Below are 54,902 nucleotides of genomic sequence, written 5' to 3'. Positions count from 1 at the left end.
GCTCAAGGTCGCCGACAACACGGGCGCCAAGGAGCTGCTCACCATCCGCGTGCTCGGCGGCTCCAGCCGTCGCTACGCGGGCCTCGGCGACGTCATCGTCGCCACCGTCAAGGACGCGATCCCGGGCGGCAACGTGAAGAAGGGCGACGTGGTCAAGGCCGTCATCGTCCGCACCGTGAAGGAGACCCGTCGTCCCGACGGCTCCTACATCAAGTTCGACGAGAACGCCGCGGTGATCCTCAAGAACGACGGTGACCCCCGTGGCACCCGCATCTTCGGGCCGGTCGGCCGGGAGCTTCGCGACAAGAAGTTCATGAAGATCATCTCGCTGGCGCCGGAGGTGCTGTAACCATGGCCAAGATCAAGAAGGGCGACCTCGTCGAGGTCATCTCGGGCCGCAGCCAGGCCCGCGGCGGCGACCGCGGCAAGCAGGGTCGCGTCATCGAGGTCCTGGTCGACCAGGACCGCGTCGTGGTCGAGGGCGTGAACTACGTCACCAAGCACGTGCGCGTCGGCCAGACCCAGCGCGGCTCCAAGACCGGCGGCATCGAGACCCACGAGGCCCCGATCCACGTGTCGAACGTCGCGATTGTCGACCCGGAGACCAAGAAGCCGACCCGCGTCGGCTTCCGCACCGAGACGGTCACCAAGGACGGCGTCGAGAAGACGGTCCGCGTCCGCTACGCCAAGAAGTCAGGTAAGGACCTGTAATGACTGACACCGCGACTGCCGCGCCGGCTGGCAAGATCCAGCCGCGCCTCAAGCAGAAGTACAAGACCGACATCACGAAGGCCCTGACCGAGGCGAACGGGTACACCAACCCGCACCAGGTCCCGGGCCTGACGAAGATCGTCGTCAACATGGGTGTCGGCGAGGCCGCGCGCGATGGCAAGGTCATCGACGGCGCCATCGCCGACCTCACGAAGATCACCGGCCAGAAGCCGCAGGTCACCAAGGCCCGCAAGTCCATCGCGCAGTTCAAGCTGCGAGAGGGCCAGCCGATCGGTGCGCACGTCACGCTGCGCGGCGACCGGATGTGGGAGTTCCTCGACCGCCTGCTCTCGCTCGCGCTGCCCCGTATCCGCGACTTCCGCGGCCTCTCGGACCAGCAGTTCGACGGCACCGGCAACTACACGTTCGGCCTCACGGAGCAGTCAGTGTTCCACGAGATCGACCAGGACAAGATCGACCGCGTCCGCGGCATGGACATCACCGTGGTGACCACCGCCAGGACCGACGACGAGGGTCGCGCGCTGCTCAAGGCGCTCGGCTTCCCGTTCAAGTCGAACGAGTCCGCCCAGTAGTTCGTAGTAGACTCTACGAGTTTGTGCCAGCGCCGGCGGGTCTCGGAGCCATCCGAGACCCCGCCGGCACCGGCATCCGGCGGTTCGCAACCGCGAGCCGCCACCACCACAGGTCAGTCCCCGTGTAACGGGTCCTGAAACCTGGTGAACGTAAGGAACCATTGTCATGACGATGACCGACCCGGTCGCTGACATGCTGACGCGCCTGCGCAACGCCAACTCCGCGCACCACGACACCGTGTCGATGCCGCACTCCAAGCTCAAGGGGCACATCGCCGAGATCCTCAAGTCGGAGGGCTACATCTCGGGCTTCGAGGTCGCCGACGCGCGCGTGGGCAAGACGCTCACGCTGCAGCTCAAGTTCGGCCCCAACCGCGAGCGTTCGATCGCGGGCATCAAGCGGGTGTCCAAGCCCGGCCTTCGCGTGTACGCGAAGTCGACCGAGATCCCCAAGGTGCTCGGCGGCCTCGGCGTCGCGATCCTGTCCACTTCCAGCGGTCTGCTGACGGACCGCCAGGCCGAGAAGAAGGGCGTGGGTGGGGAAGTCCTCGCCTACGTGTGGTAGTTCCATGTCACGAATCGGACGACTTCCCATCGACATCCCCGCCGGTGTCGACGTCAAGGTCGACGGCCGCGCCGTCACCGTCAAGGGCCCGAAGGGCGAGCTCGCCCTCACCGTCGCGCAGCCCATCGAGGTCAAGGTCGAGGACAACCAGGTCCTCGTCAGCCGCCCCGACGACGAGCGCGAGTCGCGCTCGCTGCACGGCCTCACCCGCAGCCTCATCGCGAACGACATCATCGGCGTGACCCAGGGCTACTCGAAGGGCCTCGAGATCGTCGGCACCGGATACCGCGTCGCGCAGAAGGGCAGCGCGGTCGAGTTCGCGCTCGGCTTCTCGCACCCGGTCACCGTCGAGCCGCCCGCCGGCATCACGCTGACGGTCGAGGGCAACAACAAGATCACCGTCTCGGGCATCTCGAAGCAGGCCGTCGGTGAGACCGCCGCCAACATCCGCAAGATCAAGAAGCCCGAGCCTTACAAGGGCAAGGGCATCCGCTACGCCGGCGAGGTCGTGCGTCGCAAGGCCGGAAAGGCTGGTAAGTAATCATGGCCGTCAAGAGCAAGTCGGCTGCGCGTTCGCGCCGCCACACCCGGCTTCGCAAGAAGATCGTCGGCACCGAGCTGCGTCCCCGTCTCGTGGTGACGCGTTCGGCCCGCCACGTCTTCGTGCAGGTCGTCGACGACAGCAAGGGCCACACCGTGGCATCCGCCTCGACCATGGAGGCCGACCTCCGTGCGTTCGAGGGTGACAAGACCGCCAAGGCGAAGAAGGTCGGCGAGCTCGTCGCCGAGCGCGCGAAGCAGGCCGGCGTCGACTCGGTCGTGTTCGACCGCGGCGGCAACAAGTACGCCGGTCGCGTCGCCGCGATCGCCGACGGAGCGCGAGAGGCAGGGCTGAGCCTGTGAGCGAGAACACTGTGAAGGAGACCGACGTGGCCGCAGAGGCACCCGTCGAGACGGCGGCGTCCTCGGAGCCGCCGCGCAACGAGCGCGAGGGCCGCCGCGGCGGCCGCGACCGCGGCCAGGGCCGCGACCGTCGCGAGCGCGACGCCGAGAAGAGCCAGTTCCTCGAGCGCGTCGTCACCATCAACCGCGTGTCGAAGGTCGTCAAGGGCGGCCGTCGCTTCAGCTTCACGGCGCTCGTCGTCGTGGGTGACGGCAACGGTCTCGTCGGCGTCGGCTACGGCAAGGCGCGCGAGGTGCCGACCGCGATCTCGAAGGGCGTCGAGGAGGCGAAGAAGAACTTCTTCCGCGTCCCGCGCGTCGGTTCGTCGATCCCGCACCCCGTCCAGGGCGAGGCGGCCGCCGGTGTGGTGCTCCTGCGCCCGGCCGGCCCCGGTACCGGTGTCATCGCCGGTGGCCCCGTCCGCGCCGTGCTCGAGTGCGCCGGCATCCACGACGTCCTGAGCAAGTCGCTCGGTTCGTCGAACACCATCAACATCGTGCACGCCACGGTCGAGGCGCTGAAGCAGCTCGAGGAGCCGCGTGCGGTCGCCGCACGTCGTGGCCTCGACTACGACGAGGTCGCTCCGGCCCGTCTGCTGCGTGCCGAGGCGCAGGCGGCCGAGGCCGCCGCAGCAGCGAAGGCAGGTGCCTGATGGCCAAGCAGCTCAAGGTGACCCAGATCAAGTCCAAGGTGAGCGAGAAGCAGAACCAGCGCGACACGCTGCGCAGCCTCGGTCTCAAGAAGATCGGCCAGAGCGTCGTTCGCGAGGACACCCCCCAGGTGCGCGGCTACGTGAACACGGTCGCTCACCTCGTGAAGGTTGAGGAGATCGACTAATGGCTGACGAGACGAAGGACGTCACCGCCGAGGAGACCCCGAAGAAGGCTCCCGCGAAGAAGGCCGCCGCCAAGCCGGCCGCCGAGAAGGCCGCCGCCGCCAAGCCGGCGACCGCCCGGAAGGCTCCGGCCAAGGCCGCCGCCGCCGAGGCCGACGACGCGAAGGCCGCCAAGGCCCCCGCGAAGAAGGCGCCGGCGAAGAAGGCCCCGGCCAAGAAGGAGTCCGAGGACGTCGTGCGCGAGCCCGTGCTCAAGGTGCACCACCTGCGCCCGGCTCCGGGTGCCAAGAAGGACAAGACCCGCGTCGGACGCGGTGAGGGTTCGAAGGGCAAGACCGCCGGTCGCGGCACGAAGGGCACCAAGGCCCGCAACACCGTGCGCCCCGGCTTCGAGGGCGGCCAGCTTCCGTACCACATGCGTGCGCCGAAGCTCCGCGGCTTCAAGAACCCGTTCCGCGTGGAGTACCAGGTGGTCAACCTGGACAAGCTCGCCGAGCTCTACCCGAAGGGCGGCGACGTCACCGTCGCCGACCTCGTCGCCAAGGGTGCCGTCCGCAAGAACGAGCGCGTCAAGGTGCTCGGCAACGGCGACATCCAGGTGAAGCTCAACGTCGAGGTCGACAAGGTCTCCGGCTCCGCCGAGCAGAAGATCGTCGCCGCCGGCGGTTCGGTCAAGTAAGGCCGCTGCACCACACACGGAATTCGAGCCTGTCGGGACCTCGCGTATGATTCACGGGGGTCTCGACAGGCTCGAGCCGCATTCATACTGACTGCGGCGTCAGTAACAGGAGGACGAGTGTTCAACGCCATCGGGCGGATCTTCCGCACCCCCGACCTTCGACGGAAGATCGGTTTCACGCTGGGCATCATCGCCCTGTTCCGCCTCGGCTCGTTCATCCCCGCGCCGTTCGTGGACTTCGGCAACGTCCAGCAGTGTCTTGCGGCGAACCAGGGCGCCTCGGGCCTCTACGAGCTCGTCAACCTCTTCTCGGGCGGCGCGCTCCTCCAGCTGTCGATCTTCGCGCTGGGCATCATGCCGTACATCACGGCGTCGATCATCGTGCAGCTGCTCCGTGTGGTCATCCCGCACTTCGAGACCCTCTACAAGGAGGGCCAGGCCGGCCAGGCCCGCCTCACCCAGTACACGCGCTACCTGACGATCGCGCTCGGCGTCCTCCAGTCGACCACGCTCATCACGGTGGCCCGCTCGGGTGCGCTGTTCCCGGCGAACTCCGACCCCGCGTGCTCGCAGCTCATCACGAACGACGCCTGGTACGCGATCCTGCTCATGGTCGTCACGATGACCGCCGGTACCGGCCTCATCATGTGGATGGGCGAGCTCGTCACCGAGCGCGGCGTCGGCAACGGCATGTCGCTGCTCATCTTCACCTCGATCGCCGCGACCTTCCCGACGTCGCTCTGGGCGATCGGCGTCGCGCGCGGCTGGGACGTGTTCGCGCTCGTCCTCGGAATCGGCCTCCTGGTCGTCGTGGCGGTCGTCTTCGTCGAGCAGTCGCAGCGCCGCGTGCCCGTCCAGTACGCCAAGCGGATGGTCGGACGCCGGACCTACGGCGGCAACAACACGTACATCCCGATCAAGGTGAACATGGCCGGCGTCGTGCCCGTCATCTTCGCCTCGTCGCTGCTGTACCTGCCGGCGCTCATCGCGCAGTTCAACCAGCCCGCCGCCGGCGAGGAGCCGCAGGCCTGGGTCGTCTGGATCACGAACTACCTGACGCAGGGCGACCACCCGCTCTACATGCTCCTGTACTTCCTGCTCATCGTCGGCTTCACGTACTTCTACGTGGCGATCACGTTCAACCCCGACGAGGTCGCGGAGAACATGAAGAAGTACGGCGGCTTCATCCCCGGCATCCGCGCGGGTCGGCCGACCGCCGAGTACCTCGACTACGTGCTCACGCGCATCACGCTCCCGGGCTCGATCTACCTCGGCCTCATCGCACTGCTCCCGCTCGTCGCGTTCTCGTGGTTCGGCGCGAACCAGAACTTCCCGTTCGGCGGCGCGTCGATCCTCATCATCGTCGGCGTCGGCCTCGAGACCGTGAAGCAGATCGACGCCCAGCTCCAGCAGCGCCACTACGAAGGACTCCTCCGATGACGCACACCGCCTCCGCACGATTCCTCATCGTCGGCCCCCAGGGCTCCGGCAAGGGCACGCAGGGCGTGCTCGTCGCCGAGGCGTTCGGCGTCCCGCAGGTGGCCACGGGCGACATCTTCCGCGAGAACGTCAAGGGCGGCACCGAGCTCGGCAAGCGCGTCCAGGCCATCATCGAGGCCGGTGACCTCGTCCCCGACGAGCTGACCAGCGAGCTCGTCCGCGATCGCCTCGAGCAGGCGGATGCCGCCCGCGGCTTCCTCCTCGACGGATACCCGCGCAACCGCGGCCAGGTCGACGACCTCGAGGGCTTCCTCTCCGGTCGCGGCGAGTCGCTCGACGCGGTCGTCGAGCTGGTGGTCCCGCGCGAGGAGTCGATCACGCGACTCCGCCAGCGTGCGATCGACCAGGGCCGCACCGATGACACCGAGGAGGTCATCGCCAACCGCCTCGCGATCTACGAGCGCGAGACGGCGCCGATCCTCGACGTGTACCGCGAGCACGGCCTCGTCGTCCGCATCGACGGCGTCGGCACGCTCGACGAGGTCACCGAGCGCATCTTCGCGGCCCTCGCCGAGCGCGGGCTGCACGCCGACGGCGACGACGCGACGCGTCGCAGCGCGGGCGTCGCGTAACCGGCGCTCGCGGTGTTCGGCCGACTGAACCTCAAGACGCCGGCCGAGCTCCGCGCCATGGTGCCCGCGGGCGAGGCGACCGCCGCGCTCCTCGCGGCGGCCCGTGAGCGGCTCGTGGTCGGGGCGACCCCGCTCGACCTCGACACCGCCGCGGACGAGGTCATCCTCGCGCACGGCGGCCGTTCGAACTTCCGCCTCGTCCCCGGCTACCGGCACGCGCTCTGCGTGTCGGTCGACGACGACGTGGTTCATGGGATCCCGGGCGACCGGCCGTTCCGCCCCGGCGACATCGCGTCGGTCGACGGCGGCGCCGAGGTCGACGGATGGAACGGCGACGCCGCGTTCACGGTGGTCCTTCCCGATCCCGAGCGCCCGGACGTGGTGCTCGCACGCGAGCAGCTCGCCGCCGCGGCCGAGCGGTCGCTGTGGGCGGGCATCGCCGCGCTCGCGTCGGCCCGGCACCTGAACGAGGTCGGCGAGGCGATCGAGGCCTCCGTCGAGGCGTCCGGCGACTACGGCATCCTCGAGGGGTACGGCGGGCACGGCATCGGCCGGTCGATGCACGAGGATCCGTCGGTCTACAACCACGCGGTCCGCGGGCGCGGCCCGCGCGTGAAGCCGGGCCTGGTGGTCGCGATCGAGCCGATGATCACGTCCGGCGACCCGGCCACGTTCGTGCGCGACGACGGCTGGACCGTGGCGACGGCCGACGGCGGCGACGGCGCGCACGTCGAGCACAGCGTCGCCGTGCACGCCGACGGGATCTGGGTGCTCACCGCGCCCGACGGCGGTGCGGAGGGTCTCGCGCCCTTCGGCGTGCGGCCGGTGCCGATCGCGTGATCGGCCGCGGCGCGGCATCCGTCACGTCGACATGAGGCCGGACAGCTCGGCCAGGAGGCCGGGGTAGTCCGTGGCGCCGCGGACGAGCCGCCGCACGTTCTCGGGCTCGGAGAACGCCTCCACGAACTGGTCGAAGACCGACTGGAACTCGGCGCGACCGTCCTCGGCGAACGCGATGAGCGCGACGACGTGCACGTTCGCGTCGCCCCACTCGATCGCCCGTTCGTCGATCGCGATCGCGATGGCGCTCCGCGTGGCGGTCATCGTCATGGCGTGCGGCACCGCGAGCAGGTCGGTGAAGGCGGTCGAGGACATGCGCTCGCGTTCGAGCGCGCCCTGCACGTAGGCGTCGTCGATGACGCCCGCATCGATGAGGCGGTCGCCGAGCAGCCGGATCACGGCCTCGCGATCGCGTCCGCCGACGCCGCGCACGAACAGCTCGGGCCCGATGGAGTGCGACAGCGTCGAGGCGAGCCGGGCCCGGCGGCGGCCGCGGCGGAGGCGCGCGACCTCGGCGCGCACGCGACCGACGTCGTCGTCCGTCGGGAAGGGCGCGACCGTGACGACCGCGGGCAGCGGGGATTCGGGCGGGAGCACGGCGACCACGAGATCAGCGTCGTCGGGGTCGTCGTCGACCAGGTCGGCCTCGTCGCCGAGCGCGCTCCGAAGGCGCGCGACGAGCAGCGCGCGCGCGTCGTGGTACTCGGGGACGTCGACGGCGACGCGCACGACGTCCCCCCGCGAGCGCGTCCGCTCGAGCTGCGCGCCGAGGTGCATCGCGAGGTAGGCGATCTCGTCGTCGTTGACGGTGATGCCCTCGAGTCGCGCGAGCTCGCTCGCGAGGTAGACCGCGAGGTCGTAGATGAGCGGGTACGCCGACTTGATGGAGGCGGTGAGCGGATTGCGAGAGTAGCTGTGCTCGGCGGCGCGCGCGGCCAGGTTCTCGACGTGCAGTGCGAGGCGCTCGATGAACCGGTCGTCGCCGAGTTCGACGAGCCACTCGCGCGAGATCCGCGCCACGATCTCGCGGACGACTGCTTCGCGCGCGGGGCCCTGCTGGGAGGTCGCGACGCGCGTGCCGACGAGGCGGGCCAGGTGGTCGAGCTCGGCGGGGGGAAGGCGCACGTCGAACCCCGTGCGGACGAGCCGGTCGAGGAGGGCGGCGAGCGCGTCGAGCGGTGCGGCATCGGCCGGCTCGTCGCCGGCCCCGGCCTCCGGGGCCGTCGGCGACGACGGGGCGGTGGCGGATGCCTCGGCGTCCTCGGTCGCGGCGAGCACGCGATCGCGGCCCACTCGGTCGAGCGCGATCGCGACGTGCAGCAGCACGTCGTCGAGTGCGTACTCGTTCGGCGCGTACCCGGCTTCCCGCAGGCTCGACACGAGTGCGGACCGGAACTCGTCCATCGGCGGGAACCCCGCGCGCAGCGACGACAGGTCGCGGATGCCGCGTCGGCCCTCCTCTCGGACGAGCGAGCCCAGCAGCCGCCGCATGGCGGTCTCGGGGCCGGCGAGCCGCACCCTGCTGCCCTCGCGCGCGAGGCCGAGGCCGGTGCCCTGGAGGCGTGCCCGGACCCGCCCGAGGTCCGCCTCGACGGTGGACTCGCTGACGTGCGCCGCCGCCGCCACCTCGTGCACGTCGAGGCCGTCGGGCGCGTCGACGAGGTCGCGGATGAGGCGGGCGCGCCGGCCGTCGGGCGTGTCGGCGTCGGCGGCGTCCGAGCGGGCGTGCAGGACCCGGGCCCAGGCCGCGCGGTCGAGCCGGTAGCCGTCGGGTCCGGACTCGACGACCACCTCGCCGGTGCGGTTGGCCTGCGCGGCGTAGGAGCGGACGGTCCGGTCGGAGACCCCGAGCCGGTCGGCGAGCCGGGCAGCCGTCACCGCGGCGTCGTCGTCGGCGAGGGCCTCGACGAGGCGCTCCCAGTTCTCCGGCACGTCCGGTCCGCTCCGATCCTCGCCGCCTCGACGCGCACGATCGCCGGGCGGGTGCAGCCCAGTCAACCACCTGCCGAGGCGCCGGGGGAGCGGATGCCGCGCATCTTCCGGGGGTGCGGAAGCGGTTCTGTTGGTGGCGATGCCCGGAACGGGAGCAGACTCGGCATGTTCGCGGCACTCGCCGTGACCGATCGAAGAGGACCGGGCAGGGCTCGGCGAGGAGGCCGATGATGCGGATCGTCGTGGTGTGCGGAGCGGGTGCGTCGAGCACGTTCGCCGCACTGCGCATCCGCCGCGCGGCCGAGGCGCGGGGCATCGCCGCCGACGTCCGCGCTGCGGGCGAGCAGACGCTCGCCGAAGCGCTCGACGGTGCCGACGCGCTGCTCGTGGGCGTCCACCTGGTGCCGCGGCTCGGATCGCTCGAGCAGCTCGCGATCGCGGCATCCGTGCCCGTCGCCGTGCTGCCCGACGAGACCCGCGCGCTCGACGGCGACGCCGCACTCGACCTCGCGATCGCGATCATCGGAGCCCGAGCATGAACACGCCCACGCCGCGCAACCCCGTTCCCTGCGCAGAGCCGCGGGTCTATGGTGATCACGGGAACGGACACCAGCGACGGAGGCCGGAGACATGGTGGAGCGCACTGTTCGAGTCGGATCGAGCCACGGACTGCACGCCAGGCCGGCCAAGCTGTTCACGCAGGCCGCCGCATCATCCGGTGCGAGCGTCACGATCGCGAAGGCGGGAGGCGCTCCCGTCAACGCGGCGAGCATCCTCGCCGTCATCGCGCAGGGCATCGACCACGGCGACGAGGTCACCGTCGTCGTCGACGGCGGCGACGAGCAGCGCGTGCTCGACGAGCTCGTCGAGCTGCTCAGCACCGATCACGACGAATAGCCCGAGGCGTCCGTCGCCCATCGAACCGAACGGGGAGGGCGAGTGATGGAGTTCAGAGGCACCGGCATCGGCCAGGGCGTGGCCGTCGGACCGGTCGTGAGGATGGCCGAGCGGCTGCCGGAACCGGTGGACCGACCCAGCCACCTCGATCCGGCCCGCGAGGAGGAGCGCGCCCGCGCGTCGGTCTCGGTCGTGGCGGACGACCTGCAGCGCAAGGGCGCGCAGGCGGGCGGCGCCGCACAGGACGTGCTCGAGGCGCAGGCCATGATGGCCGAGGACCCGACGCTCATGGACGACGTCGTGAAGCGGCTCGCCGACGGCAAGACCGCCGAGCGTGCCGTGTTCGAGGCGTTCGCCGCGTTCCGCGACCTGCTGTCCTCGATGGGCGGGTACATGGGCGAACGCGCCGCCGACCTCGACGACGTGTCGCAGCGCGTGGTCGCGCACCTGCTGAAGGTGCCGGCACCGGGCGTGCCGAACCCGGGCCACCGCTTCGTGCTCGTCGCCCGCGACCTCGCGCCGGCCGACACGGCGCTCCTCGACCTCACGCAGGTGCTCGGCCTCGTCACCATCGACGGCGGGCCGACCTCGCACACCGCGATCCTCGCCCGCGAGAAGTCCATCGTCGCGATCGTCGGGGCAGCGGATGCCACGGCCCTCGCCGACGGCGACACCGTGATCGTCGACGCCGAGAACGACCTCGTCGTCCAGGGGCCCGACGCCGACGCCGTCGCGGCGGCGAAGGAGCGCATCGCCGAGCGCGCCGCGCGCGCGGCCGCGCCGATCACGCCGGGTGCGCTCGCCGACGGCACGTCCGTGCCCCTCCTCGCGAACCTCGGCTCGGCCGACGGCGCCGCGAACGCGGTGGAGCTCGGCGCTGAAGGCGTGGGCCTGTTCCGCACCGAGTTCCTCTTCCTCGACGCCGACCGCGCGCCGAGCGTGCGCGAGCAGCAGGAGCAGTACACCCGGATGCTGTCGGCGTTCCCCGGCCGGAAGGTCGTCGTGCGCGTGCTCGACGCGGGCGCCGACAAGCCGCTCTCGTTCCTCAACGACGCGGAGGAGGAGAACCCGGCGCTCGGGCTCCGCGGCATCCGCGCCCTGCGCCATGCCGAGGTGATCCTGCGCGAGCAGCTGACCGCGCTCGCCGCGGCCGACGCCGCGACCGACGCCGACCTGTGGGTCATGGCGCCGATGATCGCGACCGTCGACGAGACGCGCTACTTCACCGACCTCTGCCGCGAGCTCGGCCTGAAGACGGCCGGCGTCATGGTCGAGACGCCGTCGGCGGCGCTCATCGCCGACCGCGTGCTCGGCGTCGCCGACTTCGCGTCGATCGGCACCAACGACCTCACCCAGTACACGATGGCCGCCGACCGGCTGCTCGGCACGGTCGCGAACCTGCAGGACCCGTGGGCGCCGGCCGTGCTGCGCCTGGTCGCCGAGGTCGGCGCCGCCGGCGGCCGCCTCGGCAAGCCCGTCGGCATCTGCGGCGAGGCCGCCGCCGACCCGCTCCTCGCCGTGGTGCTCGTCGGCCTCGGCGCCACCACGCTGTCGATGTCCCCGTCGGCACTCGCAGACGTCCGCGCCTCCCTCGCGCGGTACACCCGGGAGGATGCCGAGCGCATCGCCCGGGCAGCCCTGGCCGCAGAGGGAGCGGCCGAGGCGAAGCAGGCGGCGAAGCAGGCCGCCGAATCCGCACCCACCCCCACCGGCACGACCGTGCCGTGACCCAGCACTGGAGGCATCATGACGACGACGTCAGCTGAGGCGAAGCGACCCGGGGGAGCCCGAGTCGCCGTCCAGCGCTTCGGCACCTTCCTCAGCGGCATGATCATGCCGAACATCGCGGCATTCATCGCCTGGGGATTCATCACCGCGCTCTTCATCCAGGTCGGGCCGTTCCCGATCCCGGAGATCGGCGGGTTCCCGAGTCCGGACGGCACGGAGAACATCGGCCTCGTCGGGCCGATGATCACCTACCTGCTGCCGTTGCTCATCGCGAACATGGGCGGCCGGATGGTCTACGACACCCGCGGCGGCGTCGTCGGCACCATCGCGACCGTCGGCGTGATCGTGGGCGCCGGCATCCCGATGTTCATCGGCGCCATGATCATGGGCCCGCTCGCGGCCTGGATCATGAAGCAGGTCGACCGCCTCTGGGAGGGCAAGATCAAGGCCGGCTTCGAGATGCTGGTGAACAACTTCTCCGCCGGCATCGTCGGAATGCTGCTCGCACTCGTCGGCTTCTACGCCTTCGCGCCGGCCGTCGAGGCCGTGAGCAACGGCCTCGAGGCCGCGGTGAACTGGCTGGTCCTCGCCGGCCTGCTGCCGCTCGTCTCGATCCTCGTCGAGCCGGGCAAGGTCCTCTTCCTGAACAACGCCATCAACCACGGCGTGTTCACGCCGCTCGGCGTGCAGCAGTCGGAGGAGACCGGCAAGTCGATCCTGTTCCTCATCGAGGCCAACCCCGGCCCCGGTCTCGGGATCCTGCTCGCGTTCGCGATCTTCGGGGTGGGCCTCGCCCGCGCCAGCGCGCCGGGCGCGATCATCATCCAGTTCCTGGGTGGCATCCACGAGATCTACTTCCCGTACGTGCTGATGAAGCCGCTGCTCATCATCGCGGCCATCGCGGGCGGCATGACCGGCGTGGCGACCAACGTCCTGTTCTCGAGCGGCCTCCGCGCGCCCGCCGCGCCCGGCAGCATCTTCGCGGTGCTCATCCAGACCGCGTCGGACAGCTACGTCGGCGTCATCCTCTCGGTGGTGCTCGCCGCGACCGTCTCGTTCGTGATCTCCGCGATCATCCTCCGGGCCAGCCGCAAGCGCGACCTCGAGAAGGAGAACGCGGGCGACCTGTCGGCCGCGATCGCGCAGACCCAGGCCAACAAGGGCAAGGAGTCGAGCGTGCTCTCCGGCCTCCAGGCCGAGGGCGTCGCCGCAGGCGCCGGCCTCGTCGCGGAAGGCGAGCAGGCGGCCTTCGAGCACAAGCCGATCCACTCGATCGTCTTCGCGTGCGACGCGGGCATGGGCTCGAGCGCCATGGGCGCGACGGTCCTGCGCAACAAGATCAAGAAGGCCGGGATCGACAGCGTGACGGTCACCAACAAGGCGATCGCGAACCTGACCGACGAGGTCGACCTGGTCATCACGCACCAGGACCTGACCGAGCGGGCGAAGCTGCAGTCGCCGAGCGCGCTCCACGTGTCCGTCGAGAACTTCATGAACTCGCCGAAGTACGACGAGATCGTGAACCTCCTGGAGTCGGAGGGCGTCCGCTGACGAACTCCACCGGATGACGCGACGCCCGGGTCGCGGCCGCGCACGACGCATCGGCCGCGACTCGGGCGGTCGCGTCATCCGCCCCGCCCGCACGGAAGCGGGCACCGCGACGCAGCCGCCGCCGCACGACCGATCACGACGAAGACGCGATGAGGAAGTAGGAGCACCCATGACCGAACAGATCCTGTCGCCCGGCGACGTCCGCCTGGCCCCTGCCGCTGCGAACCGCGAGGAGGCCATCCGCGCCGCCGGCGCGATCCTCGTCGAGGGGGGCGCCGTGCGCCCCGAGTACATCGACTCGATGCTCGAGCGCGAGGGCAGCGTCTCGACGTACATGGGCAACTGGCTCGCCATCCCGCACGGCACGAACGAGGCGAAGGACCAGATCCTGCGCTCGGCGCTCTCCTTCATCCGGTACGACGAGCCCGTCGACTGGGGCGGCGAGCAGGCCCGCTTCGTGGTGGGCATCGCCGGGATCGGCGACGAGCACCTGGAGATCCTGTCGAAGATCGCGATGATCTTCTCCGACGAGGACGAGGTCGGCAAGCTCCTCGCCGCCGGCTCGTCCGACGAGCTCGTCGCACTGCTCTCCGAGGTGAACGAGTCGTGAAGGCCGTCCACTTCGGCGCCGGCAACATCGGCCGCGGCTTCATCGGGCTGCTGCTCCACGACGCCGGGTACGAGGTCGTCTTCGCCGACGTGAACGCCGAGCTGATCGATGCGCTCGCGGCATCCGATCGCTACACCGTGCACGAGGTCGGCGTCGGCGCGCGCGACCTCGTCGTCGACCGCTACCGTGCGATCAATTCGCAGACGGATGCCGCGGCCCTCGCCGCGGAGCTCGCCGACGCCGACGTCCTCACCACGGCCGTCGGGCCGAACATCCTGCGATTCATCGCGCCGCACGTGCTGCAGGCGCTCCGCGATCGCTCACCCGATGCCGCACCGCTCGCGGTCATGGCGTGCGAGAACGCGATCGACGCGACGAGCCTGCTGCGCGAGGAGACCCGGCACCTGGCCGGACCCGACGAGTGGCTCGAGCTCGAGCGCCGCGCGGTGTTCGCGAACACGGCCGTCGACCGCATCGTGCCCGGCCAGCCCGATGACGCGGGCCTCGACGTGACGGTCGAGACGTTCTCGGAGTGGGCGATCGAGGAGCCGCCGTTCGGCGATGCGCCGCCCGTGATCCCGGGCGCGCACTTCGTCGACCGGCTCGGGCCGTACATCGAGCGGAAGCTCTTCACCGTGAACACGGGGCACGCGTCGACGGCGTACTTCGGGTTCCTCGCGGGGCACGCGCGCATCGCCGAGGCGCTCGCCGACCCGTCGGTCGCCGAGCGGGTCGAGCAGGTCCTGCACGAGACGTCCGCCCTCATCGTCGCCAAGCACGGGTTCGGCGCTGGCGAGATGGCCGAGTACCGCGAGGTGATCCTGGGGCGCTTCCGCAACGAGGGGCTGCCGGACACGGTCGAGCGCGTCGGTCGCCAGCCGCTCCGCAAGCTCTCCCGCCGCGAGCGCTTCATCGCGCCGGCCGCCGAACTCGCCGAGCGCGACCTCCCGGTCGACGGGCTCCTCGCCGCGGTCGGGGCGGCGCTCGGCTTCGACGTCCCGGCCGACCCGGAGAGCGTCGAGCTGCAGGAGCGCCTGCGGACGGACGCCGCGGGCACGTTCGTGCGCGAGGTGTGCGGCATCGAGCCGGGGCATCCGCTGCACGATCGCCTGCTCGAGGTCGTCGCGCGCCGCACCGCACGCTGACACGCGGCCCGACTGGCGAATCGGGACCGATTCGCCTATAGTTGACCCTTGGTGTTTTGCACGCCCGCTTCGGCATGCCCGATGGGCCATGCCGGGGTGTGCATCATCATCGCACGACCGACAACCCAAACTCCAAGCGATAGTGAGGCTATGGCCAAGAAAGACGGCGTCATCGAGATCGAAGGCTCGGTCATCGAGGCACTCCCGAACGCGATGTTCCGGGTGGAGCTGACCAACGGGCACAAGGTGCTCGCCCACATCTCCGGAAAGATGCGCCAGCACTACATCCGCATCCTCCCCGAGGACCGCGTGATCGTGGAGCTGAGCCCGTACGACCTGACCCGCGGCCGCATCGTCTACCGCTACAAGTAGGCCCCTGTCGGAAAGTAACGGCCCGCGGCACCCCGCGGGTACGAGGACAGCGAAAAAAGGAACAACGACTGTGAAGGTCAACCCCAGCGTCAAGCGCATCTGCGACAAGTGCAAGGTCATCCGCCGCCACGGGCGCGTGATGGTGATCTGCGAGAACCCGCGCCACAAGCAGCGCCAGGGTTGAGTCGAAGGGTGAGGCCGCGAAGCGGGCTCACCCGAAGGCTCGAGGTCGAGTAGGCGCGCAGCGCCGTACCGAGACCCCTCGAGGATCTCGATACGCGGCTCCGCCGCTACTCGATCACCGGAAACGCACGACGCAGAACTGAATACCGGCACTACCAAGAACCTCCCGAGATCTCGATACGCGACTCCGTCGCTACTCGATCACCGGGAGGCGACACCCTCGGACGGAGGCCGAGGCACCGGGAGTGCTCCACACCTCCGACTCATCCAACAGGAGAAGCCAACATGGCACGTCTGGCAGGAGTCGACATCCCGCGCGAGAAGCGCGTGGAGATCGCACTGACCTACATCTACGGCGTCGGCCGTACCCGCGCACTGGAGACCCTCGTGGCGACCGGCATCGACGGGAACATCCGCGTCAAGGACCTCAGCGACGACCAGCTCGTCGCGCTCCGCGACCACATCGAGGGGACCTACAAGGTCGAGGGCGACCTCCGCCGCGAGGTCGCCGCCGACATCCGCCGCAAGGTCGAGATCGGCTCCTACGAGGGCATCCGCCACCGTCGCGGCCTCCCGGTCCGCGGCCAGCGCACCAAGACCAACGCTCGTACCCGCAAGGGTCCGAAGCGCACCGTCGCCGGCAAGAAGAAGCCCGGCCGCAAGTAACCGCTCGCGCCAAGATCTAGGAGATTTCGAACATGGCAGCACCCAAGGCGGCTACTCGCAAGCCGCGCAAGAAGGAAAAGAAGAACATCGCCGTGGGCCAGGCCCACATCAAGTCGACGTTCAACAACACCATCGTGTCGATCACCGACACGACCGGTGCCGTGATCAGCTGGGCCTCCTCCGGCGGCGTCGGCTTCAAGGGCTCGCGCAAGTCGACCCCGTTCGCCGCGCAGCTCGCCGCCGAGTCGGCCGCGCGCCAGGCGCAGGAGCACGGCATGAAGAAGGTCGACGTCTTCGTCAAGGGCCCCGGCTCGGGCCGCGAGACCGCGATCCGCTCGCTCCAGGCCGCCGGCCTCGAGGTCGGCAGCATCAACGACGTGACGCCCCAGGCGCACAACGGCTGCCGCCCGCCGAAGCGCCGCCGCGTCTAGTTCCCCCTTCCCGGTGATCGAGTAGGCCGCAGGCCGTATCGAGATCGCACGGTCTCGATACGCGCCCGGCTGCGCCGGGTGCTACTCGACCACCGGGCCACCGTTCTCTCACACAACTCAAGATCCTCGAACTCGCAGGTGTCATATAGCGGACACCCTGCCGAAAGGAATCACACCGTGCTGATCGCACAGCGTCCGACGCTCACCGAAGAGAACATCTCGGAGTTCCGTTCGCGTTTCGTGATCGAGCCCCTCGAGCCGGGCTTCGGTTACACCCTGGGGAACTCGCTCCGTCGCACCCTCCTCTCCTCGATCCCCGGCGCCGCCGTGACGAGCATCCGCATCGACGGCGTGCTCCACGAGTTCTCGACCGTCCCGGGCGTGAAGGAGGATGTCACCGAGATCATCCTCAACATCAAGAACCTGGTCGTCTCCAGCGAGCACGACGAGCCCATCACGGCCTACCTGCGCAAGCAGGGCTCGGGCGAGGTCACCGCCGCCGACATCTCCGCTCCGGCGGGCGTCGAGGTGCACAACCCCGAGCTGGTCATCGCGACGCTCAACGACTCGGCGAAGTTCGAGCTCGAGCTCACGATCGAGCGCGGCCGCGGCTACGTCTCGGCCAGCCAGAACCGCAACGAGTACTCCGAGGCCGGCCAGATCCCGGTCGACTCGATCTACTCGCCGGTCCTGAAGGTCACGTACCGCGTCGAGGCCACCCGTGCCGGTGAGCGCACCGACTTCGACCGCCTCGTGGTCGACGTCGAGACCAAGCAGGCGATCTCGCCGCGCGACGCCATCGCGTCGGCCGGCCGCACGCTCGTCGAGCTGTTCGGCCTCGCGCGCGAGCTCAACAGCGCCGCCGAGGGCATCGAGATCGGCCCCGCGCCGGTCGACGCCGTGCTCTCGAGCGAACTGTCGATCCCCATCGAGGACCTCGACCTCTCCGTCCGCTCGTACAACTGCCTCAAGCGCGAGGGCATCAACACGGTGTCCGAGCTCGTGGCCCTGTCCGAGTCGCAGCTGATGAACATCCGCAACTTCGGACAGAAGTCGGTCGACGAGGTCAAGGACAAGCTCACCGAGATGGGCCTCTCGCTCAAGGACTCGGTCCCCGGCTTCGACGGCGCCCACTTCTACACGGGCTTCGACGACGAGAACTAGCAGGCCACGGGCCGCACCAACCCCACACCACTGGAGATAACGAACCATGCCGAAGCCCACGAAGGGCCCCCGCCTCGGAGGCGGACCCGCGCACGAGCGCCTGCTGCTCGCGAACCTCGCCGCCGCGCTGTTCACGCACAAGTCGATCACGACGACGGAGACCAAGGCCAAGCGCCTCCGCCCGTTCGCCGAGCGCCTGATCACCTTCGCCAAGCGCGGCGACCTGCACGCGCGCCGTCGCGTGCTCGCCGTGATCGGCGACAAGTCGGTCGTCCACGAGCTGTTCGCGGTCATCGCGCCCCAGGTCGCCGACCGTGAGGGCGGCTACACCCGCATCACCAAGATCGGCAACCGCAAGGGCGACAACGCGCCCATGGCCGTGATCGAGCTCGTGCTCGAGCCGGTCCAGCCGAAGCAGCGCGCCGCGAAGCCGGCCGCCGCGCCGGCCGCCGACGAGGCGCCCGCGGAGGAGGCCCCGGCCGAGACGCCCGAGGCCGAGGTGACCGAGGCCGAGGCCGCGGTCGACGAGGCCGCCGGCGCCGAGGCGTCGGAGGAGTCGTCCGAGGCCCCCGCCGACGAGACCGAGGCCGCCGAGGCGAAGTAGCCCCGCGCACCACGCACCCGGAACCCCCGCAGCGCCCGCTGCGGGGGTTCCGCGCGTCCACGGGGCATGGCGGCTCGCCCCGTAGGCTTGCCTGCGTGGACACGGGGACGACGCTGCGGATCCGGCTGGACCTCGCCTACCAGGGCACGGGGTTCGCCGGATGGAGCCGCCAGCCCGCGCTTCGCACGGTGCAGGGCGTGCTCGAGGATGCGATCGCGACGCTGTTCCGGCGGGAGGGCGCGGCCCCGCGACTGGTCGTGGCGGGCCGGACCGACGCAGGCGTCCACGCGACCGGGCAGGTCGCCCACATCGACGTCGACCGCGAGGCCTTCGCGATCGTGACGAGGCCCAGGCGCGGCGACGCGGGGGGCCCGCCGGCCGTCGACCCGTACGCCGTCCTGGTGCGCCGGCTCAGCGGCATCCTCGGCGCCTCCGACGACGACGTCGTCGTCCGCTCCGCCTGCCCCGTGCCCGACGGCTTCGACGCGCGGTTCTCCGCGGTCTGGCGTCGGTACGCCTACCGCATCGCCGACCTCGGCGCAGAGCGCGACCCGCTGCAGCGCCACCGGACGGTCTGGTACCCGAGGGTCCTCGATGCCGACGCGATGGACGTGGCGGCCCAGACGCTCCTGGGGCTCGGCGACTTCGCGGCGTTCTGCAAGCCGCGCGAGGAGGCGACGACGATCCGCACGCTCCAGTCGTACCGCTGGCGCCGCGACGCCGACGGCGTGCTCGTCGCCTCGCTGCAGGCCGACGCGTTCTGCCATTCGATGGTCCGGGCCCTCGTCGGCGCCTGCGTCGCGGTGGGCGAGGGGCGCCTGGACGTCTCGGGGCCGTCGGCCCTCATGCGGGCGGGCGAGCGCACCAGCGCCTTCAAGGTCCTGCCCGCCAGGGGCCTCACGCTGACCGAGATCGGCTACCCGGCCGAGGAGGACCTCGCCGCGCGCGCCGAGCAGACGCGCGCACGTCGTGAATTGCACGTTGGCGGCATCGTCGGCTAAGCTTTCCCTTTGGTTCCGTCGACTGCGTCGGTACCCGATGTTGAGCCCTCCACCGGAGCGTTCCACCCGCATCGCGGGAGAACCCCCACCGGAGCGGGATTCACGAACCCCTCACTCGATCAGAAAGCAGCACTACTGTGACGCGCACCTACACCCCGAAGGCGAACGAGATCCAGCGCGACTGGGTCGTCATCGACGCCACCGACATCGTGCTCGGCCGCCTCGCGAGCCACGCCGCCTCGATCCTCCGCGGCAAGCACAAGGCGATCTTCGCCAACCACGTCGACACCGGTGACTTCGTCATCATCGTCAACGCCGGCAAGGTCGCCCTCACCGGCCAGAAGCTCGAGCAGAAGAAGGCGTACCGCCACTCCGGCTACCCGGGCGGCCTCAAGGCCGTCGGCTACGCCGAGCTCCTCGAGAAGAACCCGGTCCGCGCCGTCGAGAAGGCGATCCGCGGCATGCTGCCGAAGAACTCGCTCGGCCGCGCCCAGATCAAGAAGCTGAAGGTCTACGCCGGCCCGGAGCACCCGCACGCGGCCCAGCAGCCGAAGCCGTACACCCTCACCCAGGTCGCCCAGTAAGCCCGGCGCCGAGCGAAAAAGGACTCAGACACCACCATGGCGAAGATCGCAGACCAGATCGACCAGGCTCCTGAGAGCTACACCACCGAGTCGGCTCCGGCCGCCGCCCCCGCGGCACGCCCCGTGCTGAACGTCTCGGGCGCGGCCGTCGGCCGCCGCAAGCAGGCCATCGCGCGCGTGCGCGTCGTGCCGGGTGCGGGCACCATCACGGTCAACGGCCGTGAGTTCGCGGACTACTTCCCGAACAAGCTCCACCAGCAGCTCATCACCGACCCGTTCACCGTGCTCGAGCTCTCGGGCTCGTACGACGTGATCGCGCGCATCACCGGCGGCGGCCCCTCGGGCCAGGCCGGTGCCCTCCGCCTCGCGATCGCCCGCGCGCTCAACGAGATCGACCGTGAGAACAACCGTCCGACCCTCAAGAAGGCCGGCTTCCTCACGCGCGACGCCCGCGTCATCGAGCGCAAGAAGGCCGGTCTCAAGAAGGCCCGCAAGGCGCCCCAGTTCTCGAAGCGCTAGTCTTCGGATCCCTGGATGCCTCGGCTCTTCGGAACCGACGGGGTCCGGGGCCTGGCCAACCGTGAACTCACGGCTGACCTGGCCCTGGGCCTCGCCCAGGCGGCTGCGGCCGTCCTCACGCAGGGACGTCACGCCGACGAGCTGCGCGCCGCCGGCCGGCGGCCGGTGGCGATCGTCGCGCGCGACCCCCGCGTCTCGGGCGAGTTCCTGACCGCCGCCGTTTCGGCCGGTCTCGCCAGTTCTGGCGTCGACGTGCTCGACGCCGGCGTGATCCCGACGCCCGCGACCGCGTTCCTGATCGACAGCATCGCCGCCGACTTCGGCGTGATGATCTCGGCGTCGCACAACCCGGCTCCCGACAACGGGATCAAGTTCTTCTCGTTCGGCGGCACGAAGCTCCCCGACGAGGTCGAGGACCGCATCGAGTCCTACCTCGGCAAGCAGAAGCTCGCCCCGACCGGCGACGGCGTCGGTCGCATCCGCCGTTTCGCCGACGCCGAGGACCGCTACGTCGTCCACCTGCTCGGCACCCTGCCGGCTCGCCTCGACGGGCTCAAGGTCGTCCTCGACTGCGCGCACGGCGCCGCCGCCGGCGTGTCGCCCGAGACGTTCCGCGACGCTGGCGCCGAGGTGATCGTGATCGGGGCCGACCCCGACGGCATGAACATCAACGACGGCGTCGGCTCGACCCACCTCGAGCTCCTCCGGCAGGCGGTGCTCGACCACCGCGCCGACATCGGCATCGCCCACGACGGCGACGCCGACCGGTGCCTCGCGGTCGACGCCGACGGCAACGTGATCGACGGCGACCGCATCATGGCGATCCTCGCCGTCTCGATGCAGGAGCGAGGCACGCTCACCGACGACACGCTCGTCGTGACCGTGATGTCGAACCTCGGGCTCAAGCGCGCGATGGCCGACCGCGGCATCCGCGTCATCGAGACGAAGGTGGGCGACCGCTACGTGCTCGAGGCGCTCACCGCGGGCGGCTACGCGCTCGGCGGCGAGCAGTCGGGCCACGTCATCATGACGGAGTTCGCCACGACCGGCGACGGCGTGCTCACCGGGCTCCACCTCGTGGCCGAGATGGCCCGGACCGGGAAGACCCTGGCCGAGCTCGCCTCGATCATGACGGTCTACCCGCAGGTGCTCGTGAACGTGCGCGACATCGACCACCACGGCCTCGCCGACGACGCGGTCATCGCCGAGGCGGTGCGCGAGGTCGAGGCGGAGCTCGGCGACACCGGCCGGGTGCTCCTGCGCCCCTCCGGCACCGAGCCCATGGTGCGCGTCATGGTCGAGGCCGCGGAGCAGGCCGACGCCGATGCCCAGGCGAACCGGCTCGCCGCGGTCGTCCGGAAGCGGCTCACGCGCTGACGCCGGCGCGCGGCATCCGTCTCGCCCTCTGCGGGCGGGGCCGCCTCGCCGCCGTGCGGCGCCCGCGCCCTCGGACGCGCACGCCGCGCGCCTCAGAGCTTGCGGAGCAGGACGCTCGAGACCGTGTGGTCCGCGTCCTTCCGCAGCACGAGCGACGCACGCGATCGGGTGGGCCGGATGTTCTGCAGCAGGTTCGGCTCGTTGATCGACTGCCAGATCGAGCGGGCCCGGGCGCGCGCCTCGTCCTCGGTGAGGCTCGCGTAGCGGTGGAAGTAGGAGCGCGGGTTCGAGAACGCGCCGCGCTGCAGCTTCAGGAACCGGTCCTCGTACCACCGGGCGATGTCGCGCGTGCGCGCGTCGACGTAGATCGTGAAGTCGAACAGGTCGCTGACCGCGAGGCGGTGCCCGGGCCCGGGCGGCTGGAGCACGTTGAGCCCCTCGATGATCAGCACGTCCGGTCGCCGCACGGTGATCTGGGCGTCGGGGACGATGTCGTAGGCGAGGTGCGAGTAGAACGGGGAGCGCACCTCGGGTGCGCCGGCCTTGACGTCGCTCACGAATCGCAGGAGTGCGCGGCGGTCGTAGGACTCGGGGAAGCCCTTGCGCGCCATGAGGCCGCGGCGCTCGAGCTCGGCGTTGGGGTAGAGGAAGCCGTCGGTCGTCACGAGCTCGACGCGCGGCGTGTGCTCCCACCTGGCGAGGAGCTCGCGGAGCAGGCGTGCGATCGTCGACTTGCCGACCGCCACGGAGCCGGCGACGCCGATGACGAAGGGCGTCGACTCGAAGCGCTCGCGGAGGAAGGTGCTCGTGACCTCGTGCAGCGCCTTCGTGCCGCCGACGTAGAGGTTCAGCAGCCGGCTGAGCGGCAGGTACACCTCGGAGACCTCGGCCGGGTCGAGCGGTTCGCCGAGCCCGCGGAGCTGCACGATCTCGGTCTCGCGGAGGGGCGACGGCATGGACGGCGCGAGCGCCGCCCATGAGGCGCGGTCGAGTTCGACGAACGGAGAGATCTGCGGCGTGTGCGTCGACGGGCTCTGCGGATCGGGCACCGGCACAGTCTAGCGAGCCGCGCGGGGCTCGTCCGGGCGTCCGCACGGCGGACCGGGGCGGCCGGATCGGTCCGGGGAACGCCCGGCGGTCGCCCAGTCGCGCGTGGCTACAATCGAGCCCATGTGTGGAATCGTCGGATACGTCGGAGAGCGCAACAGCCTCGACGTCCTCATGGGCGGTCTCCGCCGTCTCGAATACCGCGGCTACGACTCGGCCGGCGTGGCCGTCGTCGGCGACGAAGGCGGGCTCGACTTCGCCAAGCGCGCCGGGAAGCTCCAGGTGCTCGCCGACGAGCTCGAGCGCCACCCCGTGCACCGGGGCGGCACCGGCATCGGCCACACGCGCTGGGCGACGCACGGCGGGCCCACCGACCGCAACGCGCACCCGCACCTCGGCGACGACGGGCGGCTGGCGCTGATCCACAACGGCATCATCGAGAACTTCTCCGAACTGAAGGAGGAGCTGCTCGGACGCGGCGCCTCGTTCGAGTCCGAGACCGACACCGAGGTCGCCGCCGTGCTGCTCGGCGAGCTCTACCGCGAGACGGGCGACCTGCGCGAGGCCTTCCGCCGCACGGTCGCGCAGCTCGAGGGCGCCTTCACGCTCCTCGCCGTGCACCGGGACGAGCCCGGCCTCGTGGTCGGCGCGCGCCGCAACTCGCCGCTGGTCATCGGCCTCGGCGACGGCGAGAACTTCCTGGGTTCGGATGTCGCGGCCTTCGTCGAGTTCACCAAGCGAGCCGTCGCGATCGGCCAGGACCAGATCGTGGCGATCACCGCCGACGGCGTCACCGTGACCGACTTCGACGGCGAGGTCGTCGAGGTCGAGCCGTTCGACGTCGCGTGGGACGCGTCGGCCGCCGAGAAGGGCGGCTGGTCCTCCTTCATGCGCAAGGAGGTCTCCGAGCAGCCGGAGGCGGTCGCGAACACGATCCTCGGCCGCGTGATCGACGGCGTCGTCACGATCCCCGAGCTCGAGGGGTTCGGCGACGACGAGCTCCGCGACATCCGCCGCATCACCGTGATCGCGTGCGGCACGGCCGCCTACGCGGGCATGGTCGCGAAGTACGCGATCGAGCAGTGGGCGCGCGTGCCGGTCGAGGTGGAGCTCAGCCACGAGTTCCGCTACCGCGACCCGGTCATCGACGAGCACACGCTGGTCGTCTCGATCAGCCAGTCGGGCGAGACCATGGACACGCTCATGGCGGTCAAGTACGCCCGCGAGCAGGGCGCGCGGACCATCTCGGTCTGCAACACCCAGGGCGCGACGATCCCTCGCGAGTCCGACGCGGTCGTCTACACGCACGCGGGACCCGAGGTCGCGGTCGCGTCGACCAAGGCGTTCGTGGCCCAGATCACGGCGCTCTACCTGTTCGGGCTGCACCTCGCGCGCGTGCGCGGCACGCTGGCCGATGACGAGCTGGCCGGCCACCTCGCCGAGCTGCAGGCGATCCCGGGCAAGATCGAGACCGTGCTCGAGCAGGCCGACCGCGTCGGCGAGCTCGCGCACTGGATGAGCGACACGCGCTCGGTGCTGTTCCTCGGGCGGCACGTCGGATACCCGATCGCGCTCGAGGGCGCGCTGAAGCTCAAGGAGCTCGCGTACATCCACGCCGAGGGCTTCGCGGCGGGCGAGCTGAAGCACGGGCCGATCGCGCTGATCGAGCCCGGCCAGCCCGTCTTCGTCGTCGTGCCGAGCCCGCGCGGCTCGGCGAACCTCCACCCGAAGGTCGTCTCGAACATCCAGGAGATCCGCGCGCGCGGCGCGCGCGTCATCGCGATCGCCGAGGCGGGGGATGCCGCGGTGCTGCCGTTCGCCGACGAGGTCATCCGCATCCCGCTCGCGGCCCCGTTGTTCGAGCCGCTGCTCGCGGTCGTGCCGCTGCAGATCTTCGCGATGGAGCTCTCGCAGGCCAAGGGCCTCGACGTCGACCAGCCGCGGAACCTCGCGAAGTCGGTGACGGTCGAGTGAGCGACGGGCGGGAGTCGGCACGTCCGGCACCCGCCCGCCGCACCGGTGCGGCAGACTCGAACCGTGAGGTCGGAGAGGGACGAGTGATCGCGGGCATCGGCATCGACGTGGTCGACATCGCGCGCTTCGCGCGATCGCTCGAGCGCACGCCGTCGCTCCGCGACCGCCTGTTCGCTGAGAGCGAACGCGACCGTCCGGCGCGGTCGCTGGCCGCCCGGTTCGCGGCGAAGGAGGCGCTGATCAAGGCCCTCGGCGGCCACGCCGTCATCCGCTGGCACGACATGCGCATCGTCCAGGACGCCGACGGCAACCCCGACTTCGCCCTCTCGGGCGCGCTCTCCGCGCACGTCGCGGCGCTGGGCATCGACCGGGTGCACCTGTCGATGAGCCACGATGCCGGGATCGCCAGCGCATTCGTCGTGCTCGAACGCGGAGTCGGGCGCGCCGACACCTCGCAGGAGGCGCTCGCCACTCCGCACCGCACCGAGGAGCCCGAGTGAACCCCCGCCACGTCCGATCGCCGTTCCGCGAGGCCGTCATCGACCTCGACGCCGTGCGCGACAACGTCGCCGCGCTCGCCGCGACCGTCGCGCCGGCGGGCGTCATGGCCGTCGTGAAGGCGGACGCCTACGGCCACGGCGCGGAGCACGTCGCCCGCGCCGCGCTCGCGGGCGGCGCCGACCGTCTCGGGGTCGCCGACCTCGACGAGGCGCTCGCGTTGCGCGACGCGGGGATCGAGGCCCCGGTCCTCGCCTGGCTGCACGATCCCGCCGCGCGCTTCGACGCCGCGATCGCCCGCGACGTCGACCTCGGCGCCTCGTCGCTCGCCCAGCTCGAGGCCATGGCGGATGCCGCGGCATCCGCCCGTCGCATCGCGAACGTGCACCTCAAGCTCGACACGGGCCTCAGCCGGAACGGCATCCTCCGCGCCGACTGGGACGACGTCGTGGCACGCGCGGCGAAGCTCGAGGTGGAGGGCCGCGTGCGGGTCCGCGGCCTCTTCAGCCACCTCGCCAACACCTCGCCCGACGAGGACGCCGCGCAGCTCGCCGCGTTCGTCGACGGCGTCGCCGCCGCCGAGCGCGCCGGCCTCGCGCCGGAGGTCCGCCACCTCGCGTCCACGGCCGCGGCCCTGCGCATGCCCGAGGCGCGACTGGACATGGTGCGGATCGGCATCGGCATCTACGGCGTGCCGCCCTTCGGGGACGGGACGACGGCCGCAGAGCTCGGCCTGACGCCCGTGATGACCCTTCGCGGACGCGTCGCGGCCGTGCGTCGCGTCGAGCCCGGCACCGGTGCCTCGTACGGCCACACCTGGCGCGCGTCGCGTCCGACCACGCTCGCGCTCGTCCCGCTCGGGTACGCCGACGGCGTGCCGCGGCAGGCGTCCGGGCGCGCCGAGGTCATGATCCACGGCGCCCGTCACCGGATCGCCGGCCGGATCGCGATGGACCAGTTCCTGGTCGACGTGGGGGAGGCCGAGGTCGCCGTCGGCGACGAGGTCGTGCTCTTCGGCGACCCCGCGGGCGGCGCGCCGTCGGCGGACGACTGGGGTGACGCCGCCGACACGATCGGCTACGAGATCGTCACCCGCATCGGGCCGCGCGTGCCGCGCACCCACGTCGGAGGCGTGTGATGCGCCGGTCGGTCCCCGACACCGAGGCGATGGAGGAGCTCGGCCGCGAGCTCGGCCGCACGTTCCGCGCCGGCGACCTCGTCGTGCTCACCGGCCCGCTCGGCGCCGGGAAGACGACGCTCACACGCGGGATCGGCGCGGGCCTCGGCGTCCGCGGCCCGGTGCAGAGCCCGACCTTCGTGCTCGCACGCACCCACCCGAGCCTCGTCGGCGGCGCGCCGCTCGTGCACGTCGACGCGTACCGCCTCGCCGGCGCCGCGGAGCTCGAGGACCTCGACCTCGACTTCGCCAACTCGGTCGTCGTGGCCGAGTGGGGAGCCGGCCTGCTCGACGACGTCAGCGAGTCCTGGCTCGAGGTGGTCATCAGCCGGCGTCGCGGCCACGGCCCCGGCGGCGCCGACGATCCCGCGGACGGGTCCTTGGCCGCGCCGGAGGCCGACCTCGACGACGACGAGCCGCGGACCGTCGAGCTGCGCGGGCACGGACCGCGCTGGGCCGGGACGCCCTTCGCCGTGCAGCCCCAGCTGGAGGACTGATCGCCGCCGGGGCCCGGCCCGTTCCCGGCGGGCGCTCGGCGGCACGCCTCTAGGCTTGACGCATGCTCCTCGCGATCGACACGTCCACCGGGACGAGCGTCGCCGTGGTCGACCTCGACGGCGGGATCCTCGCCGAGACCGGCACGAACGACACCATGCGCCACGCCGAGCTCATCGGCGACGGGATCCGCGACGTGCTCGGGCGCGTAGGGGTCCGCCCGGCCGACCTGTCCGGCGTCGCCTCGGGGATGGGCCCGGGACCGTTCACGGGCCTGCGCGTCGGCATCGCCGCGGCGCGCGCGTTCGCGCTGGGCATCGGACGCCCGGTGGTGCCGGTGGTCAGCCACGACGCGATCGCGCACGCGTGGTACGCGGCGGGCGGCTCCGGACTCCTCCAGGTCGTCACCGACGCCCGGCGCCGCGAATCCGCCGTCAGCGACTACGACGGCCTCGACGACGACGGATTGCCCGTCCGGCTCGCCGTGCCGCGACTCGAGCCGCGGGACGCGGTGCCCGCGCCCCGCGGCATCCGCCTCGATGCCGACACCGTCTCGGCCGGTTCCCTCGGGCTCGTCGCCGAATTCGCCCATGCCGCCGGGCGGCTGCCGATCGCCGACGACGAGGCGCTCTACCTTCGAGCGCCCGACGTGACGCCGTCGGCGGGCAAGCGGGTGCTCCGATGAGCCTCATGCTGCGCCGCGCGCGCCGCGACGACCTCGACGCGATCATGCGGCTCGAACGGGCCACGTTCGCGACCGACGCCTGGCCCGCGAGCGCGATGCGGAGCGAGCTCGAGTCGGCCCACGCGTACTACCTCGTCGCCGTCGACGACGCGCGGCCCGACGAGCCCGTCGCCTACGCCGGGCTGCTCGCCCCTCGCGGCGCCGGGCAGGGCGACATCCAGACCATCGCCGTCGACGGCGCGCATCGCGGCAGCGGCCTCGGGCGCGCGCTCATGCACGCGCTCATCGACGAGGCCCGACGACGCGGGGCCGCCGAGGTGTTCCTCGAGGTGCGCGCCGACAATCCCGTCGCACGCGGCCTCTACGACTCGCTCGGCTTCGTCGAGATCGGCGTGCGGCGCGGGTACTACCAACCCGACGGGGTCGACGCGATCGCCATGCGGCTCGACGTGCCGCCCGCCGTGACGCGCCCGGCGGCCGACGTGCTCGAGCGCACGGAGCCCGGGTCAACCGACCCGGCGAACGCCCCCGCAGGAGGACCGCAGTGAACCGCGACGCGCCGCTCGTGCTCGGCATCGAGACCTCGTGCGACGAGACCGGGGTCGGCATCGTCCGCGGCACCGAGCTCCTCGCCAACGCGATCGCGTCGTCGATGGACGAGCACGCCCGCTACGGCGGCGTCGTGCCCGAGGTCGCCGCGCGGGCCCACCTCGAGGCGCTCGGCCCGACCATCCGGGCCGCACTCGACGAGGCATCCGTCGCCCTCGACGACCTCGACGCGGTCGCCGTGACGAACGGGCCCGGCCTCGCCGGCGCGCTCATGGTCGGCGTCGGCGCCGCGAAGGCGCTCGCGCTCTCGCTCGAGAAGCCCGTGTACGCGGTGAACCACCTCGTCGGGCACGTCGGCGCCGACCTCATCGGCGACCGCCCGCTCGAGACGCCGAGCGTGGCGCTGCTCGTCTCGGGCGGGCACACCTCGCTGCTGCTCGTGCGCGACCTCGACTCCGACGTCGAGCTCCTCGGCGAGACCATCGACGACGCCGCGGGCGAGGCGTTCGACAAGGTCGCGCGGCTCCTCGGCCTGCCCTACCCGGGCGGCCCCGAGATCGACCGCGCCGCCGTCGGCGGCGACCCCGACGCCATCCGGTTCCCGCGCGGACTCACGCGGCCGAAGGACCTCGACCGGCACCGGTACGACTTCTCGTTCTCGGGGCTGAAGACCGCGGTCGCGCGGTGGGTCGAGCAGCGCGAGGCCGCGGGCGAGCCGGTGCCGCTGGCCGACGTCGCCGCGAGCTTCCGCGAGGCGGTCGTCGACGTGCTCGTGTCGAAGGCGATCGCGGCGTGCACCGACCTCGGCGTGCCCCGCCTGCTGCTCGGCGGCGGCGTCGTGGCGAACCGTCGGCTGCGCGAGGTGGCCGAGGCCAGGGCGGATGCCGCGGGCATCGCGCTGCGCATCCCGCCGCTGTCGCTCTGCACCGACAACGGCGCGATGATCGCCGCACTCGGCGCACGCCTCGTCATGGCCGGGCACGAGCCGTCGTCGCTGGAGTTCGGCGCGGATTCGACGCTCCCGGTGACGGACATCCAGAGCTGATCCCCGGCGAGATCGCCATGGGCACTTGTGCCCGCGCCGGACCGTGGCGGCGGGCGCTATGGTGAGCGGAGAACCCCGCGATCGTGGGGGGAGACGACCCGCGTCGCGAGCGTTGACAGCATCCCGCGGCGCTGCCAGCATGGCCGGGTCCGCGCTTGCACGAGAGGAAACCGCACCATGACCGACCCCAACACGCCCGATCCGAACGCGTCGAACGTCCCGCCGCCGCCCCCGGCTCCGCCGGCGCAGCCGGCGCCGTCGTACGGCGCGACCCCGTCGTACGGTGCCCCGGCGACGCAGAAGACCAACGTCCTCGCCATCGTCTCGCTGGTGTCGGCGTTCTTCATCTCGCTCGTCGCCATCATCACCGGCCACATCGCGCTGAACCAGATCAAGAAGACCGGCGAGCAGGGCCGCGGCCTCGCGATCGCGGGCCTGGTCATCGGCTACATCGGCCTGGTGGTCGGCATCATCTTCGCGATCGTCTGGTTCGCGATCATCGGCGCCGCGATCAGCAGCGGCACCGTCACCACCTACTGATCCACCCGCAGCACGGAAGGGGCTCGGCATGAGCGATCCCACCAACCCGGACCAGCCGAAGGAGCCGGCACCGCCGACGCCGACGGAACCGACGGTCCCGGTGGAGCCGGCCGAGCCCACCGTGCCTGCGGAGCCCGTCGAACCGACGGTGCCTGCGGAGCCCGTCGAGCCGACGGTGCCTGCGGAGCCCGTGCCGCAGCCGCCGGAGGCGCCCGTGCCTCCCGTGAGCCCCGAGCCGCCGGGCGCGCCCGAGCCGCCGGCTGCGCCCGAGGTGCCGGGTGCGCCCGTGCCGCCGCCTCCGCCCCCTGCGCCGCCCGTGCCGCCGGCCGCTCCCGGCGCGCCGGCCACTCCGTACGGGGCCCCGTCCGCCGCTGCGCCGCCCGTCGGCGGGCCCTTCGACACCGCACCGCCGAGCGCGGCCGCCGGTGCCGGGTCGGTGCCGCCGACCGGCGGATACGGCGGGTACGGCGCGGCGGGGTACGCCCCCGCCCCGGCGAAGCCGACGCCCGTGCTCAGCCTGATCTCGCTCATCGCCGGCATCATCGGCGTCATCGGATCGCCGGTCGTGTTCATCCCGTTCGTCGGCGGCGTGCTGCAGCTCTTCGTCCCGGCCGCGGCGATCGTCCTGGGCTTCCTCGGCCGCACGAAGGAGCCCGCCGCGAAGGGCATGTGGCTGACGGGCATGATCCTCGGCTTCGTCGGCGTCGGCATCGCGCTCATCTCGTTCCTCCTCTGGGGGATGCTGTTCTCGATCGGCGGCCGTTACGGCTACTGAGGCGACCACGTGACCGACGAGCGACCCCCGCGATCGGACGATCCCGGCACGGACGACCCCGGGACGGACCCCGTGCCGGAGGCGGGCGCCCGGGCGCCCGATGCCGCCGTCCGGCCTGCGCCGATCGACCCCGCGCGCCGGCCGTCGGCCGACGCGCCGCCGCCCGCTCCCGACCGCGAGTTCGACGTCCCGTACGACACCGGCGCCCTCCACGGACTCCCCACCGGGCAGCTGCTCGCGGTCGGACGACCGGTCCCCGAGCCGCTCGAGACGGAGTACGAGGACGAGGAGGAGCAGCGCCGCGTCTACAGCCAGGTCGGCGCGGTCGTCGGCTCGATCGGCGCCATCGCCTCGCTCTTCGTCGGCTGGATGTTCCCCCTGTCGGTCGCGGCGATCGTGTTCGGCGTCCTCGGGCTCCGCCGCGAGGAGCACGGCCGGATCCTTGCGTTCATCGCCATCGGCACGGGCGTGGCCGGCCTCGTGTTCTCGGGGGTCTGGCTGGGGTACTACGCCATCGTCTTCGGCGCGCTGCCGACGGCCTGACGCCGCTCGCGGGCCGGGTCGCGGCCGTTCAGAGCCGTTCCACGAGGATCGCGACGTGGCGGCCCTCCTCGCGCGTGAGCACGACGGTCGCCGAGACGTCGCCCTTGAGCTTCAGGCGGGTCCGGAGCGCTGCCGGGTCGACGTCGACCCCGCGCTTCTTGATCTCGAGCGTGCCGACGCCGCGTTCCTGCAGCGCGCGCCGGAGGCTGCGCTCGTCGGCCGGGAGACGCTCGACCACCCGGAAGCCCGTTGCGAAGGGCGTGTCGACCTCGCGGTCCCCGGTCAGGTAGGCGATGCCCTCGCTCAGCATCCAGGCACCCATCGATCGGGCGAGGTCGCCGATGAGGCGCGCGCGGATGACGGCTCCGTCGGGCTCGTAGAGGTAGTCGCCGAGCGGACCGACCGGTGCGTCCTCGCTGTCGGCACGCGCGACCAGCTCCTGCGCGCCGTCTCCACGGATCACGAGCGCCGCGCGACCGATGCCCGCACGGGCGAGCGCGCCCGTCCACACGACGAGTTCGACGACGTCGCCGTCGACCGACACCCACTGCGCCTCGGCGCCGTCGGGGACGACGTCGCGATCGGTGCCGGGCCCGAGCTTCACGCCCGCCGGCATCCGCTCGGCGAGGCCGAACACGAAGTCGAGGGACGGGGAGTAGTCGGCGGCATCCGCGAGCCTCGTCGTGGTGCCGCCGGAGGTGGTGCGTCGTGCCGGATCGAGCCATGCGGCGTCGATGCCGCCGAGGGAGACGTCCTCGGCCCGGGCGTGGAGCACGCGCACCTTCGGGAAGGGGGTCAGGTTGAACGCGGCGACGGCGGCGGTGACCTCGTCGGCCTCGGCGGCGGTCACCTCCAGGTCGACCGCGGCCAGGGCCAGCGCGTCGCCGCCGATGCCGCACCCCAGGTCCGCCACGTGCCGGAGCCCGGCGCGAGCGAACCGACCGGCGTGCAGCGCCGCGACCCGCAACCGGGTCGCCTGCTCGAGGCCGGGCTCGGTGAAGAGCATGCGGTCGGCGAACTCGCCGAACTTCGGGCGCGCCCTGGCCCGCAGCCGCGACTGGCTGAGCACGGCCGCGACGAGGCCGGGATCGTGGCCCTGCTTGCGGAGGTCGGCGACGGTCTTCACCACATCGGCCTTCGTCGAGTAGGGCGGCAGGGAGTCGAGCAGCGAGAGCCCCTCGGCAGAGAGCAGCCTCACCAGCTCGTCGCGTTCCACGCCGACACGCTAGCACCGCGGCATCCGCTGGCACTCACGTTGCACGAGTGCCAGAACCGCCATAGACTCCCTTTAGCACTCTCACTCAGAGGCTGCTAACCCCAGTCTTCGTCAAGAAAGAGGTCAACCGTGTCGGTTTCCATCAAGCCGCTCGAGGATCGCATCGTCATCAAGCAGGTCGAGGCCGAGCAGACCACCGCCTCCGGCCTGGTCATCCCCGACACCGCCAAGGAGAAGCCCCAGGAGGGCGAGGTCGTGGCGGTCGGCCCGGGCCGCATCGACGACAACGGAAACCGAGTCCCGCTCGACGTGGCCGTCGGCGACAAGGTGATCTACTCCAAGTACGGCGGTACCGAGGTCAAGTTCGGCGGCGAGGACTTCCTCGTGCTGTCGGCCCGCGACGTGCTCGCGGTCGTCGTCCGCTAGTCGACACCGACATCCCGCGGCCCGGATGCCACTGGCATCCGGGCCGCGTCGTCGTCTCCGGACTCCGGCCGAGCCGCGTCGACCCGCGCACCCGCGGCGGGATCTCGACGGAGGTCGGCAGCCCGCGCGCCACGGAGCGTCGGAGGTCGCGCGTAGGCTGACACGGTGTCATTCGCTCCGTCCACCGAGGCGCCGGTGCGCGTCGGGCCAGAGGGCGTGAATCGCGCGGGCCTCGCCTACGCCGTCTCCGCCTACGCGCTGTGGGGTTTCCTCCCCGTCTATTTCATCGCCCTCGCTCCGAGCGGGCCGGTCGAGATCGTTGCACTGCGCATCCTGCTCTCGCTCGTCTTCTGCGCCGTCCTCATCGCCGTGACGCGAACGTGGCGCGCGTTCCGCGCCCTGCTGCGCGACCGGCGGGTCGTCCTGATCATGGGCCTCGCCGGCGTGCTCATCTTCGCCAATTGGCTCACGTACGTGTTCGCCGCGGTCACCGGGCAGGTCGTCGAGGCGGCACTCGGCTACTTCATCAACCCGATCGTGACCGTGTTCCTGGGCGTCATCGTGCTCCGCGAGCGCCTCAACGCCGTGCAGTGGACGGCGGTCGGGATCTCGATCGTCGCCGTGGTCGTCCTCGCGCTCGGCTACGGGCAGATGCCGTGGATCGCCCTCGTCCTGGCGTTCAGCTTCGGCTTCTACGGGCTCATCAAGAAGCGGGTCGGCCACCGCGTCGACGCCGTCTCGGGACTCACGCTCGAGACCGCGTGGCTCGCACCGGTCGCGGTGGTCCTCCTCGTCGTCGTCGCGTCGACGGGCGGCCTCACGATCGGCACCCAGAGCGGATGGCACACCGTGCTGCTGCTCTCGGCGGGCGCCGTGACCGCGATCCCGCTCCTGCTCTTCGCCGCCGCGTCGCGGCGCCTCCCGCTGATCTACATGGGCTTCATCCAGTACTTCGCGCCGTTCATCCAGTTCGTGGTGGGCGTCGTGGTCCTCGGCGAGCCCATGCCGCCGGAGCGATGGGCGGGCTTCGGCCTCGTCTGGCTCGCGCTCGTCGTCCTCACCTTCGACCTCGTCCGAGGCGCTCGAGCCGCTCGGCGGGCCGCGAACCTCGAGCCCGTCTGAGTGCCCGCGAGGCCCCCGTACTGGGGCTGGAGCGTCGGCCCTCGAAGGGTGCGCCCGCGGCGGATTTCGTGGCGGAACCGCCGGAATCATGCGGAGAATCGCGCGTCCATGACGCTCAGATAACGATTCCGTGTGCGTTACCGGGTTGTGATCGAGGCAATCTTGTTTCCGCTCTGGGCGGGCAATACGGTCGATACATCGGCGTCGCCAGACGCTGTTTCTGTACCGATCCTTCAGTCCCAAGGAGCATCATGAGCGTATTCGCGAGGGCCACCGGCTCGCGCTCGGCTCGCGCGGCTTGGACGGGCATCGCCATTGCTGGCGTTTCCGCCCTCCTCCTCACCGCGTGCAGCACGGGCGGCACCACCCCGGAAGAGTCCGAGGAGCCGGCCGACACCGGCGACGCCCTGCCCATCGAGGCTGGTGAGCGCGACCTCACCCTGAAGGTCGGCACCATCCTGCCGCAGTCCGGCACCCTGGCCTTCCTCGGACCGCCCGAGGAGGCCGGCGTCGCACTCGCCGCCGAGGAGATCAACGAGGCCGACGCCGGCATCTCGGTCGAGGTCGTCTACCGCGACTCCGGCGACACCACGACCGACATCGCCACCGTCTCGGTCACCGACCTCCTCTCGCAGGACGTCTCGGCGATCATCGGTGCCGCCTCGTCGGGTGTGTCGTTCACGGTCATCGACCAGATCACGTCGGCCGGTGTCGTCCACTTCTCGCCGGCCAACACGTCGCCCGACTTCACGGATTACGACGACAACGGCCTCTACTTCCGCACCGCGCCGTCCGACCTGCTCCAGGGCGAGGTCCTCGGCAACCTGATCGCGGAGGACGGCGCTTCGACGCTCGGCCTGCTGGTCCTCAACGACCCGTACGGCACCGGTCTCGCCGGCGCCACCACGGAGGCCTTCGAGGCCGCCGGCGGCGAGGTCGTCGCCGAGGAGCTCTTCAACACGGGTGACTCGAACTTCGACGCGCAGCTCTCGGCGATCAACGCCGCGAACCCCGACGCCGTCGCGGTCATCACCTTCGACGAGGCCAAGGTCGTCGTGCCGGCCCTCGTCGGCGCGGGCTACCCGGGCGAGCAGCTGTACTTCGTCGACGGCAACCTGGCCGACTACAGCGCGGACTTCGCGCCCGGTCTCGTCACCGGTGCGAAGGGCACGCTCCCCGGCCCGGAGCTCGAGGCCGACTTCCAGGACCGCATGCTCGGCATCGACCCCGACCTCGACAGCTACAGCTACGGTCCGGAGTCGTACGACGCCCTCATGCTGATCGCGCTCGCGGCCTACGCCGCGAACAGCACGGCCGGCGAGGACATCGGCGCCTACCTCCAGCAGGTGTCCGGCGGTTCGGGTGACGGCGAGGCCGTCACGACCTTCGCCGACGCGGCGGCACTGCTCGCCGAGGGCACGCAGATCGACTTCGACGGTGCGTCGGGTCCGATCACCCTCGACGAGAACGGTGACCCGACCGAGGCCACCATCGGCATCTACGAGTACAACGACGACAACACCTACACGCGCATCGGCTGATCAGCCGACACGCTGCGAAGGGCCCCGGCTTCGGTCGGGGCCCTTTCGCGTGCCCGCCGCCGAGGGCGCGGGCATTGTCCCGACGTGCCGCCGTCGAGAGCGGGGAACGGGCGAACGGGGCGAACGGCCTCGTGGCCCCCGTGGCCCCTCGGCGCGACGGTCAGCTTGCGGGGTCGTACAGGAACTCGCGCAGCTCCTGGGAGCAGCGGCACGCCGCCGCGATCTTCCGCGCCCAGAGCTCTGCGGCGTCGCGGTCCGGGAGCTCGAGGACGGTGAACCCGCCGTCGAGCATGGTGCCGTAGGTCTCGGCGCGGACCGTGCCGTCGGCGCCGACGAGCACCGGTCGCACCGACTCGTCGATGCCGCCGCCGAAGACGTAGACGCCGGCGGCCTTGGCCTCCTCGATGACGGCGTGGGACGCGTCGGAGACGGCCGGAAGCTCCTGTGCCGTGACGACCATGGCCGCGCTCGGGAAGGAGATCAGGTACTTCGTCACGCGACGATCCTGTCGCGGCGGGCCGAGCGCCACAAGCGGCGTCCGCGGTCCGATCGACGCGACGCGACGCGATCGTCGGGCGCGTGGTGCCGACGGGCCGGGCACGACGAAGGGGGCGGATGCCGCGGCATCCGCCCCCTGGTGGGTTCGAGCGGTGGAGCTACTCCTGTCCGAGCGTGCCCAGGTAGAGGCCGATGACCTTCGGGTCGTTCAGCAGCTCCCGGCCGGGGCCCTCGTACGCGTCACGGCCCTGGTCGAGGACGTAGCCGCGATCGCAGATCTGGAGGCAGCGACGGGCGTTCTGCTCGACCATGATGGTCGTCACGCCCGCGCGGTTGATCTCCTTGACCCGCAGGAACGCCTCGTCCTGACGGACGGGCGACAGGCCCGCGCTCGGCTCGTCGAGGAGCAGCACGTGCGGCCCCATCATGAGCGCCCGGGACATCGCCACCATCTGGCGCTCACCGCCGGAGAGCGAGCCCGCGCGCTGTGTGAGACGCTTGCCCAGCTCGGGGAAGATGTCGACCACGAACTCGAGGCGATGCTTGAGATCCTTGGGCTTCTGGAAGATGCCCATCTCGAGGTTCTCCTGGATCGTCAGCGAGGGGAAGACGTTGTTCGTCTGCGGGACGAAGCCCACACCCTTCGAGACGAGCTTGTTCGCCTTCAGGTTGGTGATCTCCTCGCCCTGCAGGAAGATCCCGCCTTCGCGGACCTTGACCAGGCCGAAGATCGACTTCAGCAGCGTCGACTTGCCCGCGCCGTTCGGACCGATGATGCCGATCAGCTCGCCCTGCCGGGCGGTCAGCGAGCACGCGTTCAGGATGTTCACACCGGGGAGGTACCCCGCCGTGACCTCCCGGACCTCGACGACCATGTCGCGCGTGTCCACCGTCGCCGTACCGGCCGTCGACTCGGCGTCGGCCGTCGCGCCGGCCGCGGATTCACTGTTCGTCATCGATGAGCTCCTTCATGGCGTGGACGTGCTCGTCGTCGCTGTCACCGAGGTCGGCGTCGTGGTGCGCGCCGAGGTAGGCGTCGATCACGGCCGGGTCGGACATCACCTCGTGAGGGTCGCCCTCGGCGACGATCTTGCCCTCGGCCATCACGATCACCCAGTCGGCGATGTGGCGGACCATGTGCATGTCGTGTTCGACGAACAGCACGGTCATGCCCTGCGACTTGAGGTCGAGGATGTGGTCGAGCAGGGACTGCGTTAGCGCGGGGTTCACGCCGGCCATCGGCTCGTCGAGCATCACCAGGGTCGGGTCGCTCATGAGCGCCCGGGCCATCTCCAGCAGCTTGCGCTGGCCGCCCGAGAGGCTGGCCGCATAGTCCTCCTGCTTCGCGTCGAGCTTGAAGCGGGTGAGGATCTCCTTGGCCTTCTCCTCGATCTCCTCCTCCTGCTTGCGCCAGAGGAAGGGAAGCACCGACCGGAAGAGGTTCTCCCCGGTCTGCTGCTTCGCGCCGAGCTTCATGTTGTCGAGCACGGTGAGCAGGCCGAGCGCCTTGGTGAGCTGGAACGTCCGGATGAGGCCCATCCGGGCGACCCGGTAGGCCGGAACGTGCGCCAGCGAGCGGCCGTCGAACTCCCACTTGCCCTCGTCCGGCTTGTCGAAGCCGGTGAGCAGGTTGAAGAACGTGGTCTTTCCGGCACCGTTCGGGCCGATGAGCGCCGTGATCGCGCCGCGCGGGATCTCGACGTGGGCGACGTCGACGGCCGTGAGGCCGCCGAAGGTGCGCTTGACGCCGTCGGCGACGATGATCGGATCGACCTTCTTGACCCCGGGGGCCGGTTCGCCGACGTGGAGGCCGGTCGTCTTGACCGGCGTCGTGGGAGTGCCGTTATCGGACAAAGGACAGCTCCTTCTTGTTGCCGAAGATGCCCTGTGGCCTGAATACCACCAAGAGCATGATCGCGATGCCGACCAGGATGAATCGCAGCTGGCCGGCCTGGACCTGCGTCATGAACGGGAACCAGCCCGCCTCGACCGCCCGGGCCATGAAGCCCGAGAAGAACGAGAGCAGCACCCAGAAGATCATCGAGCCCACGATCGGCCCGAGGATCGTCGCGGCGCCGCCGAGCAGCAGGATCGCGTAGATGAAGAAGGTGAGCGACGTCTGGTAGTTCGCCGGCACGACGGCGCGCGGCAGGATGAAGATCATGCCGGCGAGGGTGCCGAAGACGCCACCCAGGATCAGGCTCTGCATCTTGTACGAGTAGACGTTCTTGCCGAGGGCGCGCACGGCGTCCTCGTCCTCGCGGATGCCCTTGATCACGCGGCCCCACGGGCTTCGCATGATCGACCACGTGAACAGCGCGGCGAGGATGACGACCGTCCATCCGAGGATCCGGATCCACCAGTCGTAGGCGTTGTAGGTGAACGGGCCGAAGCCGTAGGTCCCCGGGGGGATCGGGTTCAGCGCGGCGATGCCGCCCTTGTACCCCTGCAGGCCGCTGGCCGACCCGGTCACGTCGTCGAACGTGTTCGTCGTGAAGATGAGTCGCAGGATCTCCGCGGCCGCGATCGTCACGATGGCCAGGTAATCGGCCCGGAGGCGCAGGGTCGGGATGCCGAGGATCAGTGCGAACACGACGGAGGCACCGATTCCGACGAGCACCGAGGCCCACACGGGGAACCCGAAGGTCAGCGTGGAGATGGCGAACCCGTAGGCACCGAGGGCCATGAAGCCCGCCTGGCCGAAGTTCAGCAGGCCGGTGTACCCGAAGTGGATCGCCAGGCCGAGCGCGGCCAGGGCGTATGCGGCGGTCGTGGGGCTGATGAGCTCCTGCGCCGCGTTCGAGAAGATCTGAATCCAGTCGATCATTGTCGGCCCCTTATCCGATTCTCTCTCGGCGACCCAGGATTCCCTGCGGTCGGAACAGCAGCACGAGGATCAGCACGAGCAGCGCGCCCACGTACTTCATGTCGCTCGGCAGCCACAGCGTGGAGACCTCGATGAAGAGACCCACGATGAGGGAGCCGACGAGGGCGCCGAAGGCCGTGCCGAGACCGCCGAGGGTGACCGCGGCGAAGACGAGCAGCAGGATCTGGAAGCCCATGTCCCAACTCACGCCGGGGCGGAAGTACGCCCACAGGATGCCCGACAGGCCGGCGAGGCCGCCGCCGAGGACCCAGACGATCCGGATGACGCGGTCGACGTCGATACCGCTCGCCGCGGCCAGCGGCGCGTTGTCGGAGACCGCGCGGGTCGCCTTGCCGATCCTCGTCCGGAGGAGGAAGTACGCCACCGCGAGCAGCACGATGACGGAGGTCGCCATGCTGACCACGTCGATCCACGAGAGCAGGATCGGCCCGAGCCGGATCTCACGGGGGAGCGTGGCGCCCGGAAGCTGCCGCGTGGACCCGCCGTAGAAGAACTGGTAGGTGTAGCGCAGCGCGAGCGAGAGGCCGATGCTGACGATCATCAGCGGGATCAATCCCACCCCTCGCTTGCGCAGGGGCTTCCAGAGGCCCGCGTCGAGCGTCCAGCCGAGCCCGGCTGCGAGCGCCACGGCGATCAGGATCGCGAGCCACACGGGCAACGCGAGGGTGGTGCTGAATGTCAGCATCATCAACGCACCGAACGTGATCATCTCGGCGTGCGCGAAGTTCGAGAGCCCGGTCGTGCCGAAGATCAGCGACAGGCCGATCGCGGCGAGCGCCAGGAGCAGGCCGAAGTTCAGGCCGTTCACGACACGGATGAGCACCTGGGCGCCGTAGTCCGTCGTGACGCGCTGGCCCTCGCCGAGGAAGAAGTTCACTGCCTTCCGGCTCGTGAGGCCGAACTCGGCCTCGACCGTGGACTGGCCGTCCTCGACGACCACGCCCTCGGGGAGCGTGTCCTCGTCGAGCGTGACCTCGTAGGCCTCCTTCTCGGGGACGCCGAGGGTCCATTGGCCGTTCTCATCGGTCTCGGTCTCGGCCTCGAAGCCGCGGCCGGAGACTGAGATGGACACCCCCTCGAGCGGCTCGTCGTTGTACTTCACGTTTCCGCTGAAGAAGTACTCGAACTCCTCGGCCTGGCCGTCCGTACCCCCTTCGTCCGCCATCGCAGGGGACGCTGCGATGCCGGACAGAGTGAGTGCGGACAGTAGGAGTCCGAGGAGGATGAGCCACCTCCCACGGGAACGTGGGCGGACTGATTGCGTGGATTCCACTGCACCTCCAAAGGTCCCGGTATGGGGGTCGACCGGGTACGCCTTTCCTGCGACGACGTCGTCACAGTACGTGCCGATTATGTCCCAGGTGTTTCGCAGCCAGGCACAAACGGCCCTCGATTGTTATCCGGGGAATGGCCGCGGCGCAAACTCGCTTAAACTCTTCTGTACCGCGACGATGCGCCCGTGCCCGCGACCCGCGGTGCGCGGGCCGTCGAGCACGACTCGAGACGAAGGGGCGACATGGATCAGGCCGATCCGTTCGGATTCACTGGATTGACGTACGACGACGTCCTGCTGCTGCCGGGGCACACCGACGTGATCCCGAGCGAGGCCGACACCAGCTCGCGCCTGACGCGGCGCATCACGGTCGCGACCCCGCTGCTCTCGGCGGCGATGGACACCGTCACCGAGGCGCGGATGGCGATCGCCATGGCCCGCCAGGGCGGGATCGGGATCCTGCACCGGAACCTCTCGATCGCCGAGCAGGCCGACATGGTCGATCGCGTGAAGCGCAGCGAGTCGGGCATGGTCTCCAACCCGGTGACCACGACGCCGGATGCCACGGTCGCCGAGGTCGACCAGCTGTGCGCGACGTACCGCGTCTCGGGCCTGCCCGTGGTCGACGCCGACGGCGTGCTGGTCGGCATCATCACGAACCGCGACATGCGCTTCGTGTCCGACTTCGAGAAGCCGACGACCAAGGTGGCCGACGTGATGACGACGGCCCCGCTCATCACCGGCCGGGTGGGCATGGACCCCGACGAGGCCGTCGCGATCTTCGCGCAGCACAAGGTCGAGAAGCTCCCGCTGGTCGACGACCGCGGCCGACTGACCGGCCTGATCACCGTGAAGGACTTCGACAAGTCCGAGCAGTACCCCAACGCCACGAAGGACTCAGAGGGCCGGCTGCGCGTCGGCGCCGCGATGGGCTTCTTCGGCGACGCCTGGGAGCGCGCCGAGGCCCTGCGCGACGCGGGCGTGGACGTGCTCGTGGTCGACACCGCGAACGGCGAGTCCGCCGGGGTGCTCGACGTCATCCGGCGGCTGAAGTCCGACCCGACGTTCGCCCACATCGACGTGATCGGCGGCAACGTCGCGACCTACGAGGGCGCGAAGGCGCTCGTCGACGCGGGCGCCGACGCCGTCAAGGTCGGCGTCGGTCCGGGCTCGATCTGCACGACCCGCGTCGTCGCGGGGGTCGGCGTGCCGCAGGTCACGGCGGTCTACGAGGCCTCGAAGGCGACGAAGCCCGCCGGCGTGCCGCTCATCGCCGACGGCGGCCTCCAGTACTCGGGCGACATCGCGAAGGCGCTCGTCGCCGGCGCCGACACCGTCATGCTCGGGTCGCTGCTCGCCGGCACGGCCGAGAGCCCGGGCGACCTCGTCTTCCAGAACGGCAAGCAGTACAAGACGTATCGCGGCATGGGCTCGCTCGGTGCGCTCCAGACGCGGGGCAAGAAGACCTCGTACTCGAAGGACCGCTACTTCCAGGCCGACGTCCCGAGCGACGACAAGCTGATCCCCGAGGGCATCGAGGGGCAGGTGCCGTACCGCGGCCCGGTCTCCGCCGTCGCCTACCAGCTCGTCGGCGGCCTCCGCCAGTCGATGTTCTACGTCGGCGCGCGGACCATCGCGGAGCTCAAGTCGAAGGGCCGCTTCGTGCGGATCACTCCGGCGGGGCTCAAGGAGTCGCACCCGCACGACGTGCAGTTCGTCGTCGAGGCGCCGAACTACACGAGGTAGGTCTCGATACGCTCCGGCCTCCGGCCGGTGCTACTCGACCACCGGGTGGAGTCGCTCCGGCCTCCGGCCGGTGCTACTCGACCACCGGGTGGGGTCGCTCCGGCCTCCGGCCGGTGCGACTCGACCGCCGGGTGGAGTCGCGCCGGCATGGGGCCGGTGCTACTCGACCGCCTGGTCGCGCGCGTCCGCGATCCGGCTGATCGCCTCCGAGAGCACCTCGGGGGAGCACGCGAGGTTCAGGCGCGCGTGCCCGCGCCCGACCTCGGCACCGAACGCCGGACCTCCGGCCAGCGCGACCCGGGCGCGCTCGAGCGCGACCTCGGCGGGGTCGTCGCCCCACCCGAGCACGGACAGGTCGAGCCAGGCGAGGTAGGTCGCCTGCGGCATCCGGTACCGCACGCCGGGCAGTTCGTCCTCGAGCAGGTCTGCGAGGAGCCGGCGGTTGTCGTCGATCGACGCGATGACGCCGTCGAGCCAGTGCGCACCGTGCCGGAACGCGGCGACCGACGCGATCGAGCCGAACTGGCTCATGCGCCAGCCGACCTCGTAGGGCATGCCGTCGCGGACGGCGTCGCCGCGGGCGCTCGCCGTGATCATCATCGCGGCCTTCAGCCCGGCGAGGTTGAAGGCCTTCGACGCCGCGGTGACGGCGACGCCGTGCTCCCGCGCGGCATCCGAGACGGTCAGGAACGGCACGTAGGGCGACTCGGGCTGGGAGAGCAGTCCGTGCACCTCGTCGGAGACGATCGTCGCGTCGAAGCGGGCGGCGAGCTCCGCGAGCGTCTCGAGCTGCTCGAGCGCCGGGACGAGCCCGACGGGGTTGTGGGGGTTGCAGAGCACCATCGCGCGGGCGCCGGACGCGAACGCGGCCTCGATGCCCGGCAGGTCGAGCGACCAGCCCTCGTCGATGCCGCCAGCGAGCGGCACCGCGACGACACCGCCGCCGGCCTCGGTGACGAGGTCGAAGAACGGCGGGTAGATCGGCGGGCAGATCACGACGCCGTCACCGGGAGCGATGACGCGGCGCAGCACCTCGACGATGCCCATCGAGACGTCCGCGGTGCAGGTGACCCGCCCGGGGTCGGGCTCCCAGCCGAGACGCTCGGCCGCGAAGGCGGCGAACGCCTCCGCGACGGGCCGGCTCCCGGAGGCGTAGCCCGTGTCGGATCGGCGGATCGCGGCGTGGAGGGCCTCGGCGACGGGCTCCGCGAGCGGGTAGTCCATCTCCGCGACGGGGAGCGGCAGCACGTCGGGGTCGTACATGCGCCACTTGGCGCTGGTCCTGGTGCGGAGGACGTCGAGCGGGTCTGCGGCGATGCGATGCATGGGTCCAGACTGCCCCACGCGAGCGTGCGGCGGGACGGTGCCGGGCGGCCGTGCCGCGGCATCCGTCTTCGGCTAGTCTGGTCAGCTGCCCGCCGGGGCGGTGCGGCGGATGCCGCGAACCGGAACGGATCGCACGGACCATGGGCTTCATCGACGTCAACGGCGTCTCCTTCTCGCTGCCGGACGGCCGGCCGCTCCTCGCCGATCTCGCCTTCCGCGTGATCGAGGGGCGGACGACGGCGCTCATCGGGCAGAACGGCGTGGGCAAGACGACCCTGCTGCGCATCGTCCGCGGCGAGCTCCGGCCCGACGAGGGAAGCGTGCAGGTCGTCGGCGGGCTCGGCGTGATGGACCAGTTCGTCGGGCGCGGCGAGGTCGTCGAGGGCGTCGACCGCACCGTGCACGGCCTGCTCGTGACGGTCGCGCCGGCTCGGGTGCGCGCCGCGGCGATCGAGCTCGAGCGAGCCGAGAACGCACTCATCGAGACGGATGACACGGCCGCCCAGATGCGGTACGCGTCGGCGCTCGCCGAGTACGCCGAGGCCGGCGGGTACGACCAGGAGGTCGTGTGGGACCACTGCACGATCGCGGCGCTCGGCATCCCGTTCGAGCGCGCGAAGTGGCGCGAGCTCGCGACGCTGTCGGGCGGCGAGCAGAAGCGGCTCGCGCTCGAGGCGCTGCTCCGCGGGCCCGAGGAGGTGCTGCTGCTCGACGAACCCGACAACTCGCTCGACGTGCCCGGCAAGCGCTGGCTCGAGCAGCAACTGCGGGCGACGCCGAAGACCGTGCTGCTCGTCTCGCACGACCGCGAGCTGCTCGCACGCGCCGCCGACCGGATCGTAACGCTCGAGGCGGGGGCCGCGGGCAGCACGGCGTGGGTGCACGGCGGCGGGTTCGGGGGCTACCACGCCGCGCGCGAGGAGCGGTTCGCGCGGCTCGACGAGCTGCGGCGGCGCTGGGACGAGCAGCACGCGCAGCTGAAGCAGCTCGTGCAGACGCTGAAGGTGAAGGCGACCTACAACGACGGCATGGCCTCGCGCTACCAGGCCGCGGTCACGCGGCTGCGGAAGTTCGAGGAGGCCGGCCCGCCCGAGGAGCGGCCGCCGGCCCAGGCGGTGTCGATGCGCCTGCGGGGCTCGCGCACGGGCAAGCGCGCCGTCGTCTGCGCGGGCCTCGAGCTCAGCGGGCTCATGCGGCCGTTCGACCTCGAGGTCTGGTACGGCGACCGGGTCGCGGTGCTCGGCTCGAACGGGTCGGGCAAGTCGCACTTCCTCCGGCTGCTCGCGAGCGGCGGCACCGACCCCGACCGGGCGAAGGGGCACGTGACGGATGTCGGTGCGACCCTCGCCGCCGTTCCGCACTCGGGCACCGCGACGCTCGGCGCGCGGGTCGTGCCGGGCTGGTTCGCGCAGGGCCACGAGCTGCCCGGGCTCCGGGGCCGGACGCTCCTCGACATCCTGCATCGCGGCGACGCGAACCGGGAGGGCATGGCCCGCGAGGCGGCGAGCTCGGCGCTCGACCGCTACGGGCTCGCGGCGGCGGCGCAGCAGGAGTTCGACGCCCTCTCGGGCGGGCAGCAGGCGCGACTGCAGATCCTGCTGCTGGAGCTCTCGGGCGCGACGCTGCTGCTCCTCGACGAGCCGACCGACAACCTCGACCTGGTGTCGGCCGAGGCGCTGGAGGATGCGCTCTCGCGCTTCGACGGCACCGTGCTCGCGGTCACCCACGACCGCTGGTTCACGCGGTCGTTCGACCGGTTCGTGGTGTTCCGCTCCGACGGCGAGGTCGTCGAGGCGGACGAGCCCGTGTGGGACGAGGCCCGGGTGGCGCGGGCGCGCTGAGCGCGCGCCCGCGCCATCCGTGTCGCACGTCGGGGCCCTTCGGTAGGGTTGACGGGTGACCCAGGAGATCGAGATCGGCCGCTCCAAGCGGGGCCGTCGCGTCTACGCGTTCGACGACATCGCCATCGTGCCGAGCCGGCGCACCCGCGACCCGGAGGACGTCTCGGTCGGCTGGTCGATCGACGCATACCAGTTCGACATCCCGTTCCTCGCGGCGCCGATGGACTCGGTCGTCTCGCCGCAGACGGCGATCATGATGGGCCAGCTCGGCGGCCTCGGCGTCCTCGACCTCGAGGGCCTCTGGACCAGGTACGAAGACCCCGAGCCGGCGCTCGCCGAGATCCGCAACCTCAGCGAGGAGCGGGCGACGGCCCGCATGCAGGAGCTGTACGCCGAGCCGATCAAGCCCGACCTCGTCACCGCCCGCCTCGCCGAGGTTCGCGCGGCCGGCGTCACCGTCGCCGGCGCGCTCTCGCCGCAGCGCACGCAGGAGCTCTACGAGACCGTCGTCGCCGCGGGCGTCGACCTCTTCGTGATCCGCGGCACCACGGTCTCCGCCGAGCACGTCTCGAAGAACCAGGAGCCGCTGAACCTCAAGAAGTTCATCTACGAGCTCGACGTGCCCGTCATCGTCGGCGGCGCGGCCACGTACACCGCGGCGCTGCACCTCATGCGCACGGGCGCGGCGGGCGTGCTCGTCGGCTTCGGCGGCGGCGCGGCGTCGACCACGCGCGCCACGCTCGGCATCCACGCGCCCATGGCCACCGCGGTGGCGGATGTCGCGGGCGCGCGCCGCGACTACCTCGACGAGTCCGGCGGCCGGTACGTGCACGTCATCGCCGACGGCGGCGTCGGCGCGGCGGGCGACATCGTGAAGGCCGTCGCGTGCGGCGCCGACGCGGTCATGCTGGGCGCCGCGCTCGCGCGGGCGACCGACGCGCCGGGCGGCGGATGGCACTGGGGCCCCGAGGCGCACCACTCGAAGCTGCCGCGCGGCCAGCGCGTGCAGGTCGGGCAGGTCGCCCCGCTCGAGGAGATCCTCTACGGGCCGGCGCCGGCCGCCGACGGAACGGCGAACCTCGTCGGCGCGCTCCGCAAGTCGATGGCGACGACCGGCTACTCCGACCTCAAGGAGTTCCAGCGCGTCGAGGTCGTCGTGGCGCCGTACCAGTCCGCGTGATCCCGGCCGGCCGGCGCGCTCGTCGGCCGACCCCGCACCGTCCGGATGCCGCTCGATCGACCGCATCGGGCTCGCCTGTCAACCCGCTCCCAACCCCGGTCGATCCCATGGCCCAGCGCTCGGCGCTCGGGTAGCGTGGGGACGGACGGGCGTGGCCGCCGCGGTCCGCCCGGGGATGGGGAGCGACGATGGCGAGACTGAAGTCGGTGACGCGTTCGAACAAGCTCGGACCGGAGGAGCGCGAGGCGGCGATCGCCCGCCTGAAGGAGAAGGAACTCGACGTCCTCGTCGTCGGCGGCGGCATCGTCGGCACGGGCGCCGCGCTCGACTCGGTGACCAGGGGGCTCTCGACCGGGCTCCTGGAGGCGCGCGACTGGGCGTCGGGCACCTCGAGCCGGTCGTCGAAGCTCGTGCACGGCGGCATCCGCTATCTCGAACAGCTCGACTTCCGCCTCGTGCGCGAGGCGCTCATCGAACGCGGCCTGCTGCTGCAGCGCATCGCGCCGCACCTCGTGAAGCCCGTCCGGTTCCTCTACCCGCTGCAGAAGCGCGTCTTCGAGCGGATCTACGTCGGCGCCGGCATGCTGCTCTACGACGTCTTCAGCTACTCGGGCGGGCGCCCGCCGGGCGTCCCGCACCACCGCCACCTCTCGAAGCGGCAGGTGATGCGCGCGATCCCGTCGCTCTCGGGCGACGCGCTGGTCGGCGGGCTCACATACTACGATGCGCAGGTCGACGACGCGCGGTACGTGGCGTCCCTCGCCCGCACCGCGTCGTTCTACGGCGCGCACGTCGCGAGCCGCGTCAAGGTCGAGGGGTTCGTCAAGGTCGGCGAGCGCGTCGTCGGCGTGCAGGCCCACGACCTGCAGACCGACGAGCACTTCGAGATCCGCGCGAAGCAGGTCGTGAACGCGACCGGCGTGTGGACCGACGACACGCAGCGCATGGTGGGCGAGCGCGGCACGTTCAAGGTGCGCGCGTCCAAGGGCATCCACCTGGTGGTGCCGCGCGACCGCATCCAGTCGGCGATGGGCATGATCTTCCGCACCGAGAAGAGCGTGCTGTTCGTGATCCCGTGGGGCCGGCACTGGCTGATCGGCACGACCGACACCGACTGGAACCTCGACAAGGCGCACCCCGCCGCGACCGCGGCCGACATCGACTACCTGCTCGAGCACGTGAACTCGGTCATGGCGATCCCGCTCAGCCGCGAGGACGTCGAGGGCGTGTTCGCCGGGCTGCGGCCCCTGCTCGCCGGGGAGAGCGAGTCGACCTCGAAGCTCTCGCGCGAGCACGTCGTCGCACACACGGTGCCCGGGCTGGTCGTCGTCGCGGGCGGCAAGTGGACGACGTACCGGGTCATGGCCAAGGACGCGATCGACGCCGCCGCCGACGCGCTCGACGGGCGGGTCCCGGTGTCGACGACGCAGGACATCCCGCTGCTCGGCGCCGAGGGCTACCAGGCCGCGTGGAACAAGCGCGGCAAGATCGCGAGGGCGTTCGGCGTGCACAAGGTGCGCATCGAGCACCTGCTGAACCGCTACGGCACGCTCACCGACGAGCTGCTCGACCTCATCCGCGCGACGCCCGAGCTCGGCGAACCGCTGCCGGGCGCCGACGACTACCTCGGCGCCGAGGTCGTGTACGCGGCCTCGCACGAGGGGGCGCTGCACCTCGACGACGTGCTCGCCCGGCGCACCCGCATCTCGATCGAGGCGTGGGACCGCGGGGTCTCCGCCGCGCCGGTGGCGGCGAAGCTGATGGCCGGAGTGCTCGGGTGGGACGCCGAACGCGAGGCGCTCGAGGTCGAGCGCTACCTGCAGCGCGTCGCCGCCGAGCGCGCGTCGCAAGAGCAGCCCGACGACGAGGCGGCCGACCGCGCGCGGCTCGAGGCGCCAGACATCGTGAAGGTCGACTGAGCAGCCGCGGGGGCTCGCAGGGGGCGCGCACCGCGCCCGGCTAGAATCTCGGGCGACATGCTCCGGATGATGCTGCGCCCACGTTGGGTGCTCGCCCTGATCGCTGCGCTCGGCATCGCAGCCGGCTTCGCGCTCCTCGCGCAGTGGCAGGTCGACCGCGCGGTCGAGCAGGCGACCGTGGTCGAGCGGCCCACCGAGGAGGTGCGACCGTTCGGCGAGGTCGTGCGGCCCGACGGGCCGACCGAGCAGGCCGCGACCGGCCAGCGCGTGTCGGTGACCGGCACGATCGTCCCCGGCGACACCGTGCTCGTGCAGGGCCGCCTGAACGACGGCGTCGCCGGTTGGTGGGTCGTCGCCCACCTCGAGGTGACGGATGCCGCGCCGGGCGGGCTGCCCGTCGCGCTCGGCTGGGCGGCCGACGAGGCCACCGCGCTCGAGGTGCTCGCCGAGGTCGACCGCGCGGCGGCATCCGGCGGCGAGCTCGAGGTCGTCGGCCGGTTCCTTCCGAGCGAGGCGCCCGTCGCTCCCGCCGAGGACGAGGACCCGCAGGCGATGACGACCGTCGCCGTCGCGCACCTCATCAACGTCTGGGCCGACTACGACGACCGGCCCGTGTACTTCGGCTACGTCACGGCGACGGAGCCGGCGACCGGCCTCGACGCCATCGATTCGCCGCCGCCGCTCCAGGAAGCCGAGCTCAACTGGCTGAACGTGTTCTACGCCGTCGAGTGGGTCGTGTTCGCGGGCTTCGCGGTCTTCCTCTGGTACCGGCTCGTGAAGGACGCCGTGCAGCGCGAGCGCGAGGAGGCCGAGCTCGAGGCCGACGAGGCCGCCGCCGCGACGGCCGCCGAGGCACCGGCCGACGCGACCCGGGACTGAGCGGACGTTTCCGCCGTCGGCGAACTCCGGACGCGGCATCCGTCGACGGGGTGAGGATGCCGGTGTGGGCGATGACGATCTCGCACCCGACGAGGGCGCAGGGCGGGCCGAGGACCCGCTCGACGCGTACTCGCGCGTCGTGACGAGGGTCGCGGGCGACCTGCTGCCGAGCATGGCGAGCCTCGCGGTGCGCTCGCGGCGCGGCCAGGGCACGGGCAGCGCGAGCGTCGTGTCGGCCGACGGCGTGCTGCTCACCAGCGCGCACGTCGTCGCCGGAGCCGAGCGGGCGGAAGCCGCGTTCGGCGACGGGACGTCGGTGGACGCCGACGTCATCGGGCGCGATCCGCTCTCGGACCTCGCGGTGCTCCGGGCCCGGGGCCCGGTGCCGCCCGCCGTTCCGTTCGGGGACGCGCGCACGCTCCGCGTCGGCCAACTCGTCGTCGCGCTCGGCACGCCGCTCGGCCTCGCCGGCAGCGTCACCGCCGGCATCGTCTCGAACCTCGGTCGTTCGCTGCCGACGGCCGCGGGCCGCGTCGTCGACGAGGTGATCCAGACGGATGCCGCGCTGAACCCCGGGAACAGCGGCGGCGCGCTCGCCGACGGGACCGGGCGGATGGTCGGCGTCAACACGGCCGTCGCGGGGGTAGGCCTCGGGCTCGCCGTGCCGATCAACCCCGCGACCCGCGAGATCATCGACGCGCTCGTCGCGCACGGGCGGGTTCGCCGTGCGTGGCTCGGCATCGCGGGCGCACAGGTGCGCCTCGCCCCGGAACTCGCCGAACGGGTCGGCTCGACGACCGGGCTCCAGGTCACGGGCGTGGTCGACGGCAGCCCCGCCGAGGTCGCCGGCATCCGGCCGGGCGACATCGCCGTGAGCCTCGACGGCACCGGCATCGTGACCGCGACCTCCATCCAGCGACTCATGGTCGAGGGCGCGATCGATCGCGAGGTCGAGATGACGCTGTGGCGCGGCGGCGCCCTCGTCGACGTGTTCGTCGTGCCGCGCGAGCTCAGCGGCTCGTAGTCGCGGCGGCCCCCGTGCGGCGCCGCAGCGCGGCATCCGTCACGGCCATCGCCCAGCCGGGCGCCCCGTAGACTGGACGCCATGCCCCTCGAGCCCAAACCGGCTGAATTCCCGCGCATCCGCGGGGCCCTGAAGTTCTACATGGTGGCCTCGGTCATCACGGGCGTCATGCTCCTCCTGCTCTGCGCGGAGATGCTGCTGAAGTACGTCTGGCACCTCGAGCTCTACGCCTTCGGCCCGAACGGCCTCCTCTCGCTCGAGCCCGTCGCCGAGACGCCCGAGGGCCTCGAGTCGACCGGCACGGGCGTGAACCTCTCGACCGGCATCCTGATCGCGCACGGCTGGTTCTACGTCGTGTACCTCTTCAGCAACTTCCGGCTGTGGAGCCTCATGCGCTGGCCGTTCTGGCGCCTGCTGGTGCTCGCCTCGGGCGGCATCGTGCCGTTCCTCTCGTTCATCCTCGAGGCCCGCATCGGGCGTGAGGTGCGCGGCTACCTCGCGACGCGTGAAGCGGATGCCGCGGCCGACGACGCACGCGCCGCCGCTCCCGCGGCCACCGACTCCGACTCCGACTCCGACACCGATTCCGAGCCCGTGGAGGCCGCCCAGTGAGCGAGACCCAGCAGCGACCCGTCCTCGTCGTGGACTTCGGCGCGCAGTACGCGCAGCTGATCGCGCGGCGCGTGCGCGAGGCATCCGTCTACTCCGAGATCGTGCCGCACACGATCACGGCCGACGAGGTCCGCGCGAAGGACCCGGTCGGCATCGTGCTCTCGGGCGGGCCGTCGTCGGTCTACGAGCCGGGTGCACCGTCGCTCGATCCGGGCATCCTCGAGCTCGGCGTGCCGACGCTCGGCATCTGCTACGGCTTCCAGGTCATGGCGCAGCAGCTCGGCGGCGAGGTCGCACACACCGGCCATCGCGAGTACGGCTCGACCGCGGCGACCGTGCGCGTCGACGACCACAACTCGCTGCTCGGCGGGCAGCCCGAGCACCAGACCGTGTGGATGAGCCACGGCGACTCCGTCGCGGTCGCGCCCGACGGTTTCGACGTGCTCGCCTCGACCGCGACCACGCCGGTCGCCGCGTTCGCGAACGACGAGCAGGGCTTCTACGGGGTGCAGTGGCACCCCGAGGTCAAGCACTCGCCCTTCGGCCAGGCCGTCATCGAGAACTTCCTGCACCGGGCCGCCGGCATCGCCGCCGACTGGAACCCCGACAACGTCATCGCCGAGCAGGTCGAGCGCATCCGCGCGCAGGTCGGGTCGGCGCGCGTCATCTCCGCGCTCTCGGGCGGCGTCGACTCCGCCGTCTCGACCGCGCTCGTGCACGAGGCCGTCGGCGACCAGCTCACCGCGGTGTTCGTCGACCACGGGCTCCTCCGGAAGGGCGAGCGCGAGCAGGTGCAGCAGGACTACGTCGCCGCGACCGGGGTGCGGCTCGTGACCGTCGACGCGGCCGACACCTTCCTCGCCGCGCTCGCCGGGGTCACCGACCCCGAGGAGAAGCGCAAGATCATCGGGCGCGAGTTCATCCGCGCCTTCGAGCAGGCCGAGCTCGACCTGATCGCCGAGGCCGAGGCGTCGGGCGAGAAGGTGAAGTTCCTCGTGCAGGGCACGCTCTACCCCGACGTCGTCGAGTCGGGCGGCGGCACCGGCACCGCGAACATCAAGAGCCACCACAACGTCGGCGGCCTCCCGGAGGACCTGCAGTTCGAGCTCGTCGAGCCGCTCCGCACCCTCTTCAAGGACGAGGTCCGTGCGATCGGCCGCGAGCTCGGGCTGCCCGAGGCCATCGTCGGCCGCCAGCCGTTCCCGGGCCCGGGCCTCGGCATCCGCATCGTCGGCGAGGTCACGGCCGACCGGCTCGAGGTGCTGCGCGAGGCCGACGCGATCGCGCGCGCAGAACTCACCGCGGCCGGCCTCGACGACCAGATCTGGCAGTGCCCCGTCGTGCTCCTCGCCGACGTGCGCTCCGTCGGCGTGCAGGGCGACGGCCGCACCTATGGCCACCCGATCGTGCTGCGCCCCGTCTCCTCGGAGGATGCGATGACCGCCGACTGGACGCGCCTGCCCTACGACGTGCTCGCCAAGATCTCCAACCGCATCACCAACGAGGTGCGCGAGGTCAACCGCGTCGTGCTCGACGTCACGTCGAAGCCGCCGGGGACCATCGAGTGGGAGTGACGCCGCGCCATCGCGCGACGTGAGCGAACGGGCGCGGACCGCAGGGTCTGCGCCCGTTCGCCGTTGCAGGGACCGCCGGCCCGTCGACTCAGCCGAGTGCCTCGAGCGCAGCGCGCACCGCGGTGCTCACCGAACTCGTTCCCCCCAAGATCACGATCTCCTTCGGACGCAGGCGCTTCAGTTCGGCGACGACCGCGTTCGGAAGGGAGTCCGTCGCGGTCAGCAGGACCGGAGCGCCCAGGATCGCCGCGGACGGTGCTCCGGACAGCGCGTCGGGGAACTTCGTGCCGTTCGCGATGAAGGCGACGGGCACTTCGGGGTCGAAGTTCGCCTCGGAGACCGCCGCTGACGTCGAGTACCGGTCAGGACCTGCCACTCGCGTGACCTGCCCGGACGTGTACGACTGGAGCTGTACGGCGACCTCCTCGCTGATGGAAGCGGTTCCGCCGAGGATCACGATGCGCCGGGGCTGGAGGCGCTTGAGTTCGTCGGCGATCACCTTCGGGATGGCGTTGGCCGGGGACAGCAGGAGCGGACCACCGTCCTCGGAGAAGTGACCCGCGACCGGTGCGCCGGAGAGGGCGTCGGGGAAGTTGGCGCCGTTCGCGATGTAGACGACGCGCTGATCCGACCCGAACTCCGCGCGGGAGATGGCGACGGATGTCGCGTACCGGTCTGCTCCTGCGAATCTGGCGGGAACGTGGTAGTTCGTCAGCGCCTCGAGTTGCGACGCCACCCTCGCGCTCACCGCGTTCGTCCCGCCGAAGATGACCACGCTGGTGGGCCGCAAGCGCTTGATCTCGTCGATGACCACGTGGGGAAGTCCCGTTGCCGGCGTCAGCAGCAGGGGTCCACCTCGCTGGCCGGTGAGGACCGCCCCAGAGAGGGCGTCAGGGAAGTTCGTCCCGTTGGCGATGTAGATCCCGTCGGCGCCGTCGGGGAACATCCGCTTCGAAACCTCGACCGACGTGGCGTAGCGGTCGGCGCCGGACCAGCGCACCACGTCGCCCCACGGCGGCGTGGGCGGCGGCATCGGTCTGACGCCGAACGTCTCGCTCGACCTCACTGCGATGGGGCTGAAGCCGGGAGCGCTCGCCACGACCCGGACCGTGAGCCGCTTCCCTTCCAGCTCCGGGCCGACGGTGAGATGCGATGCCGTCGCCCCGGGTATCGCGCCCCCGTTCCGGTACCACTGGTACTCGAGCCGTGCATCGGGTGCGGTGGATGAGGCGTCTGCTCGGATGGTGTCACCGACCGTCACGTCGCGCGGGAGCGGGGGCAGCTCGACCGGCACCGCCTCGGTCGAGAGCTCGACATCGAAGCCGGTGAGGTCTTCGCCCTCCGCGACGGCGAAGACCGTTGCGACCTCGTCGGGTCGGTCGTCCCAGAACTCGCCCAGGTGGCCGGTCCTGACCTGCCCGTTGAATCCGAGCGTGTAGGTACCCGCGAGCACGCCCCTGAGGTGGAAGCGGCCGGTCGCGTCGGTCCACCCTTGGGCGACCCGCTCCGACCACGATGCGGTGGTGAAGAGTCCGACGTAGGTGTCGACCGGCGTACCGTCCGAACCGACGACGGTGCCGGACACGCTGGCGCCCTTGGTGAGCCGGATGTCCATGTTCGCGACCGCTGTGTCCTTGGGGACCGCGAACGTCTTGGACTGCGTGGTCCCGGGTGAGCCCTCCCACCATTGGAGCAGGTGGGGATCCTGCATCGGGGGTGTGAAGCGCAGGGTGTAGTCGTCGTCCCAGAGGCCGTGGAACCGATACTCCCCCTCGGCGTCCGTCAGCGTCGATGCGGCCGAGGTGTAGCCGCTGGACGTGAGCCGGCGGAGGTCGACCGTGACGCCGGGGAGACGGACATCGTGGAATCCGGTGACCGTTCCCGAGACCGACGATCCGGTGGAAACGGCCAGGTCGATGTCGGAGCGCGCTTCCGCTGCGGCGAGTCCGATGCGGTCGGCCGTGTTCTCATCGCGACCGTCGTTCCACCACTCCGTCAGGTACGGCGCAGCGCACGGCGACACGCAGGCGACCCTGACCCCGTACGTCCCCGCGCTCAACCCGGCGAACCGGTATCGGCCGTCGGGGGCCGGTGTGCTGCGCAGGTAGAGGAGGCGACCATCGGACTCCTTGTACAGCGTCACGTTCATCTCGATCGGCGGGTCGCCGGCCGGGAAGGTCACCCCGCCCGAGATGACGGCCGTGTACGGGTCCGAGGCCTCCTCGGCCAGGGCAGCGCCCGGGAGCGACATCGAGCCGACTCCGCAGAGGAAGATGCAGAGTCCGGCGATCACACCGGGCAGACGACGACGCAGCCTCAATTCAGCTCCTCGATCGTGTCGTTGACCCTCGCGCTGAGGGCGGTCGAGCCGCCCAGCAGGATCACCTTGCCGGGCTTGAGTCGCAGGAGTTCATCGATGACGACGCGGGGAACCGCCGTCGAGGACGTGAGGAGCACGGGGCCGCCGGTGGCGCCGGCGACGGGTGCGCCGGAGAGGGCGTCGGGGAA

Annotated in this window: 60 protein-coding genes (1 of these 60 running past the window's edge); 49 read left to right on the top strand and 11 right to left on the bottom strand. The window is 71.3% G+C overall.

The annotated features are described in order from the left end of the window. The 12 genes from rplN to map all read left to right on the top strand — a co-directional run. On the top strand, window positions 1–349 hold the 3' portion of the coding sequence (gene rplN, locus GLX25_RS10920) for a 50S ribosomal protein L14 (protein ID WP_129233339.1). It extends 20 nt beyond the left edge of the window; only the last 349 of its 369 coding nucleotides appear in the window; its start codon lies beyond the left edge, outside the window; its stop codon occupies window positions 347–349. Between the two features lie 2 nt (window positions 350–351). After that, on the top strand, window positions 352–711 hold the full coding sequence (rplX, locus tag GLX25_RS10915; protein ID WP_155842503.1) for a 50S ribosomal protein L24: 360 nt from the start codon (window positions 352–354) through the stop codon (window positions 709–711). Further along, window positions 711–1,304 (top strand): 50S ribosomal protein L5, encoded by a 594-nt coding sequence (gene rplE, locus GLX25_RS10910; protein WP_155842502.1) that lies wholly within the window; start codon window positions 711–713, stop codon window positions 1,302–1,304. The genes rplX and rplE overlap by 1 nt, the downstream gene beginning before the upstream one ends. Before the next feature lie 166 nt (window positions 1,305–1,470). Continuing rightward, window positions 1,471–1,869 carry a 30S ribosomal protein S8 gene (rpsH, locus tag GLX25_RS10905; RefSeq protein WP_129233342.1) on the top strand — a complete coding sequence of 133 codons (399 nt, stop codon included), beginning with the start codon at window positions 1,471–1,473 and terminating at the stop codon, window positions 1,867–1,869. Between the two features lie 4 nt (window positions 1,870–1,873). Then, entirely contained in the window at window positions 1,874–2,410 is a 537-nt protein-coding gene (gene rplF, locus GLX25_RS10900; protein WP_155842501.1) for a 50S ribosomal protein L6, read from the top strand. A gap of 2 nt (window positions 2,411–2,412) precedes the next feature. Next, complete coding sequence (rplR, locus tag GLX25_RS10895) at window positions 2,413–2,772, top strand: 50S ribosomal protein L18 (RefSeq protein ID WP_129233344.1); 360 nt, start codon at window positions 2,413–2,415, stop codon at window positions 2,770–2,772. After that, window positions 2,769–3,464, top strand: a complete 696-nt coding sequence (rpsE, locus tag GLX25_RS10890) for a 30S ribosomal protein S5 (protein ID WP_271192416.1) — start codon at window positions 2,769–2,771, stop codon at window positions 3,462–3,464. The genes rplR and rpsE overlap by 4 nt, the downstream gene beginning before the upstream one ends. Next, window positions 3,464–3,649, top strand: coding sequence for a 50S ribosomal protein L30 (gene rpmD, locus GLX25_RS10885; protein ID WP_155842500.1), 186 nt, complete (start codon window positions 3,464–3,466; stop codon window positions 3,647–3,649). The genes rpsE and rpmD overlap by 1 nt, the downstream gene beginning before the upstream one ends. Then, complete coding sequence (rplO, locus tag GLX25_RS10880; protein WP_155842499.1) at window positions 3,649–4,326, top strand: 50S ribosomal protein L15; 678 nt, start codon at window positions 3,649–3,651, stop codon at window positions 4,324–4,326. Before rpmD ends, rplO begins: the two co-directional genes overlap by 1 nt. 117 nt (window positions 4,327–4,443) lie before the next feature. Beyond that, complete coding sequence (secY, locus tag GLX25_RS10875; RefSeq protein ID WP_166548731.1) at window positions 4,444–5,766, top strand: preprotein translocase subunit SecY; 1,323 nt, start codon at window positions 4,444–4,446, stop codon at window positions 5,764–5,766. Next, window positions 5,763–6,398, top strand: a complete 636-nt coding sequence (locus GLX25_RS10870; protein ID WP_155842497.1) for an adenylate kinase — start codon at window positions 5,763–5,765, stop codon at window positions 6,396–6,398. The genes secY and GLX25_RS10870 overlap by 4 nt, the downstream gene beginning before the upstream one ends. Window positions 6,399–6,410: 12 nt before the next feature. Continuing rightward, the gene (map, locus tag GLX25_RS10865) at window positions 6,411–7,238 is read left to right on the top strand and encodes a type I methionyl aminopeptidase (protein ID WP_271192415.1); all 828 of its coding nucleotides are present in this window, start codon (window positions 6,411–6,413) and stop codon (window positions 7,236–7,238) included. A gap of 21 nt (window positions 7,239–7,259) precedes the next feature. On the opposite strand, the gene GLX25_RS10860 is transcribed toward map, so the two are convergent. Next, complete coding sequence (locus tag GLX25_RS10860; protein ID WP_166548730.1) at window positions 7,260–9,170, bottom strand: BglG family transcription antiterminator; 1,911 nt, start codon at window positions 9,168–9,170, stop codon at window positions 7,260–7,262. Between the two features lie 227 nt (window positions 9,171–9,397). Here GLX25_RS10860 and GLX25_RS10855 point away from each other — a divergent pair, with 227 nt between their 5' ends. From GLX25_RS10855 to glmM, 16 genes are all read left to right on the top strand, one after another. After that, window positions 9,398–9,709: a PTS sugar transporter subunit IIB gene (locus GLX25_RS10855; protein WP_155842496.1), complete on the top strand. Its 312-nt coding sequence runs from the start codon at window positions 9,398–9,400 to the stop codon at window positions 9,707–9,709. A 91-nt stretch (window positions 9,710–9,800) separates the two neighbouring features. Further along, the gene (locus GLX25_RS10850; protein ID WP_155842495.1) at window positions 9,801–10,067 is read left to right on the top strand and encodes an HPr family phosphocarrier protein; all 267 of its coding nucleotides are present in this window, start codon (window positions 9,801–9,803) and stop codon (window positions 10,065–10,067) included. Between the two features lie 45 nt (window positions 10,068–10,112). Further along, window positions 10,113–11,795 (top strand): phosphoenolpyruvate--protein phosphotransferase, encoded by a 1,683-nt coding sequence (gene ptsP, locus GLX25_RS10845; protein WP_155842494.1) that lies wholly within the window; start codon window positions 10,113–10,115, stop codon window positions 11,793–11,795. Between the two features lie 18 nt (window positions 11,796–11,813). Then, complete coding sequence (locus tag GLX25_RS10840) at window positions 11,814–13,346, top strand: PTS mannitol transporter subunit IIBC (RefSeq protein ID WP_155842493.1); 1,533 nt, start codon at window positions 11,814–11,816, stop codon at window positions 13,344–13,346. A gap of 169 nt (window positions 13,347–13,515) precedes the next feature. Further along, on the top strand, window positions 13,516–13,956 hold the full coding sequence (locus tag GLX25_RS10835; protein WP_155842492.1) for a PTS mannitol transporter subunit IIA: 441 nt from the start codon (window positions 13,516–13,518) through the stop codon (window positions 13,954–13,956). Further along, window positions 13,953–15,101, top strand: coding sequence for a mannitol-1-phosphate 5-dehydrogenase (locus tag GLX25_RS10830; RefSeq protein WP_166548729.1), 1,149 nt, complete (start codon window positions 13,953–13,955; stop codon window positions 15,099–15,101). Before GLX25_RS10835 ends, GLX25_RS10830 begins: the two co-directional genes overlap by 4 nt. A gap of 150 nt (window positions 15,102–15,251) precedes the next feature. Continuing rightward, window positions 15,252–15,473 carry a translation initiation factor IF-1 gene (gene infA, locus GLX25_RS10825; protein WP_011186713.1) on the top strand — a complete coding sequence of 74 codons (222 nt, stop codon included), beginning with the start codon at window positions 15,252–15,254 and terminating at the stop codon, window positions 15,471–15,473. Window positions 15,474–15,543: 70 nt separating this feature from the next. Beyond that, window positions 15,544–15,657, top strand: coding sequence for a 50S ribosomal protein L36 (gene rpmJ / locus GLX25_RS18860; RefSeq protein ID WP_056734976.1), 114 nt, complete (start codon window positions 15,544–15,546; stop codon window positions 15,655–15,657). A gap of 284 nt (window positions 15,658–15,941) precedes the next feature. Further along, complete coding sequence (gene rpsM / locus GLX25_RS10815) at window positions 15,942–16,322, top strand: 30S ribosomal protein S13 (protein WP_155842490.1); 381 nt, start codon at window positions 15,942–15,944, stop codon at window positions 16,320–16,322. Window positions 16,323–16,354: 32 nt separating this feature from the next. After that, window positions 16,355–16,753, top strand: a complete 399-nt coding sequence (gene rpsK / locus GLX25_RS10810) for a 30S ribosomal protein S11 (RefSeq protein WP_092668574.1) — start codon at window positions 16,355–16,357, stop codon at window positions 16,751–16,753. A 177-nt stretch (window positions 16,754–16,930) separates the two neighbouring features. Then, the gene (locus GLX25_RS10805; RefSeq protein ID WP_166548728.1) at window positions 16,931–17,917 is read left to right on the top strand and encodes a DNA-directed RNA polymerase subunit alpha; all 987 of its coding nucleotides are present in this window, start codon (window positions 16,931–16,933) and stop codon (window positions 17,915–17,917) included. Window positions 17,918–17,963: 46 nt separating this feature from the next. Continuing rightward, on the top strand, window positions 17,964–18,521 hold the full coding sequence (gene rplQ, locus GLX25_RS10800) for a 50S ribosomal protein L17 (protein WP_155842489.1): 558 nt from the start codon (window positions 17,964–17,966) through the stop codon (window positions 18,519–18,521). Window positions 18,522–18,616: 95 nt separating this feature from the next. After that, a complete protein-coding gene (locus GLX25_RS10795) occupies window positions 18,617–19,522 on the top strand; it encodes a tRNA pseudouridine synthase A (protein ID WP_420837651.1) in 906 nt (301 codons plus the stop codon). Window positions 19,523–19,659: 137 nt separating this feature from the next. Then, complete coding sequence (rplM, locus tag GLX25_RS10790; RefSeq protein WP_129234477.1) at window positions 19,660–20,106, top strand: 50S ribosomal protein L13; 447 nt, start codon at window positions 19,660–19,662, stop codon at window positions 20,104–20,106. A 36-nt stretch (window positions 20,107–20,142) separates the two neighbouring features. Beyond that, entirely contained in the window at window positions 20,143–20,625 is a 483-nt protein-coding gene (gene rpsI, locus GLX25_RS10785; RefSeq protein WP_155052815.1) for a 30S ribosomal protein S9, read from the top strand. 15 nt (window positions 20,626–20,640) lie between these two features. Next, window positions 20,641–22,002 (top strand): phosphoglucosamine mutase, encoded by a 1,362-nt coding sequence (gene glmM, locus GLX25_RS10780; protein WP_155842488.1) that lies wholly within the window; start codon window positions 20,641–20,643, stop codon window positions 22,000–22,002. A gap of 92 nt (window positions 22,003–22,094) precedes the next feature. On the opposite strand, the gene coaA is transcribed toward glmM, so the two are convergent. After that, a complete protein-coding gene (coaA, locus tag GLX25_RS10775) occupies window positions 22,095–23,051 on the bottom strand; it encodes a type I pantothenate kinase (RefSeq protein WP_166548727.1) in 957 nt (318 codons plus the stop codon). A gap of 121 nt (window positions 23,052–23,172) precedes the next feature. Between coaA and glmS the strand changes: the two genes are divergently transcribed. The 10 genes from glmS (at window position 23,173) to GLX25_RS10725 (ending at window position 31,330) form a co-directional block, all read left to right on the top strand. Then, window positions 23,173–25,023 (top strand): glutamine--fructose-6-phosphate transaminase (isomerizing), encoded by a 1,851-nt coding sequence (gene glmS, locus GLX25_RS10770; protein ID WP_155842487.1) that lies wholly within the window; start codon window positions 23,173–23,175, stop codon window positions 25,021–25,023. A gap of 83 nt (window positions 25,024–25,106) precedes the next feature. Then, window positions 25,107–25,523 (top strand): holo-ACP synthase, encoded by a 417-nt coding sequence (locus GLX25_RS10765; protein WP_166548726.1) that lies wholly within the window; start codon window positions 25,107–25,109, stop codon window positions 25,521–25,523. Next, window positions 25,520–26,659 (top strand): alanine racemase, encoded by a 1,140-nt coding sequence (gene alr / locus GLX25_RS10760; protein ID WP_166548725.1) that lies wholly within the window; start codon window positions 25,520–25,522, stop codon window positions 26,657–26,659. The genes GLX25_RS10765 and alr overlap by 4 nt, the downstream gene beginning before the upstream one ends. Next, entirely contained in the window at window positions 26,659–27,195 is a 537-nt protein-coding gene (tsaE, locus tag GLX25_RS10755) for a tRNA (adenosine(37)-N6)-threonylcarbamoyltransferase complex ATPase subunit type 1 TsaE (RefSeq protein ID WP_155842486.1), read from the top strand. The genes alr and tsaE overlap by 1 nt, the downstream gene beginning before the upstream one ends. A 62-nt stretch (window positions 27,196–27,257) precedes the next feature. Further along, window positions 27,258–27,878: a tRNA (adenosine(37)-N6)-threonylcarbamoyltransferase complex dimerization subunit type 1 TsaB gene (tsaB, locus tag GLX25_RS10750; RefSeq protein WP_155842485.1), complete on the top strand. Its 621-nt coding sequence runs from the start codon at window positions 27,258–27,260 to the stop codon at window positions 27,876–27,878. Next, a complete protein-coding gene (gene rimI, locus GLX25_RS10745; protein ID WP_155842484.1) occupies window positions 27,875–28,426 on the top strand; it encodes a ribosomal protein S18-alanine N-acetyltransferase in 552 nt (183 codons plus the stop codon). Before tsaB ends, rimI begins: the two co-directional genes overlap by 4 nt. After that, complete coding sequence (tsaD, locus tag GLX25_RS10740) at window positions 28,423–29,472, top strand: tRNA (adenosine(37)-N6)-threonylcarbamoyltransferase complex transferase subunit TsaD (RefSeq protein ID WP_166548724.1); 1,050 nt, start codon at window positions 28,423–28,425, stop codon at window positions 29,470–29,472. Before rimI ends, tsaD begins: the two co-directional genes overlap by 4 nt. A 177-nt stretch (window positions 29,473–29,649) precedes the next feature. Next, window positions 29,650–30,012: a DUF4190 domain-containing protein gene (locus GLX25_RS10735; protein WP_155842483.1), complete on the top strand. Its 363-nt coding sequence runs from the start codon at window positions 29,650–29,652 to the stop codon at window positions 30,010–30,012. Between the two features lie 28 nt (window positions 30,013–30,040). Beyond that, complete coding sequence (locus GLX25_RS10730; RefSeq protein ID WP_155842482.1) at window positions 30,041–30,787, top strand: hypothetical protein; 747 nt, start codon at window positions 30,041–30,043, stop codon at window positions 30,785–30,787. Window positions 30,788–30,796: 9 nt separating this feature from the next. Further along, on the top strand, window positions 30,797–31,330 hold the full coding sequence (locus GLX25_RS10725) for a DUF4190 domain-containing protein (RefSeq protein WP_155842481.1): 534 nt from the start codon (window positions 30,797–30,799) through the stop codon (window positions 31,328–31,330). Between the two features lie 28 nt (window positions 31,331–31,358). Here GLX25_RS10725 and GLX25_RS10720 read toward each other — a convergent pair whose 3' ends face one another. Beyond that, window positions 31,359–32,546 carry a class I SAM-dependent methyltransferase gene (locus tag GLX25_RS10720; RefSeq protein ID WP_166548723.1) on the bottom strand — a complete coding sequence of 396 codons (1,188 nt, stop codon included), beginning with the start codon at window positions 32,544–32,546 and terminating at the stop codon, window positions 31,359–31,361. A gap of 129 nt (window positions 32,547–32,675) precedes the next feature. Here GLX25_RS10720 and groES point away from each other — a divergent pair, with 129 nt between their 5' ends. The 3 genes from groES (at window position 32,676) to GLX25_RS10705 (ending at window position 35,635) form a co-directional block, all read left to right on the top strand. Then, the gene (gene groES / locus GLX25_RS10715; RefSeq protein ID WP_022889766.1) at window positions 32,676–32,972 is read left to right on the top strand and encodes a co-chaperone GroES; all 297 of its coding nucleotides are present in this window, start codon (window positions 32,676–32,678) and stop codon (window positions 32,970–32,972) included. 165 nt (window positions 32,973–33,137) lie between these two features. After that, complete coding sequence (gene rarD / locus GLX25_RS10710; protein WP_271192413.1) at window positions 33,138–34,094, top strand: EamA family transporter RarD; 957 nt, start codon at window positions 33,138–33,140, stop codon at window positions 34,092–34,094. 251 nt (window positions 34,095–34,345) lie between these two features. After that, complete coding sequence (locus GLX25_RS10705; protein WP_155842480.1) at window positions 34,346–35,635, top strand: ABC transporter substrate-binding protein; 1,290 nt, start codon at window positions 34,346–34,348, stop codon at window positions 35,633–35,635. A 160-nt stretch (window positions 35,636–35,795) separates the two neighbouring features. Here GLX25_RS10705 and GLX25_RS10700 read toward each other — a convergent pair whose 3' ends face one another. From GLX25_RS10700 to GLX25_RS10680, 5 genes are all read right to left on the bottom strand, one after another. Further along, window positions 35,796–36,131 carry a YciI family protein gene (locus GLX25_RS10700; RefSeq protein ID WP_166548722.1) on the bottom strand — a complete coding sequence of 112 codons (336 nt, stop codon included), beginning with the start codon at window positions 36,129–36,131 and terminating at the stop codon, window positions 35,796–35,798. A 160-nt stretch (window positions 36,132–36,291) separates the two neighbouring features. After that, window positions 36,292–37,008, bottom strand: a complete 717-nt coding sequence (locus GLX25_RS10695; RefSeq protein WP_240898321.1) for an ABC transporter ATP-binding protein — start codon at window positions 37,006–37,008, stop codon at window positions 36,292–36,294. A 67-nt stretch (window positions 37,009–37,075) separates the two neighbouring features. Then, window positions 37,076–37,987: an ABC transporter ATP-binding protein gene (locus tag GLX25_RS10690; protein ID WP_155842478.1), complete on the bottom strand. Its 912-nt coding sequence runs from the start codon at window positions 37,985–37,987 to the stop codon at window positions 37,076–37,078. Continuing rightward, window positions 37,977–38,957, bottom strand: coding sequence for a branched-chain amino acid ABC transporter permease (locus GLX25_RS10685; protein WP_166548755.1), 981 nt, complete (start codon window positions 38,955–38,957; stop codon window positions 37,977–37,979). The genes GLX25_RS10690 and GLX25_RS10685 overlap by 11 nt, the downstream gene beginning before the upstream one ends. A 13-nt stretch (window positions 38,958–38,970) precedes the next feature. Further along, complete coding sequence (locus GLX25_RS10680; RefSeq protein WP_155842476.1) at window positions 38,971–40,185, bottom strand: branched-chain amino acid ABC transporter permease; 1,215 nt, start codon at window positions 40,183–40,185, stop codon at window positions 38,971–38,973. A gap of 351 nt (window positions 40,186–40,536) precedes the next feature. Here GLX25_RS10680 and guaB point away from each other — a divergent pair, with 351 nt between their 5' ends. After that, the gene (gene guaB / locus GLX25_RS10675) at window positions 40,537–42,039 is read left to right on the top strand and encodes an IMP dehydrogenase (protein WP_155842475.1); all 1,503 of its coding nucleotides are present in this window, start codon (window positions 40,537–40,539) and stop codon (window positions 42,037–42,039) included. A gap of 159 nt (window positions 42,040–42,198) precedes the next feature. Here guaB and GLX25_RS10670 read toward each other — a convergent pair whose 3' ends face one another. After that, window positions 42,199–43,365 (bottom strand): MalY/PatB family protein, encoded by a 1,167-nt coding sequence (locus tag GLX25_RS10670; protein WP_155842474.1) that lies wholly within the window; start codon window positions 43,363–43,365, stop codon window positions 42,199–42,201. Window positions 43,366–43,505: 140 nt separating this feature from the next. On the opposite strand from GLX25_RS10670, the gene GLX25_RS10665 reads away from it, so the two are divergent. From GLX25_RS10665 to guaA, 7 genes are all read left to right on the top strand, one after another. Next, window positions 43,506–45,206, top strand: a complete 1,701-nt coding sequence (locus GLX25_RS10665; protein ID WP_155842473.1) for an ABC-F family ATP-binding cassette domain-containing protein — start codon at window positions 43,506–43,508, stop codon at window positions 45,204–45,206. 55 nt (window positions 45,207–45,261) lie between these two features. Further along, window positions 45,262–46,386: a GuaB3 family IMP dehydrogenase-related protein gene (locus GLX25_RS10660; protein ID WP_166548721.1), complete on the top strand. Its 1,125-nt coding sequence runs from the start codon at window positions 45,262–45,264 to the stop codon at window positions 46,384–46,386. A 188-nt stretch (window positions 46,387–46,574) separates the two neighbouring features. Next, on the top strand, window positions 46,575–48,305 hold the full coding sequence (locus tag GLX25_RS10655; RefSeq protein WP_155842472.1) for a glycerol-3-phosphate dehydrogenase/oxidase: 1,731 nt from the start codon (window positions 46,575–46,577) through the stop codon (window positions 48,303–48,305). 57 nt (window positions 48,306–48,362) lie between these two features. After that, the gene (locus tag GLX25_RS10650; protein WP_240898310.1) at window positions 48,363–49,184 is read left to right on the top strand and encodes an SURF1 family protein; all 822 of its coding nucleotides are present in this window, start codon (window positions 48,363–48,365) and stop codon (window positions 49,182–49,184) included. A 64-nt stretch (window positions 49,185–49,248) separates the two neighbouring features. Then, a complete protein-coding gene (locus GLX25_RS10645; protein ID WP_271192412.1) occupies window positions 49,249–50,208 on the top strand; it encodes a S1C family serine protease in 960 nt (319 codons plus the stop codon). 81 nt (window positions 50,209–50,289) lie between these two features. Beyond that, entirely contained in the window at window positions 50,290–50,820 is a 531-nt protein-coding gene (locus tag GLX25_RS10640; protein WP_155842471.1) for a DUF3817 domain-containing protein, read from the top strand. Next, window positions 50,817–52,394 (top strand): glutamine-hydrolyzing GMP synthase, encoded by a 1,578-nt coding sequence (gene guaA, locus GLX25_RS10635; RefSeq protein WP_166548719.1) that lies wholly within the window; start codon window positions 50,817–50,819, stop codon window positions 52,392–52,394. Before GLX25_RS10640 ends, guaA begins: the two co-directional genes overlap by 4 nt. Before the next feature lie 88 nt (window positions 52,395–52,482). Here the strand turns inward: guaA and GLX25_RS10630 are convergent, their stop codons facing one another. Beyond that, window positions 52,483–54,645 (bottom strand): cell wall-binding repeat-containing protein, encoded by a 2,163-nt coding sequence (locus tag GLX25_RS10630; RefSeq protein WP_155842470.1) that lies wholly within the window; start codon window positions 54,643–54,645, stop codon window positions 52,483–52,485. A 65-nt stretch (window positions 54,646–54,710) separates the two neighbouring features. Further along, window positions 54,711–54,902 (bottom strand): cell wall-binding repeat-containing protein (locus GLX25_RS10625; RefSeq protein ID WP_166548718.1); only part of this gene is annotated, 192 nt, incomplete at its 5' end.

Source organism: Agromyces luteolus (assembly GCF_009729855.1).
GTDB lineage: Bacteria > Actinomycetota > Actinomycetes > Actinomycetales > Microbacteriaceae > Agromyces > Agromyces luteolus.
This window is presented reverse-complemented; position numbering and strand designations above follow the sequence as displayed.

What these genes read in the sequence shown, in the direction of transcription:
- GLX25_RS10835 (WP_155842492.1), top strand. Translation starts at nt 13,516, where the DNA reads ATGACCGAACAGATCCTGTCGCCCGGCGACGTCCGCCTGGCCCCTGCC.
- GLX25_RS10640 (WP_155842471.1), top strand. Translation starts at nt 50,290, where the DNA reads ATGCCCCTCGAGCCCAAACCGGCTGAATTCCCGCGCATCCGCGGGGCC.
- GLX25_RS10850 (WP_155842495.1), top strand. Translation starts at nt 9,801, where the DNA reads ATGGTGGAGCGCACTGTTCGAGTCGGATCGAGCCACGGACTGCACGCC.
- GLX25_RS10855 (WP_155842496.1), top strand. Translation starts at nt 9,398, where the DNA reads ATGATGCGGATCGTCGTGGTGTGCGGAGCGGGTGCGTCGAGCACGTTC.
- rplX (WP_155842503.1), top strand. Translation starts at nt 352, where the DNA reads ATGGCCAAGATCAAGAAGGGCGACCTCGTCGAGGTCATCTCGGGCCGC.
- GLX25_RS10630 (WP_155842470.1), bottom strand. Translation starts at nt 54,645, where the DNA reads ATGTCGCTCCCGGGCGCTGCCCTGGCCGAGGAGGCCTCGGACCCGTAC.
- glmM (WP_155842488.1), top strand. Translation starts at nt 20,641, where the DNA reads ATGCCTCGGCTCTTCGGAACCGACGGGGTCCGGGGCCTGGCCAACCGT.
- rplF (WP_155842501.1), top strand. Translation starts at nt 1,874, where the DNA reads ATGTCACGAATCGGACGACTTCCCATCGACATCCCCGCCGGTGTCGAC.
- rplR (WP_129233344.1), top strand. Translation starts at nt 2,413, where the DNA reads ATGGCCGTCAAGAGCAAGTCGGCTGCGCGTTCGCGCCGCCACACCCGG.
- infA (WP_011186713.1), top strand. Translation starts at nt 15,252, where the DNA reads ATGGCCAAGAAAGACGGCGTCATCGAGATCGAAGGCTCGGTCATCGAG.
- rplQ (WP_155842489.1), top strand. Translation starts at nt 17,964, where the DNA reads ATGCCGAAGCCCACGAAGGGCCCCCGCCTCGGAGGCGGACCCGCGCAC.
- ptsP (WP_155842494.1), top strand. Translation starts at nt 10,113, where the DNA reads ATGGAGTTCAGAGGCACCGGCATCGGCCAGGGCGTGGCCGTCGGACCG.
- tsaE (WP_155842486.1), top strand. Translation starts at nt 26,659, where the DNA reads ATGCGCCGGTCGGTCCCCGACACCGAGGCGATGGAGGAGCTCGGCCGC.
- GLX25_RS10650 (WP_240898310.1), top strand. Translation starts at nt 48,363, where the DNA reads ATGCTCCGGATGATGCTGCGCCCACGTTGGGTGCTCGCCCTGATCGCT.
- GLX25_RS10680 (WP_155842476.1), bottom strand. Translation starts at nt 40,185, where the DNA reads ATGGCGGACGAAGGGGGTACGGACGGCCAGGCCGAGGAGTTCGAGTAC.
- tsaB (WP_155842485.1), top strand. Translation starts at nt 27,258, where the DNA reads ATGCTCCTCGCGATCGACACGTCCACCGGGACGAGCGTCGCCGTGGTC.
- GLX25_RS10840 (WP_155842493.1), top strand. Translation starts at nt 11,814, where the DNA reads ATGACGACGACGTCAGCTGAGGCGAAGCGACCCGGGGGAGCCCGAGTC.
- rpsM (WP_155842490.1), top strand. Translation starts at nt 15,942, where the DNA reads ATGGCACGTCTGGCAGGAGTCGACATCCCGCGCGAGAAGCGCGTGGAG.
- rpsI (WP_155052815.1), top strand. Translation starts at nt 20,143, where the DNA reads ATGGCGAAGATCGCAGACCAGATCGACCAGGCTCCTGAGAGCTACACC.
- GLX25_RS10665 (WP_155842473.1), top strand. Translation starts at nt 43,506, where the DNA reads ATGGGCTTCATCGACGTCAACGGCGTCTCCTTCTCGCTGCCGGACGGC.
- GLX25_RS10870 (WP_155842497.1), top strand. Translation starts at nt 5,763, where the DNA reads ATGACGCACACCGCCTCCGCACGATTCCTCATCGTCGGCCCCCAGGGC.
- rimI (WP_155842484.1), top strand. Translation starts at nt 27,875, where the DNA reads ATGAGCCTCATGCTGCGCCGCGCGCGCCGCGACGACCTCGACGCGATC.
- rpsH (WP_129233342.1), top strand. Translation starts at nt 1,471, where the DNA reads ATGACGATGACCGACCCGGTCGCTGACATGCTGACGCGCCTGCGCAAC.
- GLX25_RS10695 (WP_240898321.1), bottom strand. Translation starts at nt 37,008, where the DNA reads ATGGTCGTCGAGGTCCGGGAGGTCACGGCGGGGTACCTCCCCGGTGTG.
- rpsK (WP_092668574.1), top strand. Translation starts at nt 16,355, where the DNA reads ATGGCAGCACCCAAGGCGGCTACTCGCAAGCCGCGCAAGAAGGAAAAG.
- glmS (WP_155842487.1), top strand. Translation starts at nt 23,173, where the DNA reads ATGTGTGGAATCGTCGGATACGTCGGAGAGCGCAACAGCCTCGACGTC.
- rplE (WP_155842502.1), top strand. Translation starts at nt 711, where the DNA reads ATGACTGACACCGCGACTGCCGCGCCGGCTGGCAAGATCCAGCCGCGC.
- GLX25_RS10730 (WP_155842482.1), top strand. Translation starts at nt 30,041, where the DNA reads ATGAGCGATCCCACCAACCCGGACCAGCCGAAGGAGCCGGCACCGCCG.
- guaB (WP_155842475.1), top strand. Translation starts at nt 40,537, where the DNA reads ATGGATCAGGCCGATCCGTTCGGATTCACTGGATTGACGTACGACGAC.
- rplO (WP_155842499.1), top strand. Translation starts at nt 3,649, where the DNA reads ATGGCTGACGAGACGAAGGACGTCACCGCCGAGGAGACCCCGAAGAAG.
- GLX25_RS10705 (WP_155842480.1), top strand. Translation starts at nt 34,346, where the DNA reads ATGAGCGTATTCGCGAGGGCCACCGGCTCGCGCTCGGCTCGCGCGGCT.
- GLX25_RS10670 (WP_155842474.1), bottom strand. Translation starts at nt 43,365, where the DNA reads ATGCATCGCATCGCCGCAGACCCGCTCGACGTCCTCCGCACCAGGACC.
- GLX25_RS10655 (WP_155842472.1), top strand. Translation starts at nt 46,575, where the DNA reads ATGGCGAGACTGAAGTCGGTGACGCGTTCGAACAAGCTCGGACCGGAG.
- rpmD (WP_155842500.1), top strand. Translation starts at nt 3,464, where the DNA reads ATGGCCAAGCAGCTCAAGGTGACCCAGATCAAGTCCAAGGTGAGCGAG.
- GLX25_RS10735 (WP_155842483.1), top strand. Translation starts at nt 29,650, where the DNA reads ATGACCGACCCCAACACGCCCGATCCGAACGCGTCGAACGTCCCGCCG.